Raw genomic sequence first — 55,829 nt, 5'->3', positions numbered from 1 at the left:
GTGTTTTTTGCAGAAATGTGTTGCGCATGGGGTGGCATGCACAGTGATGCGACGAGAGCGAAAAAGCCTGCGGGCTGACAGTCACGTGGCTTTGGTGCTTGCGGCCGGAGGGCTTTGCGCTGCCGTGGTCGCGCTCCTGCTGTCGCGGCTCGATGTCAGCGCCGAAGTGCTGAAACTCTGCCTGCAGATATCGGTGCCGGTCGCCGCCGTTGCGCTGATTCTCGCCGCCCTGTTCATTTACCGGATACTGGACGACCGCCGGCAGATCGCCGAAAGCGAGCAGCGTTTCCGCCGCGCCATGGAGGATTCGGCGATCGGCATCGCCATTGTCGGCCTCGACGGCCGCATCCATGAAACCAACCCGGCCTTCGCCGCCATGCTCGGCTATAGCAAGCAGGAGATCGAGGCGCTGACCTTCTTTCAGATCACCCATCCCGACGATGTGCAGATCGGCCGTGAGACGATGGACGGCATGCGGGCGGGCACCGTCAACGCCTTCCACTTCGAAAAGCGCTACCTCAGGAAGGACGGCACGCCGGTATGGGCCCATCTTGCCGGTTCCGTCATTCGCGACGAGAAGAGCGGGAGCCCGCTCTACCTGGTCTCCCAGATCGAGGATATCGATGCGCGCAAGCAATCCGAGGCGCGCATAGCCGAAGCCGAAACGCGCTGGAATTTTGCCCTGGCCAGCGCCGGACAAGGCGTCTGGGATCTTGATATGCGGAAGGGCGGCACCACCTACTCCGCCACCTGGGTGAAGATGCTGGGCTATGCCGATGGCGAACTGGACGGCGACCCCGACCGCTGGCTGGCGATGATCCACCCCGACGATCGCGAAAACGTCGCCGAAGCCGATCGTGCCCATCTGGAGGGCAGGACACCGTTCTTCGAAGCCGAGTTCCGGATGCGCCACAAGGATGGCCACTGGGTCTGGATCCTCGACCGCGGCAAGACGCTCGAACGCGACAAGGACGGACGGCTGGTCAGGGCCATCGGCAGCCTGACCGATATCACCCAGCGCAAGCAAACCGAGGAAAGCCTCATCGTATCGGCGGCAATGCTGGCCGACGAGAAGGAGCGGCTGAGGGTGACGCTGCAGTCGATCGGCGACGCCGTCATCTGCACCGATGCCGCCAACCGCATCACCTTCATGAACCCGGTCGCCGAAAAGCTCACCGGCGTTGTTGGCGCGGAGGCGCTCGGCAAGACGCTTGGCCATGTCTACTGGGCGGTGGACGAAGAAACCGGGCAAAGGATCGGCATGACGCGGCCGGCGCTCGGCAGCGCCAGCCCTGCCGACCAGAACAGTCGCGCCGTCCTCATCCGTCGCGACGACACACGCTGCAGCATCCGCCAGGTGGTGTCGCCGATCATGAACGACCGCCAGGAGTTCTGCGGTCTTGTCATCGTCTTCCAGGACTTCACCGATGCGCGCGCCTTGCAGCGCCAGCTCGCCTATGCCGCCGCGCATGATGCGCTGACCGGCCTTGCCAACCGTTCGAGCTTTATCCGCACCATGGAGGAACTGGTCGACCGGAGCCGCAAGGCCGGCACAGCCAGGTCGGCGGGCGAACATCATTTCATGTTCATCGATCTGGACCATTTCAAGCTGGTCAACGACACTGGCGGGCACGCCGCCGGCGACGCCTTGCTGAAGCGGGTTGCCGAGGCCATTCGCGGTGCGCTTGGGCCGGAGGATATCGTGGCCCGCCTCGGCGGCGACGAATTCGCGGTCATCCTGAAAGCCGGGCCGAGCGCCGGCGCCAGGATTGCCGCACGCTCTGTCATCGACGCCATCCGCGGCCTGCAGTTCAGCTGGGACGGCCGGCCGCATGCGATCGATGCCAGCATCGGGCTGGCGCCAATCCACAGCAACAGCGGTGAAGTCGACGAGATCATCGCCCGGGCCGATGCTGCCTGCTATGCGGCCAAGGCCGCCGGCCGCGGCTGTGTTTCCGTGGCGCCTGACGATACCGGGTCAAGAGGCCAAGCAGAGCCGCCGCTTGCAGCGGCGTCCTGAGGGAGCACGGAACTTTCGTTCTGGTGGTTAGCGCGTCGGAACCGGATGCTCGCCGCGATAGTCGTAGAAGCCGCGCCCGGTCTTGCGGCCGAGCCAGCCGGCCTCGACATATTTCACCAGCAGCGGGCAGGGGCGATATTTCGAATCCGACAGGCCGTCATGCAGCACCTGCATAATCGACAGGCAGGTGTCGAGGCCGATGAAATCGGCGAGCTGCAGCGGTCCCATCGGATGGTTGGCGCCGAGCCGCATGGCGGTGTCGATGGCATCGACCGAGCCGACCCCCTCATAGAGCGTGTAGATCGCCTCGTTGATCATCGGCAACAGAATGCGGTTGACGATGAAGGCCGGAAAATCTTCAGAGACGGTGATGGTCTTGTCGAGCTGTTTCACATAGGCCTTGGCCGCCTCGAAGGTCTGATCCTCGGTAGCGATGCCGCGCACCAGTTCGACCAGCTTCATCAGCGGCACGGGGTTCATGAAATGTATGCCGATGAAACGCTCAGGACGGTCGGTCTGCGCGGCAAGCCGGGTGATCGAAATCGACGAGGTGTTGGTCGCCAGAATGGCTTCCGGGTTGAGCTGGGGACAGAGCTGCGCGTAAATCTTGCGCTTGACCGTCTCGTCCTCGGTCGCCGCCTCGATAACCAGATCGGCACCGGCGAGATCAGCCATGGTGGGGGCTGCGGAAATGCGCGCCATCGCTTCGTTACGCAGCTTTTCCTCAAGCTTGCCGGAGCCGACCTGGCGGGCCATGTTGCCGCTGACCGTGGCAATGCCCTTCTCGATACGGTCGGGCGAGACGTCGTAGATCAGCACCTTGAAACCCGAAAGTGCTGATACATGCGCGATGCCGCCGCCCATCTGGCCGGCGCCGATGATGCCGATCGTCTCGATCTTGGCCATTTGCAGCGATCCCGTCGAAAAGGCCTTTGCGGCCTGCTTTTTGTGCAGTGCAAACTAAAAGGGTGGGGCAGCTTCGTCTACCCCACCCTTTCACAATTTAATACGCTTTGGCAGAGAGCGTCAAAGCGCCTTTTGCAGTTCCGGCAGGATGACGAACAGGTCGCCGACCAGGCCATAATCGGCAACCTGGAAGATCGGCGCCTCTTCGTCCTTGTTGATGGCGACGATGACCTTCGAATCCTTCATGCCGGCAAGGTGCTGGATGGCGCCGGAAATGCCGACGGCAATATAGAGGTCAGGCGCCACGACCTTGCCGGTCTGGCCGACCTGCCAGTCATTCGGGGCGTAGCCGGCGTCGACGGCAGCGCGCGAGGCGCCGACGGCTGCACCGAGCTTGTCGGCGACCGGCAGGATGACTTCCTGGAACTTTTCCGAGGAACCGAGCGCGCGGCCGCCCGAAATGATGATCTTGGCCGAGGTCAGCTCCGGACGGTCGGTTTCCGAGAGTTTGTTCTCGACGAAAGTGGAGAGGCCGGGATTGGCCGCGGCCTTGACCGTCTCGACAGCTGCCGAGCCGCCCTCCGGGGCAGCCTGGAAGGAGGCGGTGCGCACAGTGATGACCTTCTTGGCGTCGCTCGACTGCACCGTCTGGATGGCGTTGCCGGCATAGATCGGCCGTTTGAACGTGTCTGGTGAAACCACTTCGATGATCTCGGAGACTTGCGCGACATCGAGCAGGGCCGCCACGCGCGGCGCGACATTCTTGCCCGACGAGGTCGCCGGCGCGATTATGGTGTCGTAGGCGCCGGCCAGCGAGACAACGAGTGCGGCGAGTGGTTCGGCGAGGCGCTCGGCCAGTTCGTCGGCCTCGGCCAGCAGCACCTTGCTCACGCCCTTGAGCTTGGCGGCGGCGTCGGCAGCGCCTTTGGCGCCTTTGCCGGCAACCAGAACATGCACGTCCGAACCGATCTGCAGCGCCGCCGAGAGCGCCTTGGCGGTCTGGTCAGAAAGGCTGGCGTTGTCGTGTTCTGCGATGAGGAGAATGGTCATTTATCTGTTCCTTCCAGTCTCAGAGCACGCCGGCTTCGTTCTTCAGCTTGTCGACCAGTTCGGCGACGCTCTTGACCTTCACGCCCGCCTTGCGGCCGCTGGGCTCCTCGGTCTTGAGCACCTTCAGGCGCGGCTTGACGTCGGCGCCGTAATCGGCCGGGCTCTTTTCGTCGAGCGGCTTCTTCTTGGCCTTCATGATGTTGGGCAGCGAGGCATAGCGCGGCTGGTTGAGACGAAGGTCGGCGGTGATGATCGCCGGCATTTTCAGCTCCACCGTCTGCAGGCCGCCGTCGACTTCGCGCGTCACCTTGGCCTTGTCGCCGTCGATCACGACCTTGGAGGCGAAAGTGCCCTGTGCCCAGCCGAGCAGGGCGGCCAGCATCTGGCCGGTCTGGTTCGAGTCATCATCGATCGCCTGCTTGCCCAGGATCACGAGACCGGGCTGCTCGGCGTCGACGACGCCCTTCAGCACCTTGGCGACGCCGAGCGGCTCGGTCTGTTCGTCGGTCTTGACCAGGATGGCGCGGTCGGCGCCCATGGCGAGCGCGGTGCGGAGCGTTTCCTGCGCCTGCTGCGGGCCGACCGAAACGACGATGATCTCTTCGGCCTTGCCGGCTTCCTTCAGCCGGAGCGCCTCTTCCACCGCGATCTCGTCGAACGGGTTCATCGCCATCTTGACGTTGGCGAGTTCAACCGCCGAACCATCAGCCTTGACGCGAACCTTGACGTTCGCATCCACAACCCGCTTCACGGGCACAAGGATCTTCATTTGCCTGTCACCTCTCCTGAGATATCCGGGCGCGCTATAGCAGCGTGCGCCTCCGCAGAGTTGTCGAAAGCCGACATTCCTGACTGAATTCCGGCCAAACGGAATTCTGGCCGGACGGAATTCTTGTCTTCTGCCGCCTAGCGGTGGCGCTCTCCGTAGTTGTGGAGACGCAACACGTCAATATGCCACGGCAGCGGCCAAACCGCTCAAATCGGTTCAGTTGTGACCGGAAGCGCCACCCCGGCCCCAACGCGTCTCAGGTTGCACGGGAGCGGGACCGGCTGGCGCCGGCCCAGTAGAAGCGGCTGGCTGATCGGCGGGTTCCGGCTCGCCGTCGTCACCGGCGAGCAGCGGCACGCCGCGGCTGCGCATGATGAGCACCAGCACGCCACCGGCAATGATGCCGCCAATATGGCAGGCCCAGGATATCTGGTTTTCGCCGCCGGCGGCAAACATCACCACCTGGAAGCCGATCCACAGGATCAGCGGGATGAAGGCAGGGATACGCAGCGGAATGCGGGCAAAGACCAGCACCCACACTTTCACCCGGGGGTAGAGGACCAGATAGGCGGCGACGACGCCGGCAATGGCGCCGGAGGCGCCGATCAGCGGAACCTCCGAACTCCAGGCGACGAGCCCCTGGAAGAAGGCGCCGGCGATGGCGCAAAGCAGGTAGAAGATGAGGTAGCGGATGTGGCCGAGTGCGTCCTCGACATTATCGCCGAACACCCACAGGAACAGCATGTTGCCGCCGAGATGAAAGATATCGGCATGCAGGAAGGCATAGGTAAGGTAACTCAGGCTCTCGGGAATGACGACGAATTGGGGCGAGAGTTCTGCCGTGTCGTGGACAACCGAAGGAATGAAGCCGAAGCCGAGCACGGCTGCGTTGTTGAAATTTTCGCCGCCGATCGTGGTGATGAGAAACACAAGCGCGTTGACCGCGATCAGGCCGATCGTCACATATTGCAGCCGGATGTGGCGCAACCTGTTGGAGTCGTAAAGCGGGATGAACATGCCCCAAGCCCTTTCCCGCCTTCGAAAATTCAGCGGTTCTTGCCGGGCACCCATAACACGTCGGCATTTCCGTTGTCATTGACCGCACGGGCGGCGACGAACAGAAAGTCGGAGACGCGGTTTATGTATTTCAGCCCCTCGCGATTGACATGTTCGGCCGGGTCCTGCGCCAGCGCCACCATGATCCGCTCGGCCCGTCGCGCCACGGTGCGGGCAAGATGAAGTGCTGCCGCCGCCGGCGTGCCGCCATTGAGCACGAAGGATTTGAGCGGCTGCAGATCCTTGTTGAGAAGGTCGATATCCTTTTCGACGCGGTCGGTCTGCGAGGCGATGATGCGCAGCGGCTCGTAGCCCAGCGGCTTGCCGTCGTCGGGCACGGCGAGATCGGCGCCGAGGTCGAACAAATCGTTCTGGATGCGGGACAGCATGGCGTCGATGGCGGGATAAGTTGCCGCTGTGTGCAGGCGGGCGATACCGATGCAGGCATTGGCTTCATCGACGGTGCCGTAGGCATCGACGCGCAGGTCGGATTTCAGCCTGCGTTCACCGGTGCCGAGGCCAGTGGTGCCGTCATCGCCGGTGCGGGTGTAGATCTTGTTGAGCTTGACCACGTCGCCTCCCGAACGGCCGTCACTTGCGGGTGAAATACACCACCAGCAGGATCAGTGCCAACGCCAGCGCCTGCAGCAGCACGCGTGCCTGCATCAGCTTGTTCGAGCTCACACCGGAGCCGCCGCGCATCATGTTGATGAGGCCGCGGACAAGCACGATCACCACGGCGACCATGACGAGGACGAGGAGGACTTTGATGACGGTTGCCATGATCTGTTCCCAGTTCTGTTGCGATCAGGCGCGTCCGGCCAGAACGCGGTAGAGCATCGATGCCGGCAGGATGCGCTTGAGCATCACGCCAATCCTGGCCGGCACTGTTACCACATAGTGCGGGCGCGGGCGCCGCGACAGAAGTGCATGGCGCAAGGCCGCATAGACCACCTCCGGCCCCTTTTTCAGCCGTGATGAGCTGCCGCCGGCCCGAAGCCGCGCCAGCTGCGCGGCATAGGCGACGTGGTGGACGGAATTCTCGTGGTCGATGTTTTTCAGGAACCAGAACAGCCCGTTGCTGGCGATTTTCGAGGTCACCGGCCCCGGTTCGATCAGCGAGACATGGATGCCGCTGCCCCTGAGTTCCTGCTGCATGCACAGCATCAGGCCTTCGAGCGCGTGCTTGGAGGCTGAGTAGGCGCCGCGAAAAGGCACCGGCGCTAGCCCAAGGATCGAGGAACAATGAACGAGGCGGCCATGTCCCTGGCGACGCATTACCGGTACGATGCGTCGGGTGAGGTCGTGCCAGCCGAAGAAATTGGCCTCGAACTGCTCGCGCAATGCCGCAACCGGCAGGTCTTCCACGGCGCCGGGCTGTGCATGGGCGCCGTTGTTGAACAGGGCGTCGAGGCGTCCGCCTGTCCGCTCCAGCACCGATGCCGCAAGTGCTGCGATGGAATCCGGCTCACGGTAGTCGAGATAAAAGGCCTCGATGCCGTCGGCTTCAAGTGCGGCTATGTCATCCGGCTTGCGCGCCGTTGCAAACACGCGCCAGCCATCCGCCTTCAGCGCACGGGCGCAGTGGGCGCCTATCCCGGACGAGGCGCCGGTGACGATGATGGTGCGCAACTCTTTGGCAGGCGGCATCGTGGTTTGAGCAAGGGTTGCCATTTGCCACAATCCCTTCCCATATTCGCGGCGTCGAGACAATCGAAGGGAACGCGGCTCTTGATGCGGAATATCGTCGTGCTGCGCCGCGTGCTCTATGACGCGCTTGGCCATTTCAACACCGATGACGGCTGGGCCATGGCCAGCCATCTGGCGATCACTTCGCTCATGGCGCTGTTCCCGTTCCTGATCTTCGCCACCACGCTGGCGAGCTTCCTCGGTGCGCAGGCGTTCGCCGATACTGCCGTGCACCTGGTCTTCGACACCTGGCCCGAACAGATCGCCAAGCCTATCGCGCGCGAGGTGCTCAACGTGCTGACCGTGCGGCGCACCGATCTTTTGACCTACGGCGTGCTTCTGGCGGCCTATTTCGCCTCCAACGGCATCGAGGCGCTGCGCACCTCGCTCAACCGCGCCTACCGCGTCGCCGAAACGCGCGGCATCATCTACCGCCGGGTGCAGAGCATTTTCTTCGTGCTGATCGCGACGGCCGGTTTCCTGGCGATCAGCGTGCTCCTGGTCTTTGCGCCTTTGCTGGCGCGGCTGGCGGAAGCTCATTTCGAGTGGATCAAACCCTATACGGGCACGATCACGCTGTGGCGCTACGTCATCGCCTCAACCGTCATCATTGGTGGCTTGTTTGCCGTCCACTACTGGCTGCCGGCGGGCAAGCGCCGCTTTGTCTCGCTGGTGCCTGGCATCATCTTCACTCTGGCTGCGTGGCTTGTCGGCTCGACGATGTTCGCGACCTACCTCGACCATTTCTCGTCCTATGTGACGACCTATGCCGGCCTCGCCTCGATCATGATCGCCGTGGTTTTCCTCTATATGCTGTCGGCGATCTTCATCCTCGGCGGCGAACTCAATGCGGCGATCAGCCGCTTTCTCGAAGCGCGCGCACGGGTCGGCAGCTAGGTTTTGGCTGGCCGAGCCGTGGCCAGCCCGACGCCGAGCGTCGCGATTGCCATGCCGACGATCTGCACGAGGCTGAGCTGTTCGCCGAACAGCGCCCAGGCGATGACAGCGGTGACGGCCGGCACCAGGTAGAACAGCGACGCGACCTTCGACATCTCGCCGTCGCGGATCATCACCATCAGCAGGAAGATGGCGCCGATCGACAGCACCAGGACCAGCCAGGCCATGGCGAAGATCAGTTCGCCGTTGATGATCACCGTGTGGGTCTCCAGTGCCAGCGAAGCCAGGATCATCAGCGAGCCGCCGCCGATATATTGCCACATCGTCGCCGCCACCAGGTCGCCACCCGAGGCATAGCGCTTCTGCCAGATGGTCCCGGCGCTCATGCCCAGCACCGAGACCAGCGACGCCGTCAGGGTTTCGGGCGTAACGCCGCCGCCGAGAGCGCCGAGCTTCGGCCACAGCACGATGATCACTCCCACAAGGCCGACGGCAAGGCCGGCCCAGTGGCGCGGCAGGATGTCCTCGCCGAGGAACCGGCCGGCAAGCACGGCGGTGATCAGCGGTTGCAGGCCGACGATCAGCGCCGAAAGCCCGGCGGGCATGCCCCTGTGGATCGCCCAGAACACGGCGCCGAGATAGATGCCATGCATGAGGATGCCGGCGACCGTGGCGTGAAGCGCTTCTGCCCTTGTGGCTCGCTTCGCGCCAAGCACGAGCATCAGCCCGGCAAGCAGCAAGGCGGCGATGACAAAGCGGGCTGCCAGAAAGGTGAAGGGCTCCGCCCAGGGCATGGCGTAGCGCGCGCCGATGAAACCTGTCGCCCACAGGACGACAAACGAGGCGGGGATGAACCGCTTGAGACTGTGCATTTCGGGGAAGCCGTTTCCGGTGGAGAGGTCCGATTCGGTGAAGAGACAAATACGGCAATTGCTCTAATGCGGTTCAATCCGGCAAGCAAAGTGAAACAATTGGTACATAAGCTCATCCTGATGTAGGAGGTGGCCGAATTCAAAGGGCGGCGTCAGGGCAATCGACTTCTGTCGATCGATCCGGCGACATGGCGTTTTGGCTTCGACAGGGAGCGCGCATGCTGTTGCATCTCGATACAAGCTGGCTGTTGATGACGGTGGCCAGTGTGGCCGTGTTCGGCTTCTTCTTCGGCTCAGCGCTCGACGCCATCATGCAGGAGGACGGTTTTGGGTCGACCGGCAACACGCTGCTGTTCACGCTCGGCTTTTTCGCCGCGGTCATGGCCGCGAACGAACATGGCATCGTCCTGAGAGATCTGAAGCTCGCGGTTGCCTGGGGACTGGGCGGCGCCTTCGCGTTTATCGGCGCGTTGGCGCTGCTCAAGGCGGGGCTGGCCCGGCTTTAGTCATAGCCCGGCCAGCCGCCTGACTTCGTCCGGCGACATGCCTGCCTGCCTCAGCGCGGCAAGGCCGGTATCAGCAAAACTCTTCGACAGTTTGCGCCCATCCGGACCGAGTATGAGACGGTGGTGGAAATACTGCGGCTGGCCGAGGCCGAGCAATTCCTGCAGCAGGCGCTGGATGCCGGTCGCGGAATAGAGGTCGCGGCCACGCACGACATGGCTGACGCCTTGCAGAGCGTCGTCGACGACGACGGCCAGGTGATAGCTGGTCGGGATGTCGCGGCGCGCCAGAATGACGTCGCCCCAGTCCTGCGGACGCGCCTCGACACGCTGCGTCGCCGAAAGCGTCTCGTTGGTGAATTCGCGCCAGGACAAATCCGTGCCGACGCGCGCCAGCGCTGCATCAATGTCGAGGCGCCAGGCGAAGGGCGCATTTTCGGCGATGCGGCGGTTGCGTTCGCTGACCGGCAGCGCCTTGTCGGCGGCGGGATAAAGCGGCACGCCGTCCGGGTCGCGCGGCCAGCCGCGGCCGCGCTTTTCGCTGTCGGCGATGAAGGCCCTGATCTCGCCACGGCTCATAAAGGCAGGGTAGACGAGTTCTTCGCGGACCAGCCGGTCGAGCACGGCCTGATAGTCGGAGAAATGCTCGGCCTGGCGCCGCACCGGCTGTTCCCATTCGAGACCTAACCATTCGAGGTCGCGAAAGATGCCGGCCTCGAATTCAGGCGGGCAGCGGATCGTGTCGATGTCCTCGACGCGCAGCAGCAGGCGGCCGCCGGCCGCACGCGCCAGTTGCTGGTTGAGCAGTGCCGAATAGGCATGGCCGAGATGCAGTTCGCCATTCGGGCTCGGCGCGAAGCGGAATGTCAGGAGCGTCATCTCACAAGCGGCAATCGGGTTGTGCAGCGGTTTTGCCAATTGCTACCGTGCGGTCGGTTCAGGAACAAGAAACATGCAACGCATCGCGACACTGGACGATATTGCGCGCGGGCTGGATGCGCTTTGCGCAATCGATCCGCGCCTGGAAAAGGTGCGCGGCATGGCCGGAGAGGTGCCGCTGCGGCTGTCGGAGCCCGGCTTTCGAAGCCTGGCCTCCATTATCGTTTCGCAACAAGTATCCCGTGCGAGCGCCGATGCGATTTTCGGCCGGCTGGTGAAACTGGTCGATCCGCTGACGCCGCAGGCGATCCTTGCCGCCGGCGAGGACATGTTTCGCGAGGCCGGGCTGTCGCGGCCGAAGCAGCGCGGTCTGATCGCGGTTGCGCAGGCCGTGGTTGAGGGGCTCGACCTGCATCACCTCTGTTCGCTCGACGCCGAAGAGGCGATCGCGGCTATGATCGCGGTGCCGGGCATCGGCCCGTGGACGGCGGAAGTCTATCTCCTGTTTGCCGCCGGCCACCCCGATATTTTCCCCGCGCGCGACGTCGCGCTGCAGAGCGCGGTCGGCCACGCGCTCGGTATCGAGCCGCGTCCGCCGGAGAAAACGCTGATCGCCCTGGCCGAATCATGGAGCCCGTGGCGAGGTGTCGCATCGCGGCTTTTCTGGTCCTATTATCGCGAAACCAGGGGCCGGGACGCGGCACCTCCGAACTGAAACCGCAAAAAAGCATGAAAACCCTGCATTTTTGCCGCGTTTGGCTGATGACAATCCGCTTCACATCCCTGTCATGTCGGGCTTACAGTATCCACGCCGATCGGTTTTAAACGAGGAGGTCAACAAGGTGACGGTTGCCGTATCTCCGGATGGGCTTCCTGCGCTGGTGCTGAATGCGGATTACCGTCCGCTCAGCTATTACCCCTTGTCGCTCTGGTCCTGGCAGGACGCCATCAAGGCGGTGTTCCTCGACCGGGTCAACATCGTCGCCGAATACGAGCATGCGGTGTCTTCGCCGACCTTTTCGATGAAGCTGCCCAGCGTCGTCAGCCTGAAGGCCTATGTGAAGCCGTCGAGGCACCCGGCATTCACCCGCTTCAACGTGTTCCTGCGCGACCGCTTCCAGTGCCAGTATTGCGGCACGCCCGAGGATCTGACCTTCGACCACGTCATCCCGCGCCATCGCGGCGGGGCGACGACGTGGGAGAATGTCGTGGCCGCCTGTTCACCCTGCAATCTGAGGAAGGGCGGCATGATGCCGGCGCACGCCAAGATGTGGCCGCTGCAGAAGCCCTACCAGCCGACCGTGCACGACCTGCACAACAATGGCCGGCTGTTCCCGCCCAACCATCTGCATGAAAGCTGGATGGATTATCTCTACTGGGATGTGGAGTTGGAGCCGTAGGGATTGGCCCGATCGGCCTTGCCAGGGCAATCGCCGATGTCAGGTGCTGCCCCTCATCCGGCTGCCGCCACCTTCTCCCCGTATTGTGACGGGGAGAAGGGAATTGGCTGCAAATCTGGCGCCCTTTTTTCAGCGTTCGGGATTGGCGAAACCATCGATGACTGCGTCTTTCTCCCCGTCACTACACGGGGAGAAATGCCCGGCAGGGCAATGAGGGGCGGTGCCAACATTTAGAGACTGGCCGCATGGCGCGACCTCGCACTTGATTAGTCGCGCGCCAGCGCGCCGCGGAAGGCGATGGCGGCGAGGATGAAGCTGGCGATGGCGTTCCAGCCGGCCAGCGACAGGCCGAGGATACGAAGGGCTGCCTTGTCGCAGGATGGCGGCACGAATTTGTCGAGCGCGTCGAGCACGCCCTTGCCGCCGGTGTCGACCGGGCCGGCGCCGGCCGTGCAATCGGCCGGGCCCTGCCACCAGGCCCATTCGACGCCCGAATGATAGACGCCGAGATAGAGGCCATAGAGCATCAGCAGGCCGCCGACGGCAAGCAGGCCGCGCGTCAGCCATGCGGGCGCGCTAAGCATCGAGGCGATCACCGCCAGCAGCATCAGCGGGGCGCCGATATAATAGGGCGCGCGCTGCTCCAGGCACAGATGGCAGGGGATGTAGCCGCCTATGTGCTGGAAGGCGAGCGCGGAGCCGACCGTGGCGGCCATGGCGACGGCGAGAAACAAAGCGGTGCGCGTCCGCTGGCGTCCGGTATCGGCTGTCATCGTGGCTGTCATGTTTCGTCCGTTGAATTCGCCGTCCGCCGGCATAGTCCTGACCCACCGCCCGCCTTGGGCGGTCAGAAGGCGTATTTGACGACGATATAGAGCAAAATCAGGGCAGCGGCGCCGGCGCCGACGATCAATCCCAAACGCTTCTCGATGAATTCCTTGATCTCTTCGCCATAGCGGCGCAGCAGCCAGGCAAGAAGCAGGAAACGAGCGCCACGCGCCAGGATGGCGGAGACGATGAAGACGAAAAGATTGACGTGGAGGGCGCCTGCCAGAATGGTGACCACCTTGATCGGCGGCAGGTGGGCGGCACCCGATGTGACGAGCAGCACCAGCATCAGCCCGGTGCCGGCCGACTGCCACCTCTCGAACGCGTCAAGGCCGCCAAAGTGCTCCAGCATCGGCCGTGCTATCGTGTCGTAGGCATAGTAGCCGATCAGCCAGCCGGCAATGCCGCCCAGCACGGACGCAACGGTGGCGGTCAGCGCGTAGCGATAGGCGCGTTCGGGCCGCGCCAACGCCATGGGCAGGTACAAGACGTCGGCAGGTATGAAAAACACCGAGCTTTCGACGAAGGCGATGAAGGCCAGCCACCATTCGGCGGATTTGCGGGCCGCCAGCGACAAGGTCCAGTCGTAAAGTCCGCGAAGCATCGGCTCTCCTGGATGCAGGTTGCCACACGCAACGCGCTTTGATGCGCGTCTGTCTAGAAAGATTTTCCGCGCCGCACAATGGCAGGAGCTTCACGAAACAGAAAGGCGGGCTTTTGCCGCAAGCAGGGCACGGCGGCGCATTTGGCCAGTTGACGAACAGGCCTCCAACCGTATAGTCCGCGCCCATCCAGGCCTTTGGGCCTGAGCCCCTATGGCGGAATTGGTAGACGCGCTCGACTCAAAATCGAGTTCCGCAAGGAGTGCTGGTTCGATTCCGGCTAGGGGCACCATTTTTGATCTCACGCCAGTTCGCTTCGCTCATGGGCTCCGATGGGGCGGCCTGACCGGCCGACGGGCGGTCGCCCTTGCGAACCCTCCGGGTTCGAACAGTGCCTCGAACACAGAGCCAACCGCGGCTGCTGAGGATGACAGCGATAGCGCCAATCAGCGGCGGCCGGTAGCCCCGCTCTACGTGCTCTCAGGCCGCCGCACGGTGTTCTTCACGGGCAGCTTCCCACACTTCGCGGGCCGCGTCGGCGTTCATGACCGCGATCCCCAATCCCACCGCCAAATCGGGCCACGCGGAATGCCAGAGCAAGGCCGTGACCAACCCTGCGGCAATAATGGCGATGTTGGCCAAGGCGTCGTTGCGGGCCGACAGGAAGGCCGCCTTTGTGAGGCTGCCGCCACGATGCCGGTGCGCGGCCAGCATGTAGGCACAGGACAGGTTGACGGCGAGAGCGCCAAGTCCCGCCAAGGTCAAGGCGATGGGCTGCGGCGGCACCGGCACGTTGAACTTCTCCCAAGCCGTCCAGAGCGTTGCCAGACCCGGCATGAGAAGGATGAGCGCCAATGCCATCCCCACCCGCGCACGGGAGCGCACAGACCACCCAAGTGCGAGCAGGATAAGGAGGTTCACGGAAGCATCTTCAAGAAAGTCGATGCTGTCGGCGAACAGGGACACTGATCCAATGGCGAGCGCCACAGCGAACTCGATCCCGAAATAGGCAAGATTGAGAAGCGCGACGATGAGGACGATGCGGCGAAGGTTCATCTTCTGGCAGTATCCGAAACCAGTGTGTGGAGCTACAGCTTCGCGGTTTCCAAGGAAAGCCCCTGCTCGTTCCGGGTCCCGGCCGATGGGCGGTTGCCCTTGCGACCTTTTGCGTTCGAGCCGCGCCTCGAACACGGACTTAGCGCATATTCCCCGTATGCCCTTGCGAATACCGCCCCGGCTGTGGCCACACCGTCAGGCCGTGCGGCTCTGAGCCAACCCGAAACTTGGTCACCGCGCCTGATGTCGTGTCGATCATGTAGGCGGCACTGTCGAAGCGGCCGGACAGCCATAGTTGTTTGCCGTCGGCGCTGACGTTGCCCATGTCGGGGCTGCCGCCGCCGGGGATCGGCCATTGCGTGACGACCGCGCGGGTAGCGAAGTCGATCACCGTCACGCTGCCCGGTCCCTTTGCCTGGCCCTGCTCCATCTTGTGCGAGCCCCGGTTCGAGACATAGAGCCGCTTGCCGTCGCGGCTGACGACGAAGCCATGGGCGCCGATGCCGGTCGGGATGAAGCCGATTTCCTTGAAACTGTCGCCATCGACGAGGAACACGCCGTCATTCATCATGTCGGCGACGTAAAAAACCTTGCCGTCGGGCGAGAGGCGGATGTCCTGCGGCATGCCCATTTTCGAGAAGTCGAGATGGCCAAGCACCTTCTGGTTCTTCAGGTCGATCTTTGCCAATCCGCCATTGCCGTATTCGCAGGTGAAGATCGCGTAGGCCCCGTCGACCGAGAATTCGGCGTGGTTGATGCCGGGGCAAGTGGGCGTCGGCAGGCTCGACATTAGCGCCATGGTGTGAGGATCGCGGAAATCGAGCCGCTCCAGGGCTTCGTCGACGACGATGGCCGCGCCCGGCATGAAATACAAATTGTAGGGATCGTCCACGGCGATCTGCGGGCCGGGCTTGCCGGTCATCGGGTCGATCGGCGTCAGGCTGCCGTTCTTGCCGGTGCCATTGTTGGCGACCCAGAGCGTCTTCAGGTCCCAGGACGGCACGACGTGCTGCGGTTTGCTGCCGACCGGGAACCTGTCGACTTCCTTGAGTGTCATGGTGTCGATCACCGTGACGCTGTTGGAGGAGCGGTTCGGCACATAGACGCGCGGCAGTGCACCCAGCGTGGCCGGGCTGAGATGGCCGGCGGCGGTGTGGCTGTAGATGTTGACGGACGGCGCGGGCTCGCTGCAATCCTCGGGACAGCTATCGGCCCAGGCGCGGACAGGCAGCAGCGCAAGCAGCGAAAAGGCCGCACGGGGACCGGCGTGACGCAAAAAGGTTCTGATCATCAGGATGGCTTGTCGTGAAGGCCGGCCGAAATTGCCGCCGGAGCCATAGCTGGTGTCTTGCCGTTGATCCAGTGGCTATCGCCGTCCCAGCAAACTCTTCACGCGGTTGCGCAGCAGGCGGGCCATGTTGCGGGTTTCGCGGTAGAGATGCAGCTGCGAGGCGGCCTGGCGGGCGAGGCGGTCGGCATCCGGCGTCAGTCCGATCACCAGCGAGCCCATCGGCTTGCGCTCGCTCCACAGCCGGCTCATCACCGGGTGGTCGGGCACGGCGCAGGAATCGGTCATCATGATGTTGGGGTCGTCGAGATGCTGCCTGGTCACCTCGATCATCAGCAGCGTGCCCGGCGAATAGGTCGCCAGCGTCTCGTCATAGGCGGTCTTCCAGGTGTAGGCGACGCCAGCCTCGACGAAGACGACCAGGCAGGCGATTGTGCGGCCGTCCAGCGTCAGGGAATGGATGCGGCACATGTCCTGCTCGGCCAGCCGGTGCACGGCCTCGCGGGCAAAGGCGGCGCGGTAGCGGTCGATGGCCATGGCGGTGCGCTCGCGGCCCTTCCAGCCGGCCGCTTCCAGCGTCAGGAAACTTTCGATGGCGTGGCGGATTTCGTCCGGTCCCCGCGCCACGATATGTTCCAGCCTGCCGAGATCCCCCAGGCGCCGCTTCAGGCGGCGGAATTCGCGGTAGTGGTGCGCGCGCAGCGATGCTTTCAGATACGCCTCGCCGTCGAGCGCACTTTCGAGCACCGGCCGGTCCGCCTTGCCGGTGGTGACCATTGTCAGGCCGCGCGTCTCGGCAACGGTGGCCAGCACGCTGGCCAACGGGCCGTCGAGGCGCATGTCGGGCAGCACGAAGACCTTCGGCAACTTGAGATGCGGCCGCGACAGCATGCCGAAGAAATCCTCGACGACGCCGATCGGGTCGTCATGGTCGACCAGCGGCGTGCCGATCGGGCCGAACGGGCTCGACCAAGTGCGCATCACCGGAACGCCGAGCGGCACGGCCGGCCTTTCGACCGAGAACGGCACCAGCAGGCGCAGCCGGTTGCGGTATTCGTCGCCGTCGCGGATCACCGCCAGCTTGACCTCGCGATCTTCCAGCCGGGGCATGGCCGGCGCCAGAAAGCGCGGGTTGAAGAAGACGTTGGGCTCGATCGTGCGGGTGCACAGATAGTCGAGTTCCTCGACCAGTTCGAAGCCGGCCGAAGCCGGATAGATCGCCAGCTTGCGCAGCGGCCGGTTGTTGGCGAGGATCTCGAGATGCGCCGGATCGGCGTCGCGCGCCAGGCCGGCAAGGCCGGACACCATGGCGCCGGCCGGACCGCCGCTGGTTTCCTCGATCAGCGGGATGGCGGCCATCAGGCGGCTCCCTCGGCAGCGGGCACGAAGATCAGCATGACGATGCCGAGCTTGCGCCAGACGGTGAAGGACAGGGCGCTGGCCTCGAAGACCATGGCGAGGCTGGTGGCGATCGCCGCCCCCCACAGGCCAAAGAGCGGGATCAGCACCACGTTGAGGCCGATGTTGAAGGCCAGCGTCATGGCATAGACGGCGGCGCAGATGTTCTGGTTGCCGCTCATCGTCAACAGGCTTTCGCAAGGGCCGACGGCGGCGCGCGCCACGACGCCGAACACCAGCAGGAACAGCAGCGGATAGCCGGCGGTGAATTCGGGCCCGAACAGCACCAGCATCGGTTCGCCGAGCGCCAGCACCAGCAGCGCCATCAGCAGCGACGGCCAGAACGTCCACGACACGGTCTCGCGGGCGAAGGCGGCGAGCTTTTCCGGTTCGCCATGGGTGAACTGCGCATAACGCTGGGCAACGCCGGCCTTGACGGAGAAATAGACGAAATGCACCAGCGCCAGCGTCTTGACGGTGGCGAAATAGACGGCGACGTCATTGGGCTGGAGATAGGCGCCGACCATCAGCACGTCGGCGTTGGTGAGCAGGAAGAAGAAGCTCTCGACCAGGAAGATCGGCAGCGAGACGATGAACCACTCAGCGAAATGCACCTTCATCGGCCCGGCCGGGATATTCCTGCCCATGCGCGTGGTCACGCCGATGAGCTGGCCCAGCGTGGTGGCGTAGGTGGCGGCGATCGAAGCGAAGATCGCGGTCCTGGCGTCGGGCGCATAGCCCAGCGCCAGCATCAGCGCCATCAGCGCCAGGATCAGCACCGGCCGCACCAGATAGGTCGGCGACAATGCAAACAACGCCCAGGAATTGGCCCGAGACTGGCCCTGCAGCAGGTCGCCCATGGCGATCATCGGCAGGCAGAACAGGCCGAGGATGAAGGGCATGACATAGTAGCTCTCGATCCAGTTCGCGCACAGCCAGACGCCCAGCGCGCCAAGTCCGGCGATCGCGGTCGAGGCAATCAGCACGAACAGGCGGCTGGCGACCACGATGCCGCGCAGCTCGGCCAGCATGTTGCGTTCGCGGTATTCGGGGATGAAGCGGATAACCGAGGTGTGGAAGCCGAGGCAGGCGAGGTTGCCGACGATGACCATCGTCACCCAGACGAGGACGAAGATTCCGTATTCGAACGAGCCCATCCAGCGCGCCATCAGCACCTGGCTGATGAAGGCGATGACGGCGCTGACGATGCGGATGGCAAAGGCGATCAGCGACATGCGCCCGGCTTCGCCGCGCTCGTCGGCGGTGAACAGCACCGCATCGATCCGGCCAAGCAGAGGCCTCATGCGCAGCGCCAAGCGCTGCGGCAAGAACCGCCCGGCCGTCGTCGCCGCGGAAAAGCGCACCCCGATGTCTCTCCGTTTTCCGCCTCTTTTCAAGGTTTCGATGTATCCGAAACACCTTAAGAAAGGGTGGGCAGGTGCGGGTGCGCCGAGGGGCCAAGGACGGCCGCGTGTGCAAGGTGCGTCATCGTATGCCGGAGGCATAACAAAAGGCGAGCGAACGCCGGGGAAGACTGGGGAGCCGGTCGGCGTTGCGCTCGCCCCTCCCCCCGCCAAGGGGGAAGGCCAGGCACCGGGTGGTCCGGTGCCGGAGGTGTCACATGGGGGCGTTACATGCCCTTCATGGTTTCGCAGGACACGTTCGGGTTCATGTCGGCGAAGGCGCCGGTCGGGTTCTGTTTCCATGCCCAGACATGCAGTTCGTAGAACGGGCCGAGGCCGTAGCGATTGGGGGCGCTGTTGAAGTTGAACAGCTGGCCTTCGAGCGAGGCCGGGCCTTTCGAGGTGATGTATTCGACCGCTATCAGCTTCAGGCCGCCGTCGGCCGTCGGCTCGTACATCACCGCTTCGGGCTTGGCGACATCGACGGCATCGTCCTTGAGATAGGCGCCGTTGACATAGTGGATGCCCATGGCGCCGCCGGTGATGCCGCTGGCGCAAGGGATGGGGGCGTAGCCTTCGGCGGTGGCGGCTGCCACATTTTCGAAGCGGCTGTTGGCGGCGCGCACCTTTTCGGCCAGCGGATTGGCGTCGTGCGCCTGGGCGGCCGCACCCGCCGCGATCGAGATGGCGGCGATGGCCGCGAAGCGTGTCTTCCAAAGAATTATGGTCATGGTCTTCCGTTCGTTTGTTGACGCTCGAGGCGGCGGCGGCCGATGCCGAAACGCCTGCGGCGTTGGTTTAGGATTTGGTTTGTCCGTCCCGGTTCATGCGATGCGGCTTCCGTTGCCGGGCTTTGGCCGCAGCCATTAAAAACCGTGCAAAATCAACGATCCCAAATGTAATATTGCCAATATTCCTGCGGGACGTCCCGCTCCGATAGCCCGATGTCGCGCCTCAGATAGTCGCCTTCCGGGGGCAAGCGCCGCCTTTCAGACAGATACGCAGGCAGCCTCGTCGCGAACCGCCATAGACGGCCGAGCACGGAGGTTGGCCGGACGGTCTTTCCCAGGACAGGCCCGATTCCGCCGAGCGGCAGGCCATCAGGCAGTTCGCCAGGGCCGCGAAGGACAGTTTGATGCTCATCATCGTGGCGACCGAACGCAGGATCAGAGGTAAAAGTAAGGGTCAAGAACCCGTACCTCCGTGATCTTGTCGACCGGCAGCGAGTTTTTCTGAGCCGTGCTGCGGATCGCTTCGGGCGTCGGCGCGTCGTAGATGCAGAAGCTGTGCTTCTTGTCGGGCGTGACGAAGGACTGGATCCAGGTGACGCCCTTTTCGGCATTGCGCATGACGACGCCGCCGACCGCAGTGGCGCCGATGTCGGTCATCGGTATGTTGAGGCCGTCCGGAAATGTGCGTTCAATCAGGTAGCGAGGCATGGAAGGTTTCCTTTTCCATTGGTTCACGCTCGATCGGAGCGCGGCTGGACGTTGACCACGCCGGCCCGGCCCGCGCATCGGAACGATTCCCCATATTTGGCGGGACGATTCCCTATATTGGCGTCGTTCTTTGTGGAAAGAGGCACGGCAATGTGTGCAAAGTCACATTGCGTCGCTTTCTTCACGGGCTAATCGTGAGCGGCCCGCCATGGTGGGAAAACTCCGATCGTATGAGACGATGATAATGATGCTTCTGGAACGGCAGACGCAGCTGCAGCAGTTGGAGAGCCTGCTTGGCGATGCAATAGGCGGCCATGGCCGCGTCGCCGTGCTGGCCGGGGAGGCCGGCGCCGGCAAGACGGCGCTTGTCGAGGCATTCGCGGCCCGTGTCGGAGAGAGCGCGGCGACGTTGCGCAGCGCTTGCGAGGATCTGTCGATCCCCGATCCGCTGGGGCCGCTTTACGATCTGGCCCGTGAGGCGCAATGGGCGCTGCCGCGCGCAATCGACGCCCGGCATGGGCAGAGACTGCCGCTGTTTTCCGATGCGCTCGACGCTTTTGCGGCCAAGGGGCCGTGCCTGCTGATCATCGAAGACCTGCACTGGGCCGATGATGCGACGCTCGATTTCGTGCGCTTCCTCGGCCGGCGTATCGTCAACACCCACATCCTGCTGTTGCTGACGGCGCGCACCGACCGCAGCGAGGGACAGATGCGGGTACGCCGCGCCCTGGGCGAAATCCCGGCCGGCAGCGTGGCGCGCATCGACGTGCCGCTGCTCAGCCAGGCGGCCGTGCTGTCGCTCGCCGATGCGGCCGGCCGCGATGGCGACGCCATCTACCGGGCGACCGCAGGCAATGCCTTCTTTGTCACCGAATTGCTGTCGGCCGAAAACGAAACGGCGCTGCCGGCAAGCGTGCGCGACGCCGTGCTGGCAAGGGCCGAGCGGCTGTCGGTTGGCGCCCGGGCCATGCTCGACGCGGTGTCGGTGTTTCCGCGCCGCGCCGACGCCTGGGCCCTGCAGGGCCTGTGCGGCGTCGCCAGCGCCGGCCAGTTGGCCGAGTGTGTCGCCAACGGCCTGCTTGACGATCTGGGCGACGGCTACGCCTTCCGCCACGACATCGCGCGACGCGCCATCGAAATGATGCTGACGACGTCGCACAGGCGGCAGTTCAACCAGCGTGCGCTGGCGGCACTGCTCGAAAATGGCGACGTCTCCACAGGCCGCCTGGTGCATCATGCGGTCGAGGCGCACAATCTGGCGGCGGTGCGCGAATTTGCGCCAATCGCCGCGCGCGAGGCGTCGCGCGTCGGCGCCCATCGCGATGCCGCCGGCTATTACGAGATCGCCTTGCAGCAGGCCGACAGCCTGCCGGCCACGGAACGTGCGGTACTCTACGAAAGCCATGCGTTCGAGTGTCATCTCATCGGCAAGATCGACGACGCGCTTGCGGCGCAGGGCGAGGCGCGCCGACTGCATCAGGCAGACGGCAACAGGCTGAAGGAGGGCGACAGCCTGAGATGGCTCTCCCGGCTGAGCGAAATGGGCGATGACCGCGAGGCGGCGGCCGCCTTCGGCGCCGAGGCTGTGGCTATGTTGGAAGCGGCTCCCGCCGGTCCCGAACTCGCTATGGCCTATTCGAACCTTTCGCATCTGGCGATGCTTTCGGAGAGGGTGGAAGACACGCTGTTCTATGGCGAGAAGGCAGCGGCGCTGGCTGCGCGCATGAACCGTCCCGACATCGCGTCGCATGCCCTCAACAATGTCGGCTGCGTCGAGCAGTGGCTCAATCCGGATGCCGGACGCCTGCGCCTCGACGAAAGCCTTGAAATTGCGCTCCAAGGCAATTTCCAGGAACATGCCGCGCGCGCCTTCACCAACCGCGCCTGTTTCGAGATCACCCAGATGAGCTACGACGCGGCACGTCCGGTGCTCGAGAGCGGCATCCACTATTGCACCGAGAACGACCTCGGCACCTGGCGCGACTATCTCAGGGGCATGCTGGCCGATGTGCAACTGCGTCAGGGCCAATGGGATGAGGCCGCCGCGACGGCAAGCGATGTCATCGACAATGAGCGGACAACCACCGTGGGCCGGTTTCCGGCGCTGCTGGCACTGGCGAAACTGCGCCTGAGGCGCGGCGATCCCTCGGCCGAGCCGCTGTTCGCCGAAATGGCGCGTCTGGTCGGAAGCGGCGGCGACCTGCAGATGCTGAGCTCTTACGCGGCGCTGATGGCGGAGCAGGCATGGCTGGGCCTGGCCGACAGGCAAGAGGCGCTGGCGCTGATCACCCGCGCCGAAACGCCGGTGCGCTCGCGTGCCCATGTCGGTGAGCTGGCTCTGTGGCGAACATTGCTCTCTCCCGATATGCCGGCCGGCGACACCGCCGAGATGGCGACACCATACCGGCTGCTCCTGACCGGCGACTGGCGTTCGGCTTCGGCACTCTGGTCCGAATTGAATGCGCCATACGAGCGCGGACTGGCGCTCATCCTCGGCGATGACGAGGGGCAGCGTCTGGCATTGGATATTTTCGACGGCCTGGGGGCAAGGCCGGCGGCCCAGCGCCTGCGCGATATCATGCGCAAGAACGGCGTTGGCGGCATCGCCCGCGGCCCGCGCCGCTCGACGCGCGCCAACCTCGCCGGCCTCACCTTGCGCCAGATGCAGGTGCTGCAGCTGATCGAACGCGGCCTGTCAAACAAGCGGATCGCCGAGCAATTGACGATTTCGCCAAAGACGGTCGATCACCATGTCTCGGCGGTGCTGGGCAAGCTGGATGCGGTGTCGCGCGGCGAGGCGACGGCGGCGGCGCGCGATTCGGGGTTGTTGTGAGGGTTTGACGAGGGTTGGACCGAGAGGTCGCGATCCTTCGCACCCCCCCTCTGTCCTGCCGGACATCTCCCCTCAAGGGGGAAGATTGGCTGTCACTGTGGCTTTCGCCAATTGTCGAAATTGAAAGAAGTTACGGCGCCGAAGCTGCTGATCTCCCCCCTTGAGGGGGGAGATGGCCGGCAGGCCGGAGGGGGGTGCTGTCCCGCCGACCTAGCCGCTGAAATCAGGCAAACGCGCCGTGGCAGTGCTTGTATTTCTTGCCGGAGCCGCAGGGGCAGGCTTCGTTGCGGCCGATCTTGCCCCAGGTCGCCTGGTTGTTCGGATCGCGGTCTTCGGGAGCGACGATGGCGTTGCTCTCCTGGCGAACCAGAAGTGCGGTCTCGCCACCCTCGAAATCGTCCTCGCCCGTGGTGCCGTCAATGTGGCTGCCGAACATTTCCGGCGCTTCGGGCGGCGGCGCTTCGGCGGCCTGGCGGACCAGTTCGACGCGCATCAATTGCGCGGTGACGGCCTGGCGCAGATTGCCGAGCAGCGCCTGGAACAGCTCGAACGCCTCGCTCTTGTATTCCTGCAGCGGGTCGCGCTGGGCGTAGCCGCGGAAGCCGACGACCGAACGCAGATGGTCGAGGTTGACGATGTGCTCGCGCCACAGATGATCGAGCGTCTGCAACACCACCGAGCGTTCGACATAGCTCATCACGTCTGGGCCGAAGCGCTCGGCGCGCTCCTTGGCGGCGGCGTCGGCGGCCTTGGTCAGGCGCTCGCGGATGTCGTCCTCGGCAATGCCTTCTTCCTTGACCCAGTCCTCGACCGGCAGGTCGAGATTGAGGAATTCGGCGACCTCGGCCTTGAGGCCGGCGACGTTCCACTGCTCGGCATAGGCGTTTTCGGGGATGTTCTTGGTGACGATCTCCTCGATGACGCCTTCGCGCATCTCGGCGATCGTCTCGGACAGGCCTTCGCCGTCCATCAATTCGATGCGCTGCTCGAACACCACCTTGCGCTGGTCGTTCGAGACGTCGTCGTATTTCAACAGGTTCTTGCGGATGTCGAAGTTGCGCGCTTCGACCTTCTTCTGCGCCTTTTCCAGCGCCTTGTTGATCCACGGATGGATGATGGCCTCGTCTTCCTTGAGGCCAAGCTTCTGCAGCATGCCGTCCATGCGCTCGGAGCCGAAGATGCGCATCAGATCGTCCTGCAGCGACAGGAAGAATTTCGAACGGCCGGGGTCGCCCTGGCGGCCGGAGCGGCCGCGGAGCTGGTTGTCGATGCGGCGCGATTCATGGCGCTCGGTGGCGAGCACGTAGAGGCCGCCGGCGGCCAGCGCCTTTTCCTTCAGGCGCTCGACATCGGCAATGATTTCCTTTTCGCGCGCCTCTCGCTCGGGACCAGCAGGCATGTCGCCCAGTTCGTCCTCGATGCGCATCTCGGCGTTGCCGCCGAGCTTGATGTCGGTGCCGCGTCCCGCCATGTTGGTGGCGATGGTGATGGCGCCGGGCTTGCCGGCCTGGGCGACGATGGCCGCTTCGCGCTCGTGATGGCGGGCGTTCAGCACTTCGAAATCCTTGAACCCTTCCTTGCGCAGGCGCTCGGCCAACTGCTCGGATTTCTCGATCGAGGTGGTGCCGACCAGCGTCGGCTGGCCCTTGGCGCGCGCTTCCTTGATCTCCTTGACGATCGCCTTGTACTTCTCCTCGACCGTCCGGTAGACCTCGTCGTCCTCGTCCTTGCGGATGACCGGCAGATTGGTCGGGATCTCGGTGACTTCGAGGCCGTAAATGTTGCCGAACTCCTCGGCCTCGGTCAGCGCCGTGCCGGTCATGCCGGACAGCTTCTTGTAGAGGCGGAAATAGTTCTGGAAGGTGACGGAGGCCAGCGTCTGGTTTTCCGGCTGGATCGCGACATGCTCCTTGGCTTCGAGCGCCTGGTGCAGGCCTTCCGAATAGCGGCGTCCCGGCATCATGCGGCCGGTGAATTCGTCGATGATGACGATCTCGTCGTTGCGGACGATGTAGTCCTTGTCCTTCTGGAACAGCCGGTGCGCCTTCAGCGCGTTGTTGACGTGGTGGACGATGGCGACGTTCTCGACGTCATAGAGCGACTCGCCCTTGAGCAGGCCGGCCGCGCGCAGCAGGTTTTCCAGCTTCTCGGTGCCTTCCTCGGTGAAGATCGAGGTCTTCTGCTTCTCGTCGATCTCGTAGTCGGCTGGGCCGAGCTGCAGCATGAAGGCATCGATGGTGTTGTACATTTCTGAACGGTCTTCGAGCGGACCGGAAATGATCAGCGGCGTGCGCGCCTCGTCGACCAGGATGGAATCGACTTCGTCGACGATCGCGTAATTGTGGCCGCGCTGCACCATCTGCGCGCGCTCATACTTCATGTTGTCGCGCAAATAGTCGAAGCCGAGCTCGTTGTTCGTGGCATAGGTAACATCGGACGCGTAGGCGACGCGGCGCTCCTCGTCGGACAGGCCATGGACGATGACGCCGACCGAGAGGCCGAGGAATTTGTAGACGCGGCCCATCCATTCGGAGTCGCGGGTGGCGAGATAGTCGTTGACGGTGACGACATGGACGCCCTTGCCGGCAAGCGCGTTGAGATAAACGGGCAGGGTGGCGACCAGGGTCTTGCCCTCGCCGGTGCGCATTTCGGCGATGCCGCCATTGTGCAGCACCATGCCGCCGATCAGCTGCACGTCGAACGGGCGCATGCCGAGCACGCGGCGGGATGCCTCGCGGACGGTGGCGAAGGCCGGCACCAGCAGGTCATCGAGCGTAGCGCCGTTGGCGATATCCTGGCGGAATTTTTCCGTGCGGGCCTGAAGCTCGGCGTCGGACAGCGCCCGCATCTCGTTTTCCATGGCGTTGATCGCCTCGACACGCGGCCGGGTCGATTTTACGCGACGATCGTTGGAGGAACCGAAAACCTTACGGGCGAGACCGCCGAGACTGACCATCCGATGGTCCTTTCGATAGAATTCTCAATTTTGAGATGAGCGCCGGCCGGCCCCATCAATTCCGCGTGAAACGCGGACAAACACAAAAAGCGCCCGGAAAACGGTTCTGGACGCAAAGTCGTTGGACAGATAAGAGGGGGCTCAACTGATGTCAACGCCGCGTTAGCCCTATGGGCAGCGCCAAATTCCGCCACAATCCGGCTGATCTGCAAGCCTACCAATCCCCCCTTGGAGTTAATCTTGATGTCCTTACTGTTTCGCCGTGCGTCGCTCGCCAGCCTTGGCTTGGCTTTCGGCCTGTCGGCCCTGTCGCTGTCTCCGCTGATGGCCCAGGAAGCCGCTCCCGCCCCGGCCGATGCCGCAGCAGCGCCGGCGGCAGCCCCCGTCGATCCGAACGCCGTTATCGCTACCGTCAATGGCCAGAAGCTGACCGAGGCGGACCTTGGGCTTGCCGAGGGCGAGCTGTCGCAGCAGTTCTCGCAGTTGCCACCCGAGCAGCGCCGCGCCGCCGCCCTTTCGGCGGCCATCGAAATCCGCGTCATGGCCGCCCAGGCGGTCGCTATCGGGCTCGACAAGGATCCCGAATTCCAGCGCCGCATGGCGTTCCTGCAGCAGCGCGCGCTGCATGGCGAGATGGTCGAGAAGGGCGTCGTCGACAAGGTTACCGATGCCGAGGTGCGCGCCCGCTACGACCAGGAAATCGCCAGCACGCCGCCGGTCAATGAGATTCATGCCCGTCACATCCTCGTGAAGACGAAGGAAGAGGCCGAGGCGATCATCAAGCAGCTCGATGGCGGCGCAGACTTCCAGAAGCTCGCCAACGAGCATACCAGCGATCCCTCGGGCAAGACCAATGGCGGTGATCTCGGCTGGTTCGGCCCGGGGCAGATGGTGCCGGAATTCGACAAGGCGGCAGTTGCGCTCGAAATCGGCAAATACACCAAGGAGCCGGTGCAAACGCAATTCGGCTGGCATGTCATCAAGCTCGAGGACAAGCGCACCAAACAGCCGCCGGCCTTCGACGACGTCAAGGACCAGGCCAAGCAGGCGGTGATCCGCGACAAGTATTTCGCACTGGTCAAGCAGCTGCGCGGCGCCGCCAAGGTCGAAATCCCCGACGCCAATCTGAAGAAGGCCGTCGACACGATGGAAGCCGGCAAGTAAGGCCGGCACCGAAAAAACATGCAAAGGGCGCCGTTCGGCGCCCTTTTCAATTGCGGGAGATGCCTGACATCACATAGCGGGCAGTGGCACGGATTGTCGCCTCATCTTCGTCCAGCCGGTTGGTCAAAAGGTGTTTCCAGGCATAGGAAGCGATGAGGTCGGCGACCAGCGCTGCGTCGATATCGGCCGCAACCTCGCCGCGCGCCTTGGCGCGCTCGATGATCCGAGCGGTGTGGGACACGCGCCCATCGGCATAGCCAGTCAGGGCCGCGGCCGCCGCTTCGTCCGACTGGGCCTCGGCGATCAGCGAGCGGAATACGCTGCCCGAGGATGTGTCGCGCCAATGCGCGAAGAGGTTCCTCAGGAAACCGACGAGGTCGTCTTCGAGACTGCCGGTATCGGGGACGTCGACACGCTTTTGCCGCTTGTAGACCTCCAGCAGCAGGGCCGCCTTGCTCGGCCACCAGCGATAGATCGTGGGTTTGCCGGCGCGGGCACGCCGCGCGACGGCCTCGATGGAGAAGCCGGCATAGCCGGCCTCGACCAGTAGTGCCTCCGCGGCCTCGAGAATGGCCTCGGCGCTGTCCGGATTGCGCCGCGCCCCAATCGATCTGCGCGCCGGATCCTCGCCCATATTTGTCCTCGCCAGCAATTTCGTAGACAATATAGGTTAGCTGGCAGTCAAACGAAACGGCCCGTTTCCAGCGGTGTAGAAACAGGTCTCACATTCGCCCTTGGCGGGGATTTCAGTTCATCGCTTGCGAGGTTTCCGAGGCGATCCGCCATTGGCCGTCGCTCTTCACAAGCCCAAGCGTGACGCGTGCCTTGCCGGTCATGCGCGCCGCCGATTTGTCTTTCGACATATAGTCATAGCTCATCGCGAACACGGCTTCGGCGCGGTTCTCGCCCTGCGGCGTCACCTCGAGGCTGCCGGGCTCGAGATTGAACGACCAGGATGCAAATTGCGCGAACCAGTCCGTCTTGAGCTTGACGACGGCGTCGCTGTCATAGCGCGTGCCGAAGATGGTGGCGGAAGGCGCATAGAGCCGTTTGACGGTCTCGCCGATCGCCGCGGCATCGGGCGCAAGATAGGCGTCGCGCAGAAATTTCTCGATCGCGGTTTTGTCGTCGCCAACGGAACGTTCGAGCGCTGCCACCTGGCTGGACTGCGCCGGCGCAACGGCCGGCGGCGGCGCTGCAGCCACACCGTCAGGCACAAACTCAAACCGTTCGAGCAGCGAGCCCTGTTCCCATGGGCGCTGGCCCTCACGGGTTTCGGAAACCACGTCGCGGCGCACCGCGATCATCATGTCGTTGATGCTCTGGCCGGGCTCGGCCATGTGCCGCAGCAGGGCGGCGGCGAACGGCGAATTGCGCCCGGTGCCGTCCATGGCGACAGCGCCTGGCGCCGTCGAGAAGGCGATGAAGGAGCCGCGCGTCGAATCGAACTGCGCCAGACCGGCAAGCGCCGTTGCCGAGCGCGTGGTGGCGGTGCGACTCAGGCTGCGGGCAAAGGGATTGTTGCGGCAGGCGTCAAGGAAAACCAGGCTGACCTTGGTCTGCTGCTCCATGATGTCGAGGACTTCGTCGATCGGCACGGCTTCGAGCTGCAGCTTGACCGGCATGTCGAGCCGGGCGTCGACCGGCACGATGTAGTTGCGCCCTTCCACCTGCAGGCCGTGGCCGGCGTAATAGAAAAGCCCGACGCCCGCACCTTCCAGCGCGTCGGAAAATTCGCCGATCTTGCGCTCGAGTTCGCGCTTGCCGAGATCGTTGCCCTCGATGACGTCGAAGCCGATCGAGCGCAGCTTGCCGGCAATATCGAGGGCATCGTTGACCGGATTGGTGAGCGTGCCGGCTTCGGCATAGGTGCCATTGCCGATGACCAGCGCCACGCGCCGTTCCGGCTGCGCATCGGCGCTCAGGAGCAAAAGCCCCATACACGCCACCGCCAAGATCACCAGCCTGCCCATGGCCGATATCATAACGCCAGAGGCCCCGGTGACGCCAACGGATTTGAAATGCAAGCTTAATCCCTGGTGGCTTGCCGACAGCGGCGGCCAAGAAAACGCCCTTGCGCCGGGCCGTGCTATCGGGCAAACCGGCCTTCGCCTAGCGTTTTTCCGTCGCCCGAGGTCCCCAATGTCCGCAACGATTTCGCCGCTCGCGCCGAAGAAATATCCCAAAATGCCTGCCATTGAGGGCGTGCGCATCGCCACCGCCGAGGCCGGGATCAAGTACAAGAACCGTACCGACCTCTTGGCCATGGTCTTCGATGCCGGCACAGCGGTTGCCGGCGTGTTCACGAAGTCGAAATGCCCCTCGGCGCCGGTCGACTTCTGCCGCGAGAACCTTGGCGCCGGCAAGGCGCGGGTGCTGGTCGTCAATTCCGGCAACGCCAACGCCTTCACCGGCAAGAAGGGCCGCGCCTCCACCCAACTGACCGGCGAGGCCGCGGCCAAGGCCGCAGGCTGCACGCCAGGCGAAGTGTTCCTCGCTTCTACCGGGGTAATCGGCGAGCCGCTCGACACCACCAAATTCAGCCATTTGCTCGCCGGACTGGTCAAGGACGGCAAGCCGGATCTGTGGACCGAGGCCGCAAAGGCCATCATGACCACCGACACCTATCCGAAAGTGGCGACAGCGACGGTCAAGCTCGGCGACACCGACGTCATCATCAATGGCATCTCCAAGGGCGCCGGCATGATCGCGCCCGATATGGCGACTATGCTGTCCTTCATCGCCACCGATGCGCCGATCGCCGCCCCCGTGCTGCAGGACTTGTTGTCGCGCGGCACGGCCAAGACCTTCAACGCCGTCACCGTCGACAGCGACACCTCGACCAGCGACACGCTGCTGTTGTTCGCCACCGGAGCCGCTGCCGAGCGCGGCGCGCCCGCCATCAGCGATCCCAAGGATGCGCGTCTCGGCGCGTTCCGCCGGGCGCTGGGCAAGGTGCTCAAATCGCTGGCGCTGCAAGTGGTGCGCGACGGCGAGGGCGCCCGCAAGCAGGTCGAAGTCACCGTTACCGGCGCCAAATCGGCGCGCTCGGCCAAGCGCATCGCGCTGTCCATCGCCAATTCGCCGCTGGTCAAGACGGCGGTTGCCGGCGAGGACGCCAATTGGGGCCGCGTCGTCATGGCCGTCGGCAAGGCCGGCGAGCCGGCCGATCGCGACCGGCTGTCGATCTGGTTCGGCGACAACCGTCTGGCGCATGAGGGCGAACGCGACCCGGGCTACTCCGAGGAAGCGACCTCGGCCTATATGAAGCGCGACGACATTCGCATCCGCGCCGATATCGGTATCGGCCGCGGCAAGGCGACGGTGTGGACCTGCGACCTCACCAAGGAATATGTCGCCATCAATGGCGATTACCGGAGTTGATGGGTTGGCTTCCAGGCATCCGGCAAGCATGCTCGCCATCGTGCGCCGCTACGAGGCTGCGGGGTTTCGCGCCTGGCCGGCGGCGGCCGTGCATTATGACGGCACCTGGGTGGTGCGGCTGACAGCCGGCCATCCGGCCAAGCGGCTGAACTCGGTCAACCCGCTCGATCCCGGCGACACCCAGCACATTGCCGAGCGCATCGGCCGCGCCAGCCGGCGCTTCGACGCCTATGGCAGGCCGCTGACCTTCCGCATCTCGCCGCTGTCGGGGCCGGACCTAGCCAAGCATCTCGACAATGAGGGCTGGAGCACATTCGACGAATCCCTGGTGATGCGGCTGCCGCTGGCGGACGCGCAACTGGCGCCGGCCATGGACCAGATTCCGCTGAAGGATATCAGCCGCTTTCTCGGCGCGTCGCTCAAGGTCAGCGGCTCGGATGCATCGCTGCGGCCCGGTTTTTCGGAAATCATCGGCGCCATCCAACCCGAAGTCGGGCTGTTTGCGCTGGAGGAAGGGGCCGACCCTCTGGCGGTGCTGATCTGCGTCCATGACGGCGATCTTGCCGGCCTGTTCGAGATCGCCACCGCCAAGTCGGCGCGCAATCAGGGCCATGGCCGCAACCTGATCCTGTCGGCGCTGAAGTGGGCGAGGCTGCGTGGCGCTCGCGAAGCCTGGCTGCAGGTCGAGGCCGGCAATGCGCCGGCGCTGGCGCTCTATCGCTCGCTGGGCTTCGACGAAGTCTATCGCTACCACTATCGCCGGCCGCCGGGCGCATGAGCGAGATCACCGGCAAACGCCTGCTGCTGGTCGCCGCGTGCGCGCTGGTCGATACCGATGGGCGGGTGCTTCTGGCGCAGCGGCCCGAGGGCAAACAGCTTGCCGGCCTGTGGGAATTTCCCGGCGGCAAGGTAGAGCCAGGCGAGACGCCGGAACAATGCCTGATCCGCGAACTGCAGGAAGAAATCGGCATCGAGACTGACATTCCTTGCCTGGCGCCGCTCACCTTCGCCAGCCATTCCTATGATGATTTCCATCTCCTGATGCCCCTGTTCGTCTGCCGCCGCTTCCGCGGCATCGCGCAGCCCAGGGAAGGGCAGGCGTTGAAATGGGTGCGGCCAAAGCAGATGCGCGACTATCCCATGCCGCCGGCCGACGCGCCGCTAATCCAGTTCCTCATCGACCTGTTGTGATACAAAGCCATTTCGCGGTCTGATCTAGCCAGCGTTAATGGAAGATTTATCTCGTCGTGAAAAATTGCGGCAAAGCGGGTTCACGGGGAGCGATTGCATGAGCCTCGACAGGGAATGGGACTCGATCCGGCCAGATCGCAGCTTTCGCGCCGCCGGCGTCGGCTTATTGCGCGTCACGCTGTTGTTCGGCTCGGCCGCAGTGGCGCTGGCGCTGATCGCGGTCCCCGTGCTGGACAACCAGACGCGATCATCCAGCCGCGATGCTCTTGCAGGCGGTCTCGACCCGATGAGCACGGGTTCGATCGGCTCGCGGGCCACCTATACGCTGCGCAGAAGCGTGCTGCAGCCCTCACCGAGCTCAGTCTGCATCATCCGCGCCGACGGCCAACGCAGCGGCGACTGCTGACCAACAAGGTCGACACCAGCTTGAGAACTTCCTCAACGCAGGCCCATTTCACAGCCTGTTAAGCTTGTGCCGTTAACCTTTCTTAACAGGTCGGCGATATGGTCGGGGATGAGAGGGATCGACGATCATGAAGCCATTGCTGCGCCGATTTTTGCAGGACGAAACAGGCGCCACGGCCATTGAATATGGCCTGATCGTTGCGGTGCTGTCGCTTGCCATCGTCGGGGGTGTCGGCAAGGCCAGCAATGCGATCCAGTTTCTGTTCAGCGACAACAACAGCAGGCTCGCAAACGCCTTCGCCGAGCACTGATCCGGAGCGCCGTCACCGCCCGCCGGGGTTTTCCAGTATCGTCTTCAGCGAGACCTTCGCCGAACCCGGTTTCAAGGGCTTTTGCTGCGAGGCATCGGGCGCCCAGCCCGACATCCAGACGATGGAAAAGCTTGCCCTGATGCGGCCATCAGCGTCCGAAAAGCGTTCGGCATAGATTTCGGCGGCACGGGTAAAATGCTTTCGCGCTCCCGGTCGCCGGCTGCGATCGGTCAGCGCGCTGGTTTCGCCCATCGCCCTGAGATCGGCAATGAGGTCGAAGAGGGTATCGTAGCGGACGGTCACCGTTTCGACGTCGGCCACCGGCAGCGCCAGTCCGGCGCGCTGCAGCAGTGCGCCGGCGTCGCGAACATCGGTGAAGGGGATGACACGCGGGCTGGCGCCGCCATAGAGTTCGGTCTCGGCGGCGAGCAGGCTTTCGCGCAATTCGGAAAGCGTGCCGGCGCCGGCAAAGGCGCCGAGGAAAAGCCCGTCGGGCCGCAGAGCGCGGCGGATCTGCACCAGCATGCCGGGAATGTCGTTCATCGCCTGCAACGACAGAAGTGAAACGACGAGGTCGAGGCTTTCCGGCTGGAACGGCACTGTTTCCAGCGGTGCTATCAGCCCTGGCCGGCCGTCCAGAAACGCTGGATCTGCCTCGACGCGCACGATCTCCGCTGCCTTGCCGCTTGCAGCGACCACGTCCGTTGCGTCCGGCGTCTGGCAAAACAGCACCGCGGCCTTGCCGAATTTCCGCTCGACCGCGCCGAGCCGGTCGGCAAGGTCTTCCGCCGCCCGCCGCATCAGAAAATCCGCGCCGGCTACGGGGTGGGCCAGCGCCCTGCGCTTGCGCACCAGCCAAAGTTCAGTATCGATGATCGGCTGCAACGGTAGACATCCCTGTTTGTCCGTCTAGTGATATCCTGGCGCGGACGTCAAAACCACGTGGCCGATCCGGTGATGGAGATCAAGAGCCTCGCTCAAACCATGTTGAAACTGGCCATGTTGGACTGGCCGGCGCGGATGCTGTTCCCGCCGGTCTGTGCCGGCTGTCGCAGGCACGTCTCGCAACCCGGCGTTTTGTGCGGTGCCTGCTGGCCGAAACTCAGGCTGCTGGAGCGGCCATGGTGCGCGGTGATGGGCACGCCATTCACGCACGATATGGGCGAGGGATTCCTGTCGGCCGAGGCGATCGCCGATCCGCCGCCGTTCGAGCGGGCGCGGGCGGCCGTGGCCTATTCAGGTGTCGCCCGCCAGATGGTGCAAGGTCTGAAATACCAGGATCGCACCGATCTGGCGCCGTGGATGGCGCGCTGGATGCTGCGCGCCGGCGCTGAGCTAATTGCAGACGCCGATGTCGTCGTACCGGTGCCGCTGCACTGGCGGCGCTTCTTTCGCCGGCAGTTCAACCAGTCGGCGGAGTTGGCAAGGGCGGTTGCGCAGCTTAGCGGGCTGCCTTTCTCGCCCTCGGCGGTCCGGCGCGTCAAGCTCACGCGCCAGCAGGTCGGGCTGGAGCGGCAGGAGCGCGAGGCCAATGTCCGCGCCGCCTTCCGTGTGCCTGCGGAAGCCGAAATCGAGATCACTGGGCGCCGCGTGCTTCTGGTCGACGATGTCTACACCACCGGCGCCACCGTACGCTCGGTCGCCAGGGCGCTGAAGAAGGGCGGCGCCGGAGCGGTCGATGTGCTGACCTTCGCGCGTGTCCTGCCGGGGGACTTTCGGGCCGACGAGTCCGCGACTATATAAGGTCGAGGAAAGGCACGGACCGATGCTCGATGTGACGATTTACACCCGTATGATGTGCGGCTATTGCGCGGCGGCCAAGCGGCTGCTCGAACGCAAGGGCGTCGCTTACACCGAGCATGACGCTTCGTTTTCGCCGGAATTGCGCCAGGAAATGATTTCGCGGGCGCATGGCCGCTCGACCTTTCCGCAGATTTTCATCGGCGACACGCATGTCGGCGGCTCCGACGACCTCCACGAATTGGAGGCGCGGGGCCAGCTGGACAGGCTGCTTGCCAACGGCTCGACGACAAAGAGCGGTTCGTAGGGCCGCTCTATGTCTTTGTTTTTATGCAATTTCGGACGGAAAACCGGTACACACTTTTCCTGGAATTGCTCAAAGAGGACGTGACGATGGGTGTTTTCAAGGCGGCGGCGATCCAGATGCGTTCGGGCGAGAGCCCCGAGCGCAACGCGGTCGATCTCGAACGGCTGGTTCGCGAGGCGGCAGGCCTCGGTGCAACCTACATCCAGACCCCGGAAATGACCGGAGCGCTGATTCGCGACAAGGAAGCCAGGGCTGCTTCCTTCACCTCGGAAGACAAGGACATCGTCGTGGCGACCGCGCGCAAGCTCGCCAGCGAACTCGGCGTCTTCTTGCATATTGGCTCTACCGCCATCCTGCGCGCCGACGGCAAGCTCGCCAACCGGGCGCTGCTGTTTGGGCCGGATGGCGCGACGCTCGCCACCTATGACAAGATCCACATGTTCGACGTCGATCTCGACAATGGCGAAAGCTGGCGCGAATCCGCCGCCTATGAGCCGGGCACCGAAGCGGTCGTCACCGAGATCGACGGCGCCAGGCTGGGCTTTGCCGTCTGCTACGATCTACGCTTTCCGCAGCTGTTCCGCGCCGAGGCGATGGCCGGCGCCGACCTCTTGTCGGTGCCTGCCGCCTTCACCCGCCAGACCGGCGAAGCGCACTGGCATGTGCTGCTGCGAGCCCGCGCCATCGAGAACGGCGCCTATGTGGTTGCTGCAGCACAAGGTGGCCTGCATGAGGACGGCCGCGAGACCTATGGCCATTCGCTGATCGTCGACCCGTGGGGTCGCATCATCGCCGAGGCCGTCCATGCCGAGCCGGGCGTGATTATCGGCGAGATCGATACCGCACAGTCGTCGGCCGCGCGCAAAAAAATCCCCAACCTTAGGAATGCGCGCGATTTTGCCGTCAATGCCGGCACGGCTGAAGTGCCGCGGCTCAGGGGCGCGGCTTCGTGATCCGCTTTGCCCTGATCTGCGAGCACGAGCACGAATTCGAGGGCTGGTTTCGCAGCAATGACGATTTCGACACGCAGAGGAAGCGCGGCTTCGTCGATTGCCCGAGCTGCGGCTCGCACAAGGTGCAAAAGGCGCTGATGGCGCCAGCCGTCTCCACCGCGCGGAAGCAGGAAACAATTGCGCTGGCCATGGGCGAAACCCAGAAGCAGGCTTTGGCGCAACTGAAGGCGATGGCCGAGAAGGTGCGCGAGAATGCCGACTATGTCGGCGACAAGTTTGCCGAAGAAGCGCGCAAGATCCATTTCGGCGAGAGCGATGCGCGCGGCATCTATGGCGAGGCGACGTTGGACGAAGCCAAGAGCTTGGCCGAGGATGGCATCGATTTCATGCCGATCCCGAGTTTTCCCGAGGAGCGCAATTGAGCGATCAGCTGGCGCTATCGATCAATTTGCCAAGCAACTGAGCCAGTGCCCCCCGCTCCGTGCCGGTGAGCCCGGCGAGGATTTCATGCTCGTTGGCGACGTGGGCGGTCAGGGCTTCGTCGATCAAGGCCAGACCTTTTTCGGTCAGTTGCACGACAATGCCACGCCGGTCGTTGGGGTGCGGGCCGCGCAGGATCAGTCCGGCCTTCTCCAGCCGGTCGAGCCGGTTGGTCATGGCCCCAGAGGTCACCATCGTCGCCTCGTATAGAGCGGTCGGTGTCAGCGCGTAGGGCTGGCCGGAGCGGCGCAGCGTCGCCAGCACATCGAATTCGCCGGCCTGCAGCCCGAAACGGGCAAACAGCGGGGCGAGGCGCTCGCGGGCGATTAGCGACGAGGCTTCGTTCAGCCGCCCAAGCACCAGCATTGGCGACACCTCCAGGTCCGGCCGTTCCCGCTTCCATTGCTCCACCGCCTTTGCCGCGCGATCCATCTGTCTCACCGCTAAGTATCTTGACGTTAAGAATCTTTGTGGTATGCTACCTCAAGATACAGTTTCGACCCAGTGCCGCAAGTGAGTGACGGGACCATCCGATGAAATTTCTCTGGGAATTGGCGCTTGGCCTGCTGGTCGTCACCGGCGGCCTGCTCGGCCTGACCCTGCCGTTCGGCAAGCTGGCGACGGCTGCCGGCGTTCCGGCCATGGTCTGGGCCTTCGTTATCTCGTTCGGCGCCGGGGGCGTGCTGCTGTGCGCGTTGCTCGCGAACGGCGAGCGCATGCGGCTCACCTCGCACAGACTGCGCTATTTCTTCATCACCGCCGCCGTGTCCTACGCCGTGCCCAATCTGCTGATGTTTTCGGCTATCCCGCATCTCGGCGCCGGCTATACCGGCATCATGTTCACGCTGTCGCCGGTCATCACACTGGTGTTTTCGATCCTGCTCGGCGTTCGACGGCCAAATATGCTCGGCAGTATCGGTATCGCCGTCGGCTTCATCGGCGCGGTCATGGTGGCGGTGACTCGCGGCGAGGCCGGCCAGCCGGCCGATTTCTTCTGGGTACTGGTCGGACTTTTGATCCCGGTCAGCCTTGCCGCCGGCAATATCTATCGCACCGTCGACTGGCCCGAAGGCACCGGTCCGATCGAACTGGCCGTCGGCAGCCACCTGGCCTCGGCGACGCTGCTGCTGATCGGCATTCTCGCGCTGTTCGGCGTTGGCGCTTTCGCCCCGCTCAGGGCCGTGCCGCTGGTTGTCGTGGCGCAAGTCGCTTCGGCCTCGGCGATGTTTGCCTTCTTCTTCCGGCTGCAGGCCGTGGGCGGTCCGGTCTATCTCAGCCAGATCGGCTATGTGGCGGCGGCCGTCGGCCTGTTTGCCGGAACCATCTTCCTCGGCGAGCACTACCAGTTGCTGACTTGGGCCGGCGCGGTGATCATCACCATCGGCGTGATCATCACCACCAAGGCGCAGAGCCAGAAGGCATAGGGTCTTTGGTTTACGCAATTCCCTAGGCAAAGCGCTATGCGCTTTTCCCGGGAAAACCGCTTCACACTTTGCTCGAACTGCTCAAGCTCAAATTTGGCTCGCGTCGAGGCGCTTCCGTAGCGCCGGCGGGGCGACGTTTCGCCAGGCGTCCGAACTGCGCTGCGGAATGTCTGTTCGTCGCAGGCTTCGAGCATAATCGACGTCCATCCCTTTTGGCCCCAGCCGCCTGTCACGGGCCTGAAAACCGATGGCTCAGCCGCGGCCATCATCTCTTGCTGGTCGCGGTCGAGCTTGACGACAGCACGGTCGGCTTCGGGCAGCGAGACGAAGATACGGTTGCGGACGCGGAAGTCAGCCTTGCCGAAATGCGATTGCTCGACCGTTTCGGGCAGATCGAGCGCCAGCTCTCGGGCCCTCATAGTGTCCACGGCCGCCCCTTCGTTCAGACCGATCGTTTTTCCGCCAGCACCATATAGTTGACGTCCATGTCCTTGGAGCGTGCCCAGCGGTCGGCGAGAGGATTGTAGGTCACGCCGGTACGGTCGATGATGGTCATGGCGGCGCTGCCGAGCGCCTTTTCAAGCTCTTCGGGCCGCACCAGCTTGCCGAACTGGTGGGTGCCGCGCGGCAGCCACCGCAGCACATATTCGGCGCCGATGATGGCCAGGCCCAGTGCCTTCAGCGTGCGGTTGATGGTAGCCACGAACATGATGCCGCCGGGCTTGACCATCTCGCCGCACTTGCCGATGAACAGGTCGACATCGGCAACATGCTCGACAACTTCCATGTTGAGGACGACGTCGAATTTCTCGCCGGAATCGGCCAAATCCTCAGCGGTCGTAGCGCGATAATCCACCGTCACGCCGCCTTCGGCCGCGTGCAGCTTCGCCACCTCGATGTTGGTTGCCGAGGCGTCGGCGCCGACCACTTCGGCGCCAAGCCTTGCCATCGGCTCGCACAATAACCCACCGCCGCAGCCGATATCGAGGAAACGCAGGCCTTCGAACGGCCGCGCCGCCCGCGGATCGCGGCCAAAGCGCGCCGCCACCTGGTCCCGGATATAGGCAAGCCGGACCGGGTTGAATTTGTGCAGCGGACGGAATTTGCCGTTCGGGTTCCACCATTCGGCGGCAAGCGCGGAAAAGCGTTCCACTTCTCCGGCATCGATTGTCGATCGTCGGGCCTCTGGCATGGGGCGGGTCTCCTCGGACGCTAGGAAGTCGGGTGCCGGGGCAAGAAAGTCAAGGACGGTTTTTGCGACTGCTGGCTAGTCGACCTATGGCCTCGAGATCACAATTGCCGAATGTTCCATCGCAACACTTGCGGGATCGATGGCCCGCATCGCTTCGCAATCGCCGATCTCGGCCATGATGCGGCCCGCGGCGGCGAGAGCCTGCTCGCGACTTCGCCAGCGCACCACATCGACCCATCCGCCATCGTCCCGCCGCGCCAGGCAGCGGTTTACGAAACCAGGTTGCCGCGCCAGCCAGTCGGCGACCAGGTTGTTGGCGGCGGCAAAGGCCGCTTCCGCTCCAGGCTTGAGGCGAAAGGTGACGATTTCCAGGGTCTCGGTCATCTTGCGTCCAGCACGTCGCGCAATTTCGCCGCCAGCTGCTCGATGGTGAAGGGCTTGGCCAGGAAATGCACGTCATGGTCGAGCACGCCATTGTGGACGACGGCGTTCCTGGTGAAGCCGGTGGTGAAGATCACCTTCAGCTTCGGCATGCGCGCCAGCGCCTCCTCGGCGAGCTTGCGCCCATTCATCACCGGCATGACGATATCGGTGAACATGAGCGCCACACCAGGGTTGTCGCCCAGCTTTTCCAGCGCTTCCTGGCCGCTTGCGGCATGAATGACGGTGTAGCCGAGTTCGCGCATGGCATCGGTGGTGGAAGCCCGCACGCGTGGATCGTCCTCCACGACAAGGATGGTTTCGGTGACCGGCACGGCAGGATTTCCGGCTCGTTCCGAAGATATGGCGGCCTCTTCCGGGCCGAAGAAGCGCGGCAGGTAGATCCTGATCGTGGTGCCTTGGCCGGGTTCCGAGTAGATCTTGACGTGTCCGCCGGACTGTTTGACGAAGCCGAACACTTGGCTCAGCCCGAGGCCGGTGCCCTTGTCGACCGGCTTGGTGGTGAAAAATGGCTCGAAAGCCCGCTCCATGACGTCCGCCGGCATGCCGGCGCCGGTGTCGCTGACCGCGATCATCACATACTGGCCGTCTTTGACCTCGGCATGGGTGGCGGCGTAGCTCTCGTCGAGGTGGCTGTTGGCGGTCTCGATGGTCATCTTGCCGTCCTCGCTCATGGCGTCGCGCGCATTGACCGCCAGATTGAGAATGGCATTTTCGAGCTGGCTCGGATCGGCATGGGTCTTCCACAGGCCGCCAGCCAGCACGGTTTCGATGCGGATGGTTTCGCCGAGCGCCCGCCGAAGCAGGTCCGACATGCCGGCGACCAGACGATTGGCGTCTACAACCTGAGGCGCGAGCGGCTGCTGGCGCGAGAAGGCAAGCAGCCGTGACGTCAAGTTTGCGGCCCGGGTCGCCGCATCGGTCGCCGCTTCGATGAATTTCATGATGTCGTGCTCGCCCCGCGCCAGCTTGCGCTGGGCGAGGTTCATGGCGCTGATGATCACCGCCAGCATGTTGTTGAAATCGTGGGCGATACCGCCGGTCAGCTGGCCCACAGCCTCCATCTTCTGCATCTGGCGGATCTGCGATTCGGCCTTTTCACGCGTCTGAATTTCGTTGCCGAGCTCGATGTTCTTGCGCATCAGCTCTTCCTGGGCGATGGCCACTGCGCGGAACCGGCGGCGCGAAAGGCGAACCGTGTAGGCGCCAAGCAGGAAGATCGCCAGCAGCGCCGCTATCGAGCCGATTCGCAGCCAGTTTTCGACCCGGTCGGTATGAGCGTCGCGCGCGGCGATGGCTGCGCCGCCAATGCGCCGGATCGTGTCCATGCTGGCCCGGATCTGGTCCATGGCGGCCTTGCCCTGGCCGCTGCGGACCAGTTCCAGAGCTTTTGCCGCATCGCCGCGATCGTAGAGTGCAATCGTCTCAGCCAATTCGGCCTGGTTTTGTGAAAGCGCGTCCTTGACGTGGTTGATCTGCTGCACGAGTTCGTCGTCCGGCGCGGTCATGCCGTCGATGCGGGCAAGCTGGCCCGGAATGGCGTCGACCGCCTGCCGATAAGGCTGGAGGTAGGATTTCTCGCCGGTCAGGAGATAGCCGCGCTGGCTGGTCTCGGCCTCCTGAGCCATCGCAAGCAAACCGGAAAGCAATTCCTGATACTCGACCGCCTCGCGCGCGGCCTCACGATTGGCTCTCTGGGTCTCGACCAGCACGGCGCGTGTGCCGACGATCAACGCCAGCACGGCGAAGCCGATGAACAGCGGCAGCGATTGCCACCGCATGGCGCGTCGAAGGCGAACAATCATTCGATATGCCGGACCAAAAGGAGTTTCCCGCGGGCAGCATTTGGTAAGCGGCGGCGGGGCCGAACGCAATATGCCGCGATCCTGAAGCCGGCATCCGCCGCCAGCCTTGCGAAACCGTGATCATTTGGCTAAGGAGGCGCGCATTCAGCGGCCGGCTTCTGTCGAGCGCTTACTTCCCCTTTCGGTCCTGGGCCGGCTTCAGTCAAAGGCATTTCGCTTCCATGGCGCGCATCGTGATGAAATTCGGCGGAACCTCCGTCGCCGACATCGCCCGCATCCGCAATGTGGCGCGTCACGTCAAACGCGAGGTCGATGCCGGCCATGAGGTCGCTGTCGTGGTTTCGGCGATGGCGGGCAAGACCAACGAACTGGTTGGCTGGACGCGCGAAGCCTCGCCCATGCACGACGCGCGCGAGTATGACGCCGTGGTCGCCTCGGGCGAGCAGGTGACTGCCGGCCTGCTGGCGATCACACTGCAGAATATGGGCGTCCATGCCCGCTCCTGGCAGGGCTGGCAGATCCCGATCAAGACCGACAACGCGCATGGCGCGGCGCGCATCCTCGACATTGACGGCGCGTTCCTGATCAAGCGCTTCGGCGAGGGCCAGGTGGCTGTCGTCGCCGGCTTCCAGGGCATCGGCCCGGACAACCGCATCGCCACGCTCGGCCGCGGCGGCTCCGACACAAGCGCGGTGGCCATTGCCGCGGCGGTCAAGGCCGACCGCTGCGACATCTACACCGATGTCGACGGCGTCTACACCACCGATCCGCGCATCGAGCCGAAGGCGCGGCGGCTCAACAAGATTTCGTTCGAGGAAATGCTCGAAATGGCCTCGCTCGGCGCCAAGGTCTTGCAGGTGCGCTCGGTCGAGCTTGCCATGGTGCACAGGGTGCGTACGTTCGTGCGGTCGTCCTTCGACGATCCCGATGCGCCCGGAATGGGGGATTTGCTCAATCCTCCGGGAACGCTCATTTGCGACGAGGAAGAGATCGTGGAACAGCAGGTCGTCACCGGAATTGCCTACGCCAAGGACGAAGCGCAGATTTCTCTGCGCCGCGTCGGCGACCGCCCGGGCGTTGCCGCCGGCATTTTCGGCCCGCTGGCCGAGGCCAACATCAACGTCGACATGATCGTCCAGAACATCTCAGAGGACGGCAAGTTCACCGACATGACCTTCACCGTGCCGTCCGGCGACGTGGACAAGGCGCTGGCCGTGCTGGAGCGTCTGAAGGCTTCGATCGGCTATGACGTGGTGCAGTCGGAAGCCGGCATGTCGAAGGTTTCGGTCATCGGCATCGGCATGCGCAGCCATGCCGGTGTGGCCGCCACCGCTTTCAAGGCGCTGGCCGACAAGGCGATCAACATCCGCGCCATCACCACCTCCGAGATCAAGATTTCGATACTGATCGACGGTCCCTACACGGAACTCGCGGTTCGCACTTTGCATTCCGTGTACGGTCTGGATAAGCAGTAGCGAGAGCGATTTGAGTTGTTGCGTGTGCGCCGGTGGCAGTGGAAACTGCGGCGGGCAAAATGCCCATTGGAGAAGAAGCCGCGATGCGTGATACGGCCAGTGGCCCGCGCGTTCTGCTGAAACGGCTCCGCGAGCTCATGCAGGAGCCGCTGGAGCCGCAGGAGCGGCTCGACCGGATCGTGCGCGACATCGCCTCCAACATGGTCGCCGAGGTCTGCTCGCTCTATGTGCTGCGCGCCGATTCGGTGCTCGAACTCTATGCCACCGAAGGTCTGAACCCGAACGCCGTCCATTTGGCGCAGCTGCGGCTGGGGCAGGGCCTCGTCGGCACCATTGCCGCCAGCGCGCGGCCGCTCAACCTCTCCAATGCGCAGGAACATCCGGCCTTCGCCTACCTGCCGGAGACCGGCGAAGAGATCTACAATTCCTTCCTAGGCGTGCCGGTACTAAGGGCAGGGCGCACGCTCGGCGTGCTGGTGGTGCAGAACAAGACCATGCGCCACTACCGCGACGACGAGGTCGAGGCGCTGGAAACGACCGCCATGGTGATCGCCGAGATGATCGCCACCGGCGATCTCGCGCGCCTGACCCGGCCCGGCCTCGAACTCGACCTGCGCCGTCCCGTCAGCTTTACCGGCCTGTCCTTCAACGAGGGTGTCGGCCTCGGCCATGTCGTGCTGCATGAGCCACGCATCGTCGTCACCAATCTGTTCAACGAGGACAGTGAGGAAGAGGTGCGCCGGCTGGAGACGTCGCTCGGTTCGCTCAGGCTTTCCATCGACGACATGCTGGAGCGGCGCGATGTCGCCTTCGAGGGAGAACATCGCGAGGTGCTCGAGGCGTATCGCATGTTTGCCAACGACCGCGGCTGGGTGCGCCGGCTGGAAGAGGCGATCCGCAACGGCCTGACGGCGGAAGCGGCGGTGGAAAAGGTGCAGAGCGACATGCGCGCCCGCATGCTGCACATGACCGATCCCTATTTGCGCGAGAGGATGAGCGACTTCGACGATCTCGCCAACCGGCTGCTGCGCCAGCTGATGGGGCGCGGGCCTGACGACGTCGCGGCGTCACTGCCGAAGGATGCCATCCTGGTCGCGCGCTCGATGGGCGCGGCCGAACTGCTTGATTATCCCAGGGACAAGCTGCGCGGCGTGGTGCTGGAAGACGGCGCTGCCACCAGCCATGTCGTCATCGTAGCGCGCGCCATGGGCATTCCGGTCGCCGGCCAGATGAAGGGCGCCGTTTCCATGGCGGAAAACGGCGATGCCATCATCGTCGACGGCGAGGAAGGCACCATCCATCTGCGGCCGCAGCCCGACCTCGAAGCTGCCTATGCCGAAAAAGTGCGCTTCCGGGCGCGCCGGCAGGAAGTCTACCGGGAACTGCGCAAGAAGCCGTCGGTGACCAAGGACGGCGTCCAGGTCGACCTGCTGATGAATGCGGGCCTGGCCGTCGACCTGCCGCAGCTGGCCGAGGCGGGTGCGGCCGGCATCGGCCTGTTCCGCACCGAATTGCAGTTCATGGTCGCCTCGACCTTCCCGCGCGCCGAGGCGCAGGAGCGGCTCTACCGCGACGTGCTGGACGCGGCGCGTGGCAAGCCGGTCACCTTCCGCACCATCGACATCGGCGGCGACAAGGTGCTGCCCTACTTCAAGGGCGCTGTCCAGGAAGAAAACCCTGCGCTCGGCTGGCGCGCGATCCGGCTGACGCTCGACCGGCCGGGTCTGCTCAGGACCCAGATCCGCGCTCTGCTGAAGGCCTGCGGCGGGCGCGAACTGAAGCTGATGCTGCCGATGGTGACCGAGCTCGGCGAAATCGCCCAGGCGCGCGAGATCATCGACCGCGAAGTGCGGCATCTCTCCCGCTTTGCCCACCATCTGCCGACCAGCCTCAAGGTGGGCGCCATGCTGGAAGTGCCGTCGCTGCTGTTCCAGCTCGACGAGTTGATGAAGGCGGTCGATTTCGTCTCGGTCGGCTCCAACGACCTGTTCCAGTTCGTCATGGCGGTCGATCGGGGGAACACGCAGCTCTCCGACCGCTTCGACACGCTGTCGACGCCGTTCCTGCGGGTTCTGAAGCAGATCGCCGACGCCGGGGTTCGCAACCACACGCCGGTGACGCTGTGCGGCGAGCTTGCCGGAAAACCCATTTCCGCCATGGCGCTGATCGGCCTCGGCTACCGCTCGATCTCGATGTCTCCAGCCTCGATCGGCCCGGTCAAGGCGATGTTGACCGAACTGCCACTGGAGGAATTGGAGGCTTTCTTTGCCGACAATCTGATGGCGCCAGCTCAAGGGCTGCCGATGCGGGCGCTGCTGCAGGCCTTCGCCGACGACCGCTCCATCCCGCTATAGCATTAGCCATGGTCAATCTTCCCCGCGAGCGTATGGATCAGGTCGTCAAGCGTTTCGAGATGCTCGAAGCGCAGATGTCGGCCGGCCCGGCAGCCGATGCCTATGTGAAGATGGCTTCCGAATATGCCGAGCTGCAGGACATGGTGGCCAAGGTCAGGGAACTGCGCTCAGTCGAGCGCGAGCAAGCCGACCTCGAGGCGATGCTTGCCGACAAGGGCACCGACGCAGAGATGCGGGCCCTGGCGGAGGCAGATTTGCCGGGCGTCGAAGCGCGAATCGAAGAGCTGCAGAAGGACATCCAGATCCTGCTGTTGCCCAAGGACGCGGCCGACGACAAGAACGCCATCCTTGAAATCCGCGCCGGCACCGGCGGCGATGAGGCGGCATTGTTCGCCGGCGACCTGTTTCGCATGTATGAGCGCTATGCCGCCGAACGCGGCTGGCGCTTCGAGACGGTGTCGGCCAGCGACGGCGATGCCGGCGGCTTCAAGGAAATCATCGCCACCATTTCCGGTAGGGGCGTCTTTGCCCATCTGAAATTCGAATCCGGCGTGCACCGCGTGCAGCGCGTGCCGGCGACCGAGGCCAGCGGGCGCATCCACACTTCGGCGGCGACGGTGGCCGTTCTGCCGGAAGCCGAAGAGGTCGACATCGACATCCGCGCCGAAGACATCCGCATCGACACGATGCGCGCCTCGGGTTCGGGTGGCCAGCACGTCAACACCACCGATTCGGCCGTGCGCATCACCCATTTGCCGACCGGTATCATGGTGGTGCAGGCGGAGAAGTCGCAGCATCAGAACCGGGCGAAAGCCATGCAGATTCTGCGTGCGCGGCTTTACGACCTCGAGCGCAGCAAGGCGGACGAGGAGCGCTCGGAGTCACGCAAATCGCAGGTTGGTTCGGGCGACCGTTCGGAGCGCATCCGTACCTACAATTTCCCGCAGGGCCGCCTTACCGACCATCGTATCAACCTGACGCTCTACAAGCTCGACCGGGTGATGATGGGCGAGCTCGATGAGGTCATCAATGCGCTGATTGCCGACCATCAGTCGAAGCTGCTCGCCGATATTGGCCTCGATGGCTGACATGTTGCCCGGCGCGCTCGGGCCGTTGTTGCGGGTGGCGCGGGAGCGGCTTGCCGCGGCCGGCCTTTCCGACCCGGCGCTGGATGCCAGGCTGATCGTCGAGCATTTTTCCGGCACGGACCGTACGCAGGCGATCGCCGACCCGCAACGGACGGTCGATGCGGGTGCGGTTGCCGCAATCGGCGCTGCTCTGCAGCGCCGCATGGCCGGCGAACCGGTGCACCGCATCCTCGGGTTTCGCGAGTTTTACGGCCTGCGGCTGTCGCTGTCGCCGGAAACGCTGGAGCCGCGGCCGGACACCGAAACGCTGGTCGAGGCGATCCTGCCTTTTGCCGGCGCGACGGCCGAAAGGCTGGGGGAATGCCGTATCCTCGATCTCGGCACCGGTACCGGCGCGATTGCGCTGGCGCTGCTCAGCGCGGTTCCGGCCGCGACGGCCACCGGGGTCGATATTTCACAAGGCGCGCTGGCAACCGCGATACGCAATGCCGAGCAACTCGGACTCGCCGGCCGGTTCGTGGGGCTGCAGTCCGACTGGTTCGAAAAAGTTTCGGGCCGATACCATGTAATTGCCGCAAACCCTCCCTATATACCGACTGGAGACATTGGAAATCTGCAGGACGAGGTCCGCGATTTCGATCCGCACAGAGCCCTTGATGGCGGTGTGGACGGTCTTGGCCCCTACAGGATCATCGCTGCCGAGGCGGCAAAGTTTCTGGAAGCACAAGGCAAGATAGCGGTCGAGATCGGCCACACGCAGCGCAATGAGGTCAAAGACATATTCGCGGCAGCCGGCTACAGGCTGGCCGGGGCATTTGTCGATCTTGGCGGAAACGACAGGGTTCTTATGTTTGAACAGGGAAAGCCTTGACGCAGTGCAAAAAAGCGCTTGGCAATGCCGGGGAATGCGGCTAGGGTCCGCCCTAACCGGATGAGACGAAGCAGGCAGTGCTCTTAGCGATTCGGTTTTCCTTGGAAATAGCTGCCTTCTTGCGCAAACGACGCCCAAGCTTCGTGCGGGACTCGTCCGGCAAGTGATGTAACCGGAACAGGATGACACGTGGCGCCAACGCAATTGATGCGGGCGAACGCCGGTGAAGAAACGAAACGGCTGGCTGCATGAGCGCCTCCGTTCGTGAAACGTTTTTCGAAAATTTCAAAATGAAGAGAGTCTTATGAGGCCACAACAGCAGAACAGGCGCATGCGCGGTCGCAACAACAATGGCGGCGGCGGTGGCAACAACAATAACAATAACAACAACCGCAAGGGCCCAAATCCCCTGACGCGCAACTACGAGAGCAACGGCCCGGACGTGAAAATCCGTGGATCGGCTCAGCAGATCGCCGAAAAATACGCCACTCTGGCCCGTGACGCGCAAAGCTCCGGCGACCGGGTTATGGCGGAGAATTACCTCCAGCACGCCGAGCACTACAACCGCATCATTGCCGCCGCACAGGCGCAGATGCCGATCCAGAATGCCCCGCAGAACCGCGACGAATTCGACGACGATGAAGATCGCGACGATTTTGACAATGCCGGCAGCGGCAATGGCGGCGAGACGCAAGCGCCGATGGCGAACCACGGCAACGGTCCGCAGCCGACGATTGAGGGCACGCCGGCCGAACTCGCATACGGCCAGGAAAACGGCCGCGAGAACAACAGTGGCCGTGACAATAATGGCCGCAACAACAACGGCCGCGACAACAATGGCCGCAACCGTGACCGCCGCCCCAATGGCGGCTATGGCCAGAACGACCAGCGTGGCGACTTTGCCCAGCGTGGCGAGCAGAACGGCCAGCGCGGCGACCAGCAGCGCTTCACCGAAACCCCGGCACAGGCGGAAACCGTTTCCGCGGTTGAGCCCGAAGCCGAGAGTGGTTTCTCCGAGCCGGCGCCGCTGTACGAAAACCTGTCGCCGGCGGCTCTTGCCGCCCGGGCCGAACTCAATGAGGCAGCCGCCGAGAGCGGCGCTGCCCGTCGCCCGCGGCGTCCGCGCCGCCCGCGCAACAATGCCGATCAGGTCGGTGACGAACAGTCTGGTGGTGGCCAGGTGGTGGATGGCGCCGGCGAGACCGCTGCCGCTGTTGACGTGGTTGATGCGGCGCCGGCCGAAAGCTCTGCCGGCGACCCGTTCGCCGTCGACGCCAACAACTGACCCACAAGACATAAGTCGATGAAACGGCGGAGAGAAATCTCCGCCGTTTTCGTTTGCTCGGCCATGCAATATCATCAGCCGGACGTCTTGAGCGGCAATGGCTTGCGCCCCATATCTGGCGTGAACTGGACCCGGCTCGGATGAGCGGGTCCGTCACCGCAATCTGATCCGGTGCCGCAAAGCGGGCCGGTGATGGAAGGAGACAGATATGAACCTCGAGAAATACTCCGAGCGCGTCCGCGGATTCATTCAGTCCGCCCAGACCATGGCGCTCTCGCGCAATCACCAGCAATTCACTCCCGAACATATGCTGAAGGTCCTCGTCGATGACGACGAGGGGCTGGCCGCCTCGCTTATAGAGCGCGCCGGCGGCAACGTGCGCGACGTCAAGCTTGGCGTCGAGACCGCCCTTGAGGCCATGCCCAAGGTGGAAGGCGGCAACGGCCAGCTTTATCTCGCGCAGCCGCTGGCCAAGGTGTTTTCGACCGCCGAGGAATTGGCCAAGAAAGCCGGCGACAGCTTTGTCACGGTTGAACGGCTTTTGCAGGCTCTGGCCATGGAGAAGTCGGCCAAGACGGCCGATATCCTGTCCAAGGCCGGCGTCACAGCGCAGGCGCTGAACCAGGTGATCAACGACGTCCGCAAGGGCCGTACCGCCGATTCGGCGAGCGCCGAGCAGGGCTATGACGCGCTGAAGAAATACGCGCGCGACCTTACCGCCGATGCCCGCGCCGGCAAGCTCGACCCTGTGATTGGCCGTGACGACGAGATCCGCCGCACCATCCAGGTGCTGTCGCGGCGTACCAAGAACAACCCGGTGCTGATCGGCGAGCCGGGCGTCGGCAAAACGGCGATCGCCGAAGGTCTGGCGCTGCGCATCGTCAATGGCGACGTGCCGGAATCGCTGAAGGACAAGCAGTTGATGGCGCTCGACATGGGCGCGCTGATTGCCGGCGCCAAATATCGCGGCGAGTTCGAGGAGCGGCTGAAGGCCGTGCTCAACGAAGTCACCTCGGCGGCCGGCGGCATCATCCTGTTCATCGACGAGATGCACACGCTGGTCGGCGCCGGCAAGGCCGATGGCGCCATGGACGCTTCGAACCTGTTGAAGCCGGCGCTGGCGCGCGGCGAACTGCACTGCGTCGGCGCGACCACGCTCGATGAATACAGGAAGCATGTCGAGAAGGACGCGGCCCTTGCCCGCCGGTTCCAGCCGGTCTTCGTCAACGAGCCATCGGTGGAAGATACCGTGTCGATCCTGCGTGGCCTCAAGGAGAAGTACGAGCAGCACCACAAGGTGCGCATCTCGGATTCGGCGCTGGTCGCGGCGGCGACCTTGTCCAACCGCTACATCGCCGACCGTTTCCTGCCGGACAAGGCGATCGACCTTGTCGACGAGGCCGCGTCGCGGCTGAGGATGCAGGTCGATTCCAAGCCCGAGGCGCTGGACGAGATCGATCGCCGCATCATGCAGCTCAAGATCGAGCGCGAGGCACTGAAGGTCGAGAAGGACGAGGCGTCAAAGGACCGGCTCGCGCGTCTCGAAAAGGAACTCGTCGGCCTCGAGGAGGAATCGACCGAGATCACCGCCAAATGGCAGTCGGAGAAGCAGAAGCTTGGCCTCGCCGCTGACCTCAAGAAGCAGCTCGACGCGGCCCGCAACGACCTCGCCATTGCCCAGCGCAAGGGTGAATTCCAGCGCGCCGGCGAGCTTGCCTATGGCAAGATCCCGGAACTGGAAAAGAAGCTGAAGGAAGCCGAAGCCCAGGACGGCAAGGCCGGCATGGTCGAAGAGGTGGTCACGCCCGACCACGTCGCCCATATCGTGTCGCGTTGGACCGGCATTCCAGTCGACAAGATGCTGCAGGGCGAGCGCGACAAGCTGCTGCGCATGGAAGACGAGATCGGCAAGCGAGTCGTCGGCCAGGGCGAAGCGGTACAGGCGGTGTCCAAGGCCGTGCGTCGTGCCCGGGCCGGGCTGCAGGATCCGAACCGGCCGATCGGCTCGTTCATGTTCCTCGGACCGACCGGCGTCGGCAAGACCGAACTGACCAAGGCGCTGGCCAATTTCCTGTTCGACGACGAGAGCGCCATGGTGCGCATCGACATGTCGGAATACATGGAGAAGCACTCGGTCGCCCGGCTGATCGGAGCGCCTCCCGGTTATGTCGGCTATGAGGAAGGCGGTGCGCTGACCGAAGCGGTGCGGCGCCGGCCCTATCAGGTCGTGCTGTTCGACGAGATCGAGAAGGCGCATCCGGATGTCTTCAACGTGCTGTTGCAGGTGCTCGACGACGGGCGGCTGACCGACGGGCAGGGCCGCACGGTCGACTTCCGCAACACGCTGATCGTCATGACGTCGAACCTCGGCGCCGAATATCTGGTCAATCTCGGCGAAGAGCAGGACGTCGATGCCGTGCGCGACGAGGTTATGAGCGTGGTGAGAGCCTCGTTCAGGCCGGAGTTCCTCAACCGCGTCGACGAGGTGATCCTGTTCCACCGGCTGCGCCGGCAGGATATGGGCCGCATCGTCGAGATCCAGCTCAAGCGGCTGGAAAGCCTGCTCGCCGACCGCAAGATCACACTGTCGCTCGACCAGGATTCGATCGACTGGCTGGCGGCGAAGGGCTACGACCCGGCCTATGGTGCGCGGCCGCTGAAGCGGGTGATGCAGAAGGACCTGCAAGATCCGCTGGCGGAAAAAATCCTGCTTGGCGAGATACTCGACGGCTCGACCGTCAAGGTCACCGCCGGCTCCGACCGGTTGAATTTCCGGTCCAGGCCCACTGTGGTGCCGACCGACGCGGCAGCCTGATCCAACGCCGCGCGTCCGACCGGACGCGCGGCGTTTTGTTATGAAACAACAATCCTTTGACGGGGGTGCAGGTGACGCTGGACGACTACAACAGCTTCTGCGCCTCGCTGCCGCAGACGACGCACGTCGTGCAGTGGGGCGGGGCCGATGTCTGGAAAGTCGGTGGCAAGGTCTTCACCATCGCCGGCCATGACCGGGAGGGTGGCGTCTTCGTCACCTTCAAATGCTCTGAAATGGCTTATGACGTGCTGAAGGATCAGCCCGGCTGCCGGCCGGCGCCCTATCTCGCCTCGCGCGGCATGAAATGGATCCAGCGTCAGACAAGCCAGAGCATGGATGATGATGCGCTGAAGGACTATCTCGGCGAAAGCCACCGCCTCGTCGTCCTCAAGCTGACGAAGCAGACGCGCAAGGAATTGGGCCTGTAGCAACCAGTAATCCGCCATCTTCATGCCCGGTTCATGTTGGAAAGCTTATGTTGTGGTTTGCTGGCGAAGGGGTTTGCCTGCAGGCTTTTGACGATCAGGGCGTTCCTTGCGCATCCAAACGGTGGCGAGAACGTTCTGGTGGGAACACTGCCGGGCGGCGGCAATTACGCATGACCCCGAAAATCGAAATTCGATTTTCGGAAAGGATCATGCGCAGACATGAAGTGTTACAGCGTCCTTTGCGCGTCCAAACGGACGCGCGGCGCTGTAAGTACCGGAGAGTTTGACCACCATGTTCCGCACGATCCTTGCCTTTTCGGTGCTCGCCGCCGGGCTGCTCACGTCCAGCGCCATGGCATCGCCGACTGTGGACAACGCACTGCCGGCCGTCCGCGCCGCCGATAGCGGCGGCATTGTGCTTGCCCAGGACGGCAATCTCGACATCTATTACGACGCCAGGGGCAACCGCGTCATCGTCGATGCCGAGACCGGCAAGGTCATCGCCATCCAGCCGCCGCAGACCAGGCTCGACCGCCGCGCGCTGCGCCGGGAAATGCGGGCACGTGAGCTTGGACGCGCACCGGTCGAAGACGACGACCGCTACTATCTCGACGATCCCGAAGACATGGCGCGTTTCCGCCGCAGGCAACTGGACGATCAGGGACGAATCCCCGGCCCGCCGGTTGATGAATACGATCCTGAAAGCGACAAATTCCTCGGGGCCGCTCCGCAGGATGATGCCAATGACAGCGACACCTATCCGGAAGCGCCGAAATCCGCTGAACCGCGGCCCGTCAAGCGGCAGCCGCTGAACGAAGCCTCTATCGATCCCGCCGAACCGGCGGCGCCCGCCGACCAGGCCGCGCTGCCGCCGAAAGCCGGTGGCAAGACCGTGGTCGATCCCTCGCTTTCACTCGGCGCACGCCAGGATGTAGCCGCCTTGCAGGTGCTGCTCGACCGCGCCGGCGCTTCACCCGGCGTCGTCGACGGGCGCTTCGGCTCCAATGTCGACAAGGCGCTTGCCGCCTATAACCAGATCACCGGCAGCAATCTGCGCTCGACCGACGCGGTCGGCATCCAGGCTGCGCTGGCGCAAACCGGTGGCGATGCTTTCGCCAATTATACGATCACGCCCGAGGACGCGGCCGGGCCTTATGTCGCCTCGATACCGGAGGATTACAGCCAGAAGGCGCAGCTCGACCGCATGGCTTACACCTCCGTCACCGAAGCCTTGGCCGAACGGTTCCACATGGACGAGAACTACCTGAAGGGGCTCAATCCCGAGGCCGACTTCAGCCGTCCCGGCACCATCATCAAGGTCGCCAATTTCGGCAGGTTGGTGGCGACGCCGGTTGCCCGCATCGTCGCCGACAAGGACAAGAAGCAGGTGTTCGCCTATGACGCCGGTGGCAAGCTGGTCGCGGCCTATCCGGCCACCATCGGTTCAGCCGACACGCCCTCGCCGACCGGCACCCATACGGTGTCGCGCGTCGCGCTCGATCCGAACTACACCTACAACCCCAGCATCAATTTCAAGCAGGGCCAGAACGACAAGATCCTGACCATCCCGCCTGGTCCGAACGGCCCGGTCGGCTCGGTGTGGATCGCGCTGGACAAGCCGACCTATGGCATTCACGGCACGCCCGATCCCTCCAAGATCGGCAAGACCGAAAGCCATGGCTGCGTGCGCCTGACAAATTGGGATGCGCGTGAACTGGCCAAGCTGGTGTCGCCGGGCGTCACCGTCGAGTTCGTCGGCGGTCCCTCGGCCGATGATGTTGCGGAGCAAGTGAGCGCTCCAGCGCAGTGATATCGGCCTGCCCATAAGGCAGGGCGATATCCAAAGCTGGATTCATGAGCGCAGGGTGCTGGCTGGTTGTTGCCGGCCCGCAACAAGTCTAAGCAGACGCTCATGAAGTCTCCGAGCGAAGCCGCAGCCGTTCCCCTGACCAGGTCGCTTTCCAACGGTACATTTTGCCCGCAGTCGCAGCGCAAGTTCGTGCTGGTAGCGGCGATCCTGGCGTCAGCGCTCGGCTTCATCGACGGGTCGATCCTGGCCATTGCCATGCCGGCAATGCGCGTCGACCTCGGCGCCAGCCTGGCCGAGGTCCAGTGGATTTCCAACGCCTATGCGCTGACGCTGTCGGCGCTGATTCTGGCCGGCGGCGCCGCCGGCGACCGGTTTGGCCTCAGGCGCGCCTTCGTTGCCGGCATTGCGCTGTTCATCGTCGCTTCGCTGGCCTGCGCGGTGGCGCCGAATGCGCTGGTGCTCATCGCCTTTCGCGCCATTCAGGGCATTGGTGCGGCGATCATGGTGCCGGGCAGCCTCGCCATCATCGCCAAGGCCTATCCGAAGAAGGAGCGCGGCCGGGCGATCGGCATCTGGGCCGCCGCCTCGGCGCTGACGACTGCGCTCGGTCCGGTGCTCGGCGGCTTCGTTCTGTCGGCCTTTGGCGGCGGTATCTGGCGGGCGATCTTCGCCGTCAACCTGCCGCTCGGGCTGATCTCGATCTATCTCCTGCTGGCCAAGATTCCCGCCGACGCGCCGACGGAGAAGCGAAGCCTCGATCTCGGCGGCGCCGCTCTCGCCACGCTTGCCTTCGGGGCGCTTGCCTACGGACTGACCTCGATGAGCGCCGAAGGCAGCGGGCTGATGTCGGGGCCGAGCATCGCCGCAGGCGCCGTGCTGCTTATAATCTTCATCGTCTTCGAGCTTCGGCAGCGCGAGCCGATGATCGATCTTAAGCTGTTTCGGATTGGCGCCTTCGCCGGCGCCAACCTCGCCACCTTCTTCCTATATTTCGCGCTGTCGGCCAATCTGTTCTACCTGCCGATGCTGTTGATCGCCGGATGGGGGCTGAGCACCAAAGAGGTCGGTTTCATCTTCCTGCCGCTGTCGGCGTCGATCGCGCTGCTGTCGGGTCTCGTCGGCCAGTGGTCGGATCGCATCGGTCCGCGTTTTCCGATCGCCAGCGGCTGCCTGGTGGTCGCCATCGCCTTTGCCGGGCTGGCTTTGCTCACTCATGCCGGCATGCACAATTTCTGGACCGGTATCTTTCCGCTGATGGCGGTGATGGGGCTCGGCATGGCGCTGGTGGTGTCGCCGCTGTCGACGGCCGTCATGACCGCGGTCGAGGACAAGGATACCGGCGCCGCTTCCGGCATCAACAATGCGGTTTCGCGCATTGGCGGGCTGATTGCTGTGGCGGCGATGGGCTCGCTCGCGGCCTGGGTCTATTCGACGATGCTCGATACCAGCGTCAGGCCGGGCATTCCGGGGTTCGGAGAACCGGCATTGGCCGGCCTGGCGCCAGACCTTGATGCAACACGGCGCGCCGCCAGCGATTCGGCGTTCGCGGCCGTGTCGACAGTGACGGCCGTGCTTTGCCTGCTTGCCGCTGTTATCGCCTGGGCCACCGTTTCGGGGCAAAAGCTGCCTTGGTCACGAGCCGAAGAGAAGCAGTCGACCTGATTCGGAGCCGACCCGATTCGGAATGCTCTGATGGGGAATTATGATTCGCCGGCGTCGAGTGTGACGGCTTAAAGCGCGTCGCGCTGAAACGGATTCATACGACGCGCTTTAAGTGTTTGTTTTGAGGCATGTCGTTGTCCCAGAACCGCGGCACACTTCTGGGCGACATGCATTAGCCTTCGATCTTGGCGCTCGCGACCTTCAGCGGATTGCTGTCTTCCTGCTTGAGCAGTTCATCGATGCGCTCGCGCTCGCGCTTGAAAGCGACCAGGTCGTCGCCCTTCAGCACCTTGCCGACCGGCAGGCGCACGCGCATCGGGTCGACCTTGGTGCCGTTGACGATCAGCTCGTAGTGAAGATGCGGGCCGGTGGAGAGGCCGGTCTGACCGAGGAAGCCGATGGTCTGGCCCTGGCGGACATGAACGCCCGGTTCGATGCCTTTGGCAAAGGCGCTCTGGTGATTGTAGGAGGTCTCGTAGCCATTGGCATGGCGGATGATGATCTGTTTGCCGTAGCCGCCGGCCCAGCCGGCCTTTTCGATGGTGCCGTTGCCGGCGGCGATGATCGGCGTTCCGATCGGCGCCGCCCAGTCGACGCCGGTATGCATGCGGACATAACCGAGGATCGGATGTCGGCGGGCGCCGAAGCCGGAGCGGAATTTCCCGGCGGGCAGGGGGTTGCGCAACAGGAACTGCTCGGCGCTAGATCCGTCCTCGTCGAAATAGTCGGTCGAGCCGTCCTGCATCTGGAATCGGTAGAAATTGCGCGTCTGGCCGCCGAAGGTCGACGAGACATAGAGCAGTTCCGATTCGTCGGAGGCCTGGTCGTCGCCGTCCGGCTGCGAGAACAGCACGTCGATGCGGTCCGATGGATTGAGCCTGGACTGGAAGTCGACGCCGGAGGCCAGGAGCTTGACCAGTTGCTGGGTCAGCTTCTTCGACATGCCGTAGGAATAGGCGGCGCGGTAGATGCCGTCATAGACGTTCGGCAGATTGCCGCGCACCACCACCGGTGCCGACGAATCGTCGAACGCGGTCAGCAATTCGGGGTTCGGCTCCGGTTCCTGCGCCGGCACGTACTGGCCTCGATCGTCGAGCGCGATGGTGACGATGTGCGTTGTCTTGTCATAGACGCTGGTGCGAACGACCTTGGCGGCGTCGCCATGTACCTCGAGCCCGACCCGCAGCACGGTTCCGGCCTTCAGCGCCGGTGCGTTGAGCAGCTTACCGATCGCCTCCGCCATGCCGGTGGCGTCATCGCCCGTATAGCCCGAATCAGCGAAAGCCTCGGCAATGTCGCGGTCCCTGGTGAAGGGAATGATTTCCTCGGCGAAAGCCGGGGTCTGGTCGTCGAGCGCGACGCGCGGCGCCACCGAGACGTTTTCCGGCACGATCTTGACG

53 protein-coding genes and 1 tRNA gene (1 of these 54 running past the window's edge) are annotated in these 55,829 nt (G+C 64.0%); 27 read left to right on the top strand and 27 right to left on the bottom strand.

The window, feature by feature from the left end; translation table 11 throughout:
• The first annotated feature begins 85 nt into the window (after positions 1-85).
• The gene (locus ACYG9V_RS00610) at positions 86-2,020 is read left to right on the top strand and encodes a PAS domain S-box protein (RefSeq protein ID WP_050587141.1); all 1,935 of its coding nucleotides are present in this window, start codon (positions 86-88) and stop codon (positions 2,018-2,020) included.
• 27 nt (positions 2,021-2,047) lie between these two features.
• Here ACYG9V_RS00610 and ACYG9V_RS00605 read toward each other — a convergent pair whose 3' ends face one another.
• From ACYG9V_RS00605 to ACYG9V_RS00575, 7 genes are all read right to left on the bottom strand, one after another.
• Positions 2,048-2,926, bottom strand: a complete 879-nt coding sequence (locus tag ACYG9V_RS00605) for a 3-hydroxybutyryl-CoA dehydrogenase (protein WP_023671668.1) — start codon at positions 2,924-2,926, stop codon at positions 2,048-2,050.
• 120 nt (positions 2,927-3,046) lie between these two features.
• Positions 3,047-3,976 carry an electron transfer flavoprotein subunit alpha/FixB family protein gene (locus tag ACYG9V_RS00600; protein ID WP_352762709.1) on the bottom strand — a complete coding sequence of 310 codons (930 nt, stop codon included), beginning with the start codon at positions 3,974-3,976 and terminating at the stop codon, positions 3,047-3,049.
• Positions 3,977-3,995: 19 nt separating this feature from the next.
• Positions 3,996-4,745, bottom strand: coding sequence for an electron transfer flavoprotein subunit beta/FixA family protein (locus ACYG9V_RS00595; RefSeq protein ID WP_023686691.1), 750 nt, complete (start codon positions 4,743-4,745; stop codon positions 3,996-3,998).
• A gap of 216 nt (positions 4,746-4,961) precedes the next feature.
• Complete coding sequence (locus ACYG9V_RS00590) at positions 4,962-5,762, bottom strand: rhomboid family intramembrane serine protease (protein ID WP_352762707.1); 801 nt, start codon at positions 5,760-5,762, stop codon at positions 4,962-4,964.
• Positions 5,763-5,791: 29 nt separating this feature from the next.
• Positions 5,792-6,373 (bottom strand): cob(I)yrinic acid a,c-diamide adenosyltransferase, encoded by a 582-nt coding sequence (locus ACYG9V_RS00585; RefSeq protein ID WP_023704306.1) that lies wholly within the window; start codon positions 6,371-6,373, stop codon positions 5,792-5,794.
• Positions 6,374-6,392: 19 nt separating this feature from the next.
• Entirely contained in the window at positions 6,393-6,584 is a 192-nt protein-coding gene (locus ACYG9V_RS00580; RefSeq protein ID WP_023671673.1) for a twin transmembrane helix small protein, read from the bottom strand.
• 24 nt (positions 6,585-6,608) lie between these two features.
• Positions 6,609-7,475, bottom strand: coding sequence for an SDR family oxidoreductase (locus tag ACYG9V_RS00575; RefSeq protein WP_081732471.1), 867 nt, complete (start codon positions 7,473-7,475; stop codon positions 6,609-6,611).
• Positions 7,476-7,535: 60 nt separating this feature from the next.
• Here ACYG9V_RS00575 and ACYG9V_RS00570 point away from each other — a divergent pair, with 60 nt between their 5' ends.
• On the top strand, positions 7,536-8,387 hold the full coding sequence (locus ACYG9V_RS00570) for a YihY/virulence factor BrkB family protein (RefSeq protein ID WP_023671675.1): 852 nt from the start codon (positions 7,536-7,538) through the stop codon (positions 8,385-8,387).
• On the opposite strand, the gene ACYG9V_RS00565 is transcribed toward ACYG9V_RS00570, so the two are convergent.
• The gene (locus ACYG9V_RS00565) at positions 8,384-9,259 is read right to left on the bottom strand and encodes a DMT family transporter (protein ID WP_352762705.1); all 876 of its coding nucleotides are present in this window, start codon (positions 9,257-9,259) and stop codon (positions 8,384-8,386) included. The genes ACYG9V_RS00570 and ACYG9V_RS00565 overlap by 4 nt on opposite strands.
• 218 nt (positions 9,260-9,477) lie before the next feature.
• Between ACYG9V_RS00565 and ACYG9V_RS00560 the strand changes: the two genes are divergently transcribed.
• The gene (locus tag ACYG9V_RS00560) at positions 9,478-9,765 is read left to right on the top strand and encodes a hypothetical protein (RefSeq protein ID WP_023671677.1); all 288 of its coding nucleotides are present in this window, start codon (positions 9,478-9,480) and stop codon (positions 9,763-9,765) included.
• On the opposite strand, the gene gluQRS is transcribed toward ACYG9V_RS00560, so the two are convergent.
• Entirely contained in the window at positions 9,766-10,641 is an 876-nt protein-coding gene (gene gluQRS, locus ACYG9V_RS00555) for a tRNA glutamyl-Q(34) synthetase GluQRS (protein WP_352762703.1), read from the bottom strand.
• 73 nt (positions 10,642-10,714) lie between these two features.
• On the opposite strand from gluQRS, the gene ACYG9V_RS00550 reads away from it, so the two are divergent.
• A complete protein-coding gene (locus ACYG9V_RS00550; RefSeq protein ID WP_352762701.1) occupies positions 10,715-11,356 on the top strand; it encodes a DNA-3-methyladenine glycosylase family protein in 642 nt (213 codons plus the stop codon).
• Positions 11,357-11,483: 127 nt separating this feature from the next.
• Positions 11,484-12,041 (top strand): HNH endonuclease, encoded by a 558-nt coding sequence (locus ACYG9V_RS00545; RefSeq protein WP_008874122.1) that lies wholly within the window; start codon positions 11,484-11,486, stop codon positions 12,039-12,041.
• A 266-nt stretch (positions 12,042-12,307) separates the two neighbouring features.
• On the opposite strand, the gene ACYG9V_RS00540 is transcribed toward ACYG9V_RS00545, so the two are convergent.
• The gene (locus ACYG9V_RS00540) at positions 12,308-12,826 is read right to left on the bottom strand and encodes a disulfide bond formation protein B (protein ID WP_023832516.1); all 519 of its coding nucleotides are present in this window, start codon (positions 12,824-12,826) and stop codon (positions 12,308-12,310) included.
• Between the two features lie 62 nt (positions 12,827-12,888).
• On the bottom strand, positions 12,889-13,473 hold the full coding sequence (locus ACYG9V_RS00535; RefSeq protein ID WP_023673756.1) for a YqaA family protein: 585 nt from the start codon (positions 13,471-13,473) through the stop codon (positions 12,889-12,891).
• A 205-nt stretch (positions 13,474-13,678) separates the two neighbouring features.
• Between ACYG9V_RS00535 and ACYG9V_RS00530 the strand changes: the two genes are divergently transcribed.
• Positions 13,679-13,763 (top strand) — tRNA-Leu (locus tag ACYG9V_RS00530).
• A 188-nt stretch (positions 13,764-13,951) separates the two neighbouring features.
• Here the strand turns inward: ACYG9V_RS00530 and ACYG9V_RS00525 are convergent.
• From ACYG9V_RS00525 to ACYG9V_RS00500, 6 genes are all read right to left on the bottom strand, one after another.
• Complete coding sequence (locus tag ACYG9V_RS00525) at positions 13,952-14,527, bottom strand: cation transporter (protein WP_023673757.1); 576 nt, start codon at positions 14,525-14,527, stop codon at positions 13,952-13,954.
• 139 nt (positions 14,528-14,666) lie between these two features.
• Positions 14,667-15,818, bottom strand: a complete 1,152-nt coding sequence (locus tag ACYG9V_RS00520) for a YncE family protein (RefSeq protein ID WP_352762699.1) — start codon at positions 15,816-15,818, stop codon at positions 14,667-14,669.
• Between the two features lie 75 nt (positions 15,819-15,893).
• Positions 15,894-17,174, bottom strand: coding sequence for a GNAT family N-acetyltransferase (locus ACYG9V_RS00515; RefSeq protein WP_352762697.1), 1,281 nt, complete (start codon positions 17,172-17,174; stop codon positions 15,894-15,896).
• On the bottom strand, positions 17,174-18,577 hold the full coding sequence (locus ACYG9V_RS00510) for a lipopolysaccharide biosynthesis protein (RefSeq protein ID WP_352713318.1): 1,404 nt from the start codon (positions 18,575-18,577) through the stop codon (positions 17,174-17,176). Before ACYG9V_RS00510 ends, ACYG9V_RS00515 begins: the two co-directional genes overlap by 1 nt.
• Positions 18,578-18,843: 266 nt before the next feature.
• On the bottom strand, positions 18,844-19,347 hold the full coding sequence (locus tag ACYG9V_RS00505; protein ID WP_352762696.1) for a hypothetical protein: 504 nt from the start codon (positions 19,345-19,347) through the stop codon (positions 18,844-18,846).
• A 435-nt stretch (positions 19,348-19,782) separates the two neighbouring features.
• Positions 19,783-20,055, bottom strand: a complete 273-nt coding sequence (locus tag ACYG9V_RS00500; protein WP_023685308.1) for a DUF4242 domain-containing protein — start codon at positions 20,053-20,055, stop codon at positions 19,783-19,785.
• 244 nt (positions 20,056-20,299) lie between these two features.
• Between ACYG9V_RS00500 and ACYG9V_RS00495 the strand changes: the two genes are divergently transcribed.
• A complete protein-coding gene (locus ACYG9V_RS00495) occupies positions 20,300-22,888 on the top strand; it encodes an ATP-binding protein (protein WP_352762694.1) in 2,589 nt (862 codons plus the stop codon).
• Between the two features lie 223 nt (positions 22,889-23,111).
• Here ACYG9V_RS00495 and secA read toward each other — a convergent pair whose 3' ends face one another.
• Positions 23,112-25,844, bottom strand: a complete 2,733-nt coding sequence (gene secA / locus ACYG9V_RS00490; protein ID WP_023672992.1) for a preprotein translocase subunit SecA — start codon at positions 25,842-25,844, stop codon at positions 23,112-23,114.
• Positions 25,845-26,087: 243 nt separating this feature from the next.
• On the opposite strand from secA, the gene ACYG9V_RS00485 reads away from it, so the two are divergent.
• Positions 26,088-27,008 carry a peptidylprolyl isomerase gene (locus tag ACYG9V_RS00485; RefSeq protein WP_352762693.1) on the top strand — a complete coding sequence of 307 codons (921 nt, stop codon included), beginning with the start codon at positions 26,088-26,090 and terminating at the stop codon, positions 27,006-27,008.
• Between the two features lie 46 nt (positions 27,009-27,054).
• Here ACYG9V_RS00485 and ACYG9V_RS00480 read toward each other — a convergent pair whose 3' ends face one another.
• On the bottom strand, positions 27,055-27,642 hold the full coding sequence (locus tag ACYG9V_RS00480; RefSeq protein WP_023701426.1) for a TetR/AcrR family transcriptional regulator: 588 nt from the start codon (positions 27,640-27,642) through the stop codon (positions 27,055-27,057).
• A gap of 112 nt (positions 27,643-27,754) precedes the next feature.
• A complete protein-coding gene (locus ACYG9V_RS00475; protein ID WP_352762691.1) occupies positions 27,755-28,948 on the bottom strand; it encodes a caspase domain-containing protein in 1,194 nt (397 codons plus the stop codon).
• A 202-nt stretch (positions 28,949-29,150) separates the two neighbouring features.
• On the opposite strand from ACYG9V_RS00475, the gene argJ reads away from it, so the two are divergent.
• The 5 genes from argJ (at position 29,151) to ACYG9V_RS00450 (ending at position 32,299) form a co-directional block, all read left to right on the top strand.
• Positions 29,151-30,392 (top strand): bifunctional glutamate N-acetyltransferase/amino-acid acetyltransferase ArgJ, encoded by a 1,242-nt coding sequence (argJ, locus tag ACYG9V_RS00470; protein ID WP_023822807.1) that lies wholly within the window; start codon positions 29,151-29,153, stop codon positions 30,390-30,392.
• A gap of 28 nt (positions 30,393-30,420) precedes the next feature.
• On the top strand, positions 30,421-31,170 hold the full coding sequence (locus tag ACYG9V_RS00465; RefSeq protein WP_352762748.1) for a GNAT family N-acetyltransferase: 750 nt from the start codon (positions 30,421-30,423) through the stop codon (positions 31,168-31,170).
• Positions 31,167-31,583, top strand: coding sequence for an 8-oxo-dGTP diphosphatase MutT (gene mutT, locus ACYG9V_RS00460; protein WP_023685791.1), 417 nt, complete (start codon positions 31,167-31,169; stop codon positions 31,581-31,583). The genes ACYG9V_RS00465 and mutT overlap by 4 nt, the downstream gene beginning before the upstream one ends.
• Positions 31,584-31,680: 97 nt before the next feature.
• On the top strand, positions 31,681-31,989 hold the full coding sequence (locus ACYG9V_RS00455) for a hypothetical protein (RefSeq protein ID WP_023694000.1): 309 nt from the start codon (positions 31,681-31,683) through the stop codon (positions 31,987-31,989).
• Positions 31,990-32,116: 127 nt separating this feature from the next.
• Positions 32,117-32,299, top strand: coding sequence for a Flp family type IVb pilin (locus ACYG9V_RS00450; protein WP_023672984.1), 183 nt, complete (start codon positions 32,117-32,119; stop codon positions 32,297-32,299).
• A gap of 12 nt (positions 32,300-32,311) precedes the next feature.
• On the opposite strand, the gene ACYG9V_RS00445 is transcribed toward ACYG9V_RS00450, so the two are convergent.
• Positions 32,312-33,184: a methyltransferase domain-containing protein gene (locus ACYG9V_RS00445; RefSeq protein ID WP_023693999.1), complete on the bottom strand. Its 873-nt coding sequence runs from the start codon at positions 33,182-33,184 to the stop codon at positions 32,312-32,314.
• 72 nt (positions 33,185-33,256) lie between these two features.
• Here ACYG9V_RS00445 and ACYG9V_RS00440 point away from each other — a divergent pair, with 72 nt between their 5' ends.
• From ACYG9V_RS00440 to ACYG9V_RS00425, 4 genes are all read left to right on the top strand, one after another.
• Positions 33,257-34,042, top strand: a complete 786-nt coding sequence (locus ACYG9V_RS00440) for a ComF family protein (RefSeq protein ID WP_196814971.1) — start codon at positions 33,257-33,259, stop codon at positions 34,040-34,042.
• A gap of 22 nt (positions 34,043-34,064) precedes the next feature.
• Positions 34,065-34,346, top strand: a complete 282-nt coding sequence (gene grxC / locus ACYG9V_RS00435; RefSeq protein WP_023804564.1) for a glutaredoxin 3 — start codon at positions 34,065-34,067, stop codon at positions 34,344-34,346.
• Between the two features lie 86 nt (positions 34,347-34,432).
• A complete protein-coding gene (locus ACYG9V_RS00430; RefSeq protein WP_023804565.1) occupies positions 34,433-35,299 on the top strand; it encodes a carbon-nitrogen hydrolase family protein in 867 nt (288 codons plus the stop codon).
• On the top strand, positions 35,296-35,721 hold the full coding sequence (locus ACYG9V_RS00425) for a DUF1178 family protein (RefSeq protein ID WP_023685783.1): 426 nt from the start codon (positions 35,296-35,298) through the stop codon (positions 35,719-35,721). The genes ACYG9V_RS00430 and ACYG9V_RS00425 overlap by 4 nt, the downstream gene beginning before the upstream one ends.
• A 4-nt stretch (positions 35,722-35,725) precedes the next feature.
• Here the strand turns inward: ACYG9V_RS00425 and ACYG9V_RS00420 are convergent, their stop codons facing one another.
• Positions 35,726-36,211: a MarR family winged helix-turn-helix transcriptional regulator gene (locus ACYG9V_RS00420; RefSeq protein ID WP_023672979.1), complete on the bottom strand. Its 486-nt coding sequence runs from the start codon at positions 36,209-36,211 to the stop codon at positions 35,726-35,728.
• Positions 36,212-36,312: 101 nt separating this feature from the next.
• On the opposite strand from ACYG9V_RS00420, the gene ACYG9V_RS00415 reads away from it, so the two are divergent.
• Positions 36,313-37,203 (top strand): DMT family transporter, encoded by an 891-nt coding sequence (locus ACYG9V_RS00415; RefSeq protein WP_460221889.1) that lies wholly within the window; start codon positions 36,313-36,315, stop codon positions 37,201-37,203.
• Here ACYG9V_RS00415 and ACYG9V_RS00410 read toward each other — a convergent pair.
• From ACYG9V_RS00410 to ACYG9V_RS00395, 4 genes are all read right to left on the bottom strand, one after another.
• The gene (locus ACYG9V_RS00410; protein ID WP_460222064.1) at positions 37,119-37,622 is read right to left on the bottom strand and encodes an MmcQ/YjbR family DNA-binding protein; all 504 of its coding nucleotides are present in this window, start codon (positions 37,620-37,622) and stop codon (positions 37,119-37,121) included. The genes ACYG9V_RS00415 and ACYG9V_RS00410 overlap by 85 nt on opposite strands.
• A 23-nt stretch (positions 37,623-37,645) precedes the next feature.
• Positions 37,646-38,395: a bifunctional 2-polyprenyl-6-hydroxyphenol methylase/3-demethylubiquinol 3-O-methyltransferase UbiG gene (gene ubiG, locus ACYG9V_RS00405; protein WP_023672976.1), complete on the bottom strand. Its 750-nt coding sequence runs from the start codon at positions 38,393-38,395 to the stop codon at positions 37,646-37,648.
• 84 nt (positions 38,396-38,479) lie between these two features.
• The gene (locus ACYG9V_RS00400) at positions 38,480-38,779 is read right to left on the bottom strand and encodes an antibiotic biosynthesis monooxygenase (RefSeq protein WP_023685779.1); all 300 of its coding nucleotides are present in this window, start codon (positions 38,777-38,779) and stop codon (positions 38,480-38,482) included.
• Positions 38,776-40,617 (bottom strand): CHASE3 domain-containing protein, encoded by a 1,842-nt coding sequence (locus ACYG9V_RS00395; RefSeq protein ID WP_023712843.1) that lies wholly within the window; start codon positions 40,615-40,617, stop codon positions 38,776-38,778. Before ACYG9V_RS00395 ends, ACYG9V_RS00400 begins: the two co-directional genes overlap by 4 nt.
• Before the next feature lie 245 nt (positions 40,618-40,862).
• Here ACYG9V_RS00395 and ACYG9V_RS00390 point away from each other — a divergent pair, with 245 nt between their 5' ends.
• The 9 genes from ACYG9V_RS00390 to ACYG9V_RS00350 all read left to right on the top strand — a co-directional run bounded on the left by ACYG9V_RS00390 (position 40,863) and on the right by ACYG9V_RS00350 (position 54,429).
• On the top strand, positions 40,863-42,116 hold the full coding sequence (locus ACYG9V_RS00390; RefSeq protein ID WP_023685777.1) for an aspartate kinase: 1,254 nt from the start codon (positions 40,863-40,865) through the stop codon (positions 42,114-42,116).
• Positions 42,117-42,199: 83 nt separating this feature from the next.
• Positions 42,200-44,470 carry a phosphoenolpyruvate--protein phosphotransferase gene (gene ptsP / locus ACYG9V_RS00385; RefSeq protein ID WP_023672972.1) on the top strand — a complete coding sequence of 757 codons (2,271 nt, stop codon included), beginning with the start codon at positions 42,200-42,202 and terminating at the stop codon, positions 44,468-44,470.
• An 8-nt stretch (positions 44,471-44,478) separates the two neighbouring features.
• Positions 44,479-45,558, top strand: a complete 1,080-nt coding sequence (gene prfA, locus ACYG9V_RS00380; protein ID WP_023672971.1) for a peptide chain release factor 1 — start codon at positions 44,479-44,481, stop codon at positions 45,556-45,558.
• Positions 45,551-46,429 carry a peptide chain release factor N(5)-glutamine methyltransferase gene (gene prmC, locus ACYG9V_RS00375; RefSeq protein ID WP_023701435.1) on the top strand — a complete coding sequence of 293 codons (879 nt, stop codon included), beginning with the start codon at positions 45,551-45,553 and terminating at the stop codon, positions 46,427-46,429. Before prfA ends, prmC begins: the two co-directional genes overlap by 8 nt.
• Before the next feature lie 304 nt (positions 46,430-46,733).
• Positions 46,734-47,714: a DUF4167 domain-containing protein gene (locus ACYG9V_RS00370; protein WP_023698975.1), complete on the top strand. Its 981-nt coding sequence runs from the start codon at positions 46,734-46,736 to the stop codon at positions 47,712-47,714.
• 208 nt (positions 47,715-47,922) lie between these two features.
• Entirely contained in the window at positions 47,923-50,529 is a 2,607-nt protein-coding gene (gene clpB, locus ACYG9V_RS00365) for an ATP-dependent chaperone ClpB (RefSeq protein ID WP_023672968.1), read from the top strand.
• Positions 50,530-50,600: 71 nt separating this feature from the next.
• Entirely contained in the window at positions 50,601-50,957 is a 357-nt protein-coding gene (locus ACYG9V_RS00360) for an MmcQ/YjbR family DNA-binding protein (RefSeq protein WP_023685771.1), read from the top strand.
• 292 nt (positions 50,958-51,249) lie between these two features.
• Positions 51,250-52,767 (top strand): L,D-transpeptidase family protein, encoded by a 1,518-nt coding sequence (locus ACYG9V_RS00355; protein ID WP_460222063.1) that lies wholly within the window; start codon positions 51,250-51,252, stop codon positions 52,765-52,767.
• 102 nt (positions 52,768-52,869) lie between these two features.
• On the top strand, positions 52,870-54,429 hold the full coding sequence (locus ACYG9V_RS00350) for an MFS transporter (RefSeq protein WP_352762685.1): 1,560 nt from the start codon (positions 52,870-52,872) through the stop codon (positions 54,427-54,429).
• A gap of 172 nt (positions 54,430-54,601) precedes the next feature.
• Here the strand turns inward: ACYG9V_RS00350 and ACYG9V_RS00345 are convergent, their stop codons facing one another.
• Positions 54,602-55,829: the 3' portion of a M23 family metallopeptidase gene (locus tag ACYG9V_RS00345; protein WP_352762683.1), read on the bottom strand. 743 nt of this gene lie beyond the right edge of the window; 1,228 of the gene's 1,971 nt are visible here — the last part of the coding sequence; its start codon lies beyond the right edge, outside the window — the gene reads right to left on this strand; it ends in the stop codon at positions 54,602-54,604.

This window comes from Mesorhizobium sp. W016, assembly GCF_054719485.1.
The sequence above is the reverse complement of the archived record's forward strand: the minus strand, read 5'-3'. Positions and strand labels throughout refer to the sequence as shown.

Bases quoted from the DNA above. Each gene is read 5' to 3' on its own strand.
- ACYG9V_RS00605 (WP_023671668.1), bottom strand. From the start codon at position 2,926: ATGGCCAAGATCGAGACGATCGGCATCATCGGCGCCGGCCAGATGGGC.
- ACYG9V_RS00600 (WP_352762709.1), bottom strand. From the start codon at position 3,976: ATGACCATTCTCCTCATCGCAGAACACGACAACGCCAGCCTTTCTGAC.
- ACYG9V_RS00595 (WP_023686691.1), bottom strand. From the start codon at position 4,745: ATGAAGATCCTTGTGCCCGTGAAGCGGGTTGTGGATGCGAACGTCAAG.
- ACYG9V_RS00590 (WP_352762707.1), bottom strand. From the start codon at position 5,762: ATGTTCATCCCGCTTTACGACTCCAACAGGTTGCGCCACATCCGGCTG.
- ACYG9V_RS00580 (WP_023671673.1), bottom strand. From the start codon at position 6,584: ATGGCAACCGTCATCAAAGTCCTCCTCGTCCTCGTCATGGTCGCCGTG.
- ACYG9V_RS00575 (WP_081732471.1), bottom strand. From the start codon at position 7,475: ATGGCAACCCTTGCTCAAACCACGATGCCGCCTGCCAAAGAGTTGCGC.
- ACYG9V_RS00570 (WP_023671675.1), top strand. From the start codon at position 7,536: ATGCGGAATATCGTCGTGCTGCGCCGCGTGCTCTATGACGCGCTTGGC.
- ACYG9V_RS00565 (WP_352762705.1), bottom strand. From the start codon at position 9,259: ATGCACAGTCTCAAGCGGTTCATCCCCGCCTCGTTTGTCGTCCTGTGG.
- ACYG9V_RS00560 (WP_023671677.1), top strand. From the start codon at position 9,478: ATGCTGTTGCATCTCGATACAAGCTGGCTGTTGATGACGGTGGCCAGT.
- gluQRS (WP_352762703.1), bottom strand. From the start codon at position 10,641: ATGACGCTCCTGACATTCCGCTTCGCGCCGAGCCCGAATGGCGAACTG.
- ACYG9V_RS00550 (WP_352762701.1), top strand. From the start codon at position 10,715: ATGCAACGCATCGCGACACTGGACGATATTGCGCGCGGGCTGGATGCG.
- ACYG9V_RS00540 (WP_023832516.1), bottom strand. From the start codon at position 12,826: ATGACAGCCACGATGACAGCCGATACCGGACGCCAGCGGACGCGCACC.
- ACYG9V_RS00535 (WP_023673756.1), bottom strand. From the start codon at position 13,473: ATGCTTCGCGGACTTTACGACTGGACCTTGTCGCTGGCGGCCCGCAAA.
- ACYG9V_RS00525 (WP_023673757.1), bottom strand. From the start codon at position 14,527: ATGAACCTTCGCCGCATCGTCCTCATCGTCGCGCTTCTCAATCTTGCC.
- ACYG9V_RS00520 (WP_352762699.1), bottom strand. From the start codon at position 15,818: ATGATCAGAACCTTTTTGCGTCACGCCGGTCCCCGTGCGGCCTTTTCG.
- ACYG9V_RS00515 (WP_352762697.1), bottom strand. From the start codon at position 17,174: ATGGCCGCCATCCCGCTGATCGAGGAAACCAGCGGCGGTCCGGCCGGC.
- ACYG9V_RS00505 (WP_352762696.1), bottom strand. From the start codon at position 19,347: ATGACCATAATTCTTTGGAAGACACGCTTCGCGGCCATCGCCGCCATC.
- ACYG9V_RS00500 (WP_023685308.1), bottom strand. From the start codon at position 20,055: ATGCCTCGCTACCTGATTGAACGCACATTTCCGGACGGCCTCAACATA.
- ACYG9V_RS00495 (WP_352762694.1), top strand. From the start codon at position 20,300: ATGATGCTTCTGGAACGGCAGACGCAGCTGCAGCAGTTGGAGAGCCTG.
- secA (WP_023672992.1), bottom strand. From the start codon at position 25,844: ATGGTCAGTCTCGGCGGTCTCGCCCGTAAGGTTTTCGGTTCCTCCAAC.
- ACYG9V_RS00485 (WP_352762693.1), top strand. From the start codon at position 26,088: ATGTCCTTACTGTTTCGCCGTGCGTCGCTCGCCAGCCTTGGCTTGGCT.
- ACYG9V_RS00480 (WP_023701426.1), bottom strand. From the start codon at position 27,642: ATGGGCGAGGATCCGGCGCGCAGATCGATTGGGGCGCGGCGCAATCCG.
- ACYG9V_RS00475 (WP_352762691.1), bottom strand. From the start codon at position 28,948: ATGGGGCTTTTGCTCCTGAGCGCCGATGCGCAGCCGGAACGGCGCGTG.
- argJ (WP_023822807.1), top strand. From the start codon at position 29,151: ATGTCCGCAACGATTTCGCCGCTCGCGCCGAAGAAATATCCCAAAATG.
- ACYG9V_RS00465 (WP_352762748.1), top strand. From the start codon at position 30,421: ATGCTCGCCATCGTGCGCCGCTACGAGGCTGCGGGGTTTCGCGCCTGG.
- mutT (WP_023685791.1), top strand. From the start codon at position 31,167: ATGAGCGAGATCACCGGCAAACGCCTGCTGCTGGTCGCCGCGTGCGCG.
- ACYG9V_RS00455 (WP_023694000.1), top strand. From the start codon at position 31,681: ATGAGCCTCGACAGGGAATGGGACTCGATCCGGCCAGATCGCAGCTTT.
- ACYG9V_RS00450 (WP_023672984.1), top strand. From the start codon at position 32,117: ATGAAGCCATTGCTGCGCCGATTTTTGCAGGACGAAACAGGCGCCACG.
- ACYG9V_RS00440 (WP_196814971.1), top strand. From the start codon at position 33,257: ATGGAGATCAAGAGCCTCGCTCAAACCATGTTGAAACTGGCCATGTTG.
- grxC (WP_023804564.1), top strand. From the start codon at position 34,065: ATGCTCGATGTGACGATTTACACCCGTATGATGTGCGGCTATTGCGCG.
- ACYG9V_RS00430 (WP_023804565.1), top strand. From the start codon at position 34,433: ATGGGTGTTTTCAAGGCGGCGGCGATCCAGATGCGTTCGGGCGAGAGC.
- ACYG9V_RS00420 (WP_023672979.1), bottom strand. From the start codon at position 36,211: ATGGATCGCGCGGCAAAGGCGGTGGAGCAATGGAAGCGGGAACGGCCG.
- ACYG9V_RS00415 (WP_460221889.1), top strand. From the start codon at position 36,313: ATGAAATTTCTCTGGGAATTGGCGCTTGGCCTGCTGGTCGTCACCGGC.
- ACYG9V_RS00410 (WP_460222064.1), bottom strand. From the start codon at position 37,622: ATGAGGGCCCGAGAGCTGGCGCTCGATCTGCCCGAAACGGTCGAGCAA.
- ubiG (WP_023672976.1), bottom strand. From the start codon at position 38,395: ATGCCAGAGGCCCGACGATCGACAATCGATGCCGGAGAAGTGGAACGC.
- ACYG9V_RS00400 (WP_023685779.1), bottom strand. From the start codon at position 38,779: ATGACCGAGACCCTGGAAATCGTCACCTTTCGCCTCAAGCCTGGAGCG.
- ACYG9V_RS00395 (WP_023712843.1), bottom strand. From the start codon at position 40,617: ATGCGGTGGCAATCGCTGCCGCTGTTCATCGGCTTCGCCGTGCTGGCG.
- ACYG9V_RS00390 (WP_023685777.1), top strand. From the start codon at position 40,863: ATGGCGCGCATCGTGATGAAATTCGGCGGAACCTCCGTCGCCGACATC.
- ptsP (WP_023672972.1), top strand. From the start codon at position 42,200: ATGCGTGATACGGCCAGTGGCCCGCGCGTTCTGCTGAAACGGCTCCGC.
- prfA (WP_023672971.1), top strand. From the start codon at position 44,479: ATGGTCAATCTTCCCCGCGAGCGTATGGATCAGGTCGTCAAGCGTTTC.
- prmC (WP_023701435.1), top strand. From the start codon at position 45,551: ATGGCTGACATGTTGCCCGGCGCGCTCGGGCCGTTGTTGCGGGTGGCG.
- ACYG9V_RS00370 (WP_023698975.1), top strand. From the start codon at position 46,734: ATGAGGCCACAACAGCAGAACAGGCGCATGCGCGGTCGCAACAACAAT.
- clpB (WP_023672968.1), top strand. From the start codon at position 47,923: ATGAACCTCGAGAAATACTCCGAGCGCGTCCGCGGATTCATTCAGTCC.
- ACYG9V_RS00355 (WP_460222063.1), top strand. From the start codon at position 51,250: ATGTTCCGCACGATCCTTGCCTTTTCGGTGCTCGCCGCCGGGCTGCTC.
- ACYG9V_RS00350 (WP_352762685.1), top strand. From the start codon at position 52,870: ATGAAGTCTCCGAGCGAAGCCGCAGCCGTTCCCCTGACCAGGTCGCTT.